At 54.6% G+C, this 54,441-nt stretch carries 32 protein-coding genes and 1 tRNA gene; 23 read left to right on the forward strand and 10 right to left on the reverse strand.

Going from position 1 to position 54,441, the window contains the following annotated elements; translation table 11 throughout:
* Positions 1–651: hypothetical protein (locus LQZ21_RS08775; RefSeq protein ID WP_411043917.1), on the forward strand; the 651-nt coding region annotated here is incomplete at its 5' end.
* Positions 648–2,624, forward strand: a complete 1,977-nt coding sequence (locus tag LQZ21_RS08780) for a leucine-rich repeat domain-containing protein (RefSeq protein WP_411043919.1) — start codon at positions 648–650, stop codon at positions 2,622–2,624. The genes LQZ21_RS08775 and LQZ21_RS08780, both read left to right, overlap by 4 nt.
* Positions 2,625–3,117: 493 nt before the next feature.
* Here LQZ21_RS08780 and LQZ21_RS08785 read toward each other — a convergent pair whose 3' ends face one another.
* From LQZ21_RS08785 to LQZ21_RS08800, 4 genes are all read right to left on the reverse strand, one after another.
* Positions 3,118–3,444, reverse strand: coding sequence for a type II toxin-antitoxin system RelE/ParE family toxin (locus tag LQZ21_RS08785; protein WP_411043921.1), 327 nt, complete (start codon positions 3,442–3,444; stop codon positions 3,118–3,120).
* Positions 3,445–3,446: 2 nt separating this feature from the next.
* On the reverse strand, positions 3,447–3,701 hold the full coding sequence (locus tag LQZ21_RS08790; protein ID WP_411043922.1) for a type II toxin-antitoxin system prevent-host-death family antitoxin: 255 nt from the start codon (positions 3,699–3,701) through the stop codon (positions 3,447–3,449).
* A gap of 141 nt (positions 3,702–3,842) precedes the next feature.
* Positions 3,843–7,460, reverse strand: coding sequence for a UvrD-helicase domain-containing protein (locus LQZ21_RS08795; protein ID WP_411043923.1), 3,618 nt, complete (start codon positions 7,458–7,460; stop codon positions 3,843–3,845).
* Positions 7,453–10,347: a PD-(D/E)XK nuclease family protein gene (locus tag LQZ21_RS08800; protein WP_411043925.1), complete on the reverse strand. Its 2,895-nt coding sequence runs from the start codon at positions 10,345–10,347 to the stop codon at positions 7,453–7,455. Before LQZ21_RS08800 ends, LQZ21_RS08795 begins: the two co-directional genes overlap by 8 nt.
* A 282-nt stretch (positions 10,348–10,629) precedes the next feature.
* On the opposite strand from LQZ21_RS08800, the gene LQZ21_RS08805 reads away from it, so the two are divergent.
* From LQZ21_RS08805 to ilvE, 5 genes are all read left to right on the forward strand, one after another.
* Entirely contained in the window at positions 10,630–11,901 is a 1,272-nt protein-coding gene (locus tag LQZ21_RS08805; RefSeq protein ID WP_411043927.1) for an L-cysteine desulfidase family protein, read from the forward strand.
* 102 nt (positions 11,902–12,003) lie between these two features.
* Positions 12,004–13,203, forward strand: coding sequence for a dicarboxylate/amino acid:cation symporter (locus LQZ21_RS08810; RefSeq protein ID WP_411043928.1), 1,200 nt, complete (start codon positions 12,004–12,006; stop codon positions 13,201–13,203).
* 271 nt (positions 13,204–13,474) lie between these two features.
* Positions 13,475–14,482 carry a phosphatase PAP2 family protein gene (locus LQZ21_RS08815; RefSeq protein ID WP_411043930.1) on the forward strand — a complete coding sequence of 336 codons (1,008 nt, stop codon included), beginning with the start codon at positions 13,475–13,477 and terminating at the stop codon, positions 14,480–14,482.
* A 492-nt stretch (positions 14,483–14,974) separates the two neighbouring features.
* Positions 14,975–16,972: an autotransporter outer membrane beta-barrel domain-containing protein gene (locus tag LQZ21_RS08820; protein WP_411043931.1), complete on the forward strand. Its 1,998-nt coding sequence runs from the start codon at positions 14,975–14,977 to the stop codon at positions 16,970–16,972.
* A gap of 339 nt (positions 16,973–17,311) precedes the next feature.
* Positions 17,312–18,397, forward strand: coding sequence for a branched-chain-amino-acid transaminase (gene ilvE, locus LQZ21_RS08825; RefSeq protein WP_411043933.1), 1,086 nt, complete (start codon positions 17,312–17,314; stop codon positions 18,395–18,397).
* Between the two features lie 246 nt (positions 18,398–18,643).
* Here ilvE and LQZ21_RS08830 read toward each other — a convergent pair whose 3' ends face one another.
* Positions 18,644–19,828: a glycosyltransferase family 2 protein gene (locus tag LQZ21_RS08830; protein WP_411043935.1), complete on the reverse strand. Its 1,185-nt coding sequence runs from the start codon at positions 19,826–19,828 to the stop codon at positions 18,644–18,646.
* Positions 19,829–19,869: 41 nt separating this feature from the next.
* Here LQZ21_RS08830 and LQZ21_RS08835 point away from each other — a divergent pair.
* Positions 19,870–19,942: transfer RNA gene (locus LQZ21_RS08835), tRNA-Ala, on the forward strand.
* Positions 19,943–20,151: 209 nt separating this feature from the next.
* On the opposite strand, the gene LQZ21_RS08840 is transcribed toward LQZ21_RS08835, so the two are convergent.
* Complete coding sequence (locus LQZ21_RS08840; RefSeq protein ID WP_411043937.1) at positions 20,152–20,397, reverse strand: hypothetical protein; 246 nt, start codon at positions 20,395–20,397, stop codon at positions 20,152–20,154.
* Positions 20,375–20,674 carry a PIN domain-containing protein gene (locus LQZ21_RS08845; protein WP_411043939.1) on the reverse strand — a complete coding sequence of 100 codons (300 nt, stop codon included), beginning with the start codon at positions 20,672–20,674 and terminating at the stop codon, positions 20,375–20,377. Before LQZ21_RS08845 ends, LQZ21_RS08840 begins: the two co-directional genes overlap by 23 nt.
* A gap of 244 nt (positions 20,675–20,918) precedes the next feature.
* Here LQZ21_RS08845 and LQZ21_RS08850 point away from each other — a divergent pair, with 244 nt between their 5' ends.
* The 13 genes from LQZ21_RS08850 (at position 20,919) to LQZ21_RS08910 (ending at position 51,049) form a co-directional block, all read left to right on the forward strand.
* A complete protein-coding gene (locus LQZ21_RS08850; RefSeq protein WP_411043941.1) occupies positions 20,919–21,917 on the forward strand; it encodes an ABC transporter permease in 999 nt (332 codons plus the stop codon).
* A 1-nt stretch (position 21,918) separates the two neighbouring features.
* Positions 21,919–22,833, forward strand: a complete 915-nt coding sequence (locus LQZ21_RS08855) for an ABC transporter permease (protein ID WP_411043942.1) — start codon at positions 21,919–21,921, stop codon at positions 22,831–22,833.
* Positions 22,830–23,813 carry an ABC transporter ATP-binding protein gene (locus LQZ21_RS08860; RefSeq protein ID WP_411043944.1) on the forward strand — a complete coding sequence of 328 codons (984 nt, stop codon included), beginning with the start codon at positions 22,830–22,832 and terminating at the stop codon, positions 23,811–23,813. The genes LQZ21_RS08855 and LQZ21_RS08860 overlap by 4 nt, the downstream gene beginning before the upstream one ends.
* Positions 23,810–24,760, forward strand: coding sequence for an ABC transporter ATP-binding protein (locus LQZ21_RS08865; RefSeq protein WP_411043946.1), 951 nt, complete (start codon positions 23,810–23,812; stop codon positions 24,758–24,760). Before LQZ21_RS08860 ends, LQZ21_RS08865 begins: the two co-directional genes overlap by 4 nt.
* Before the next feature lie 48 nt (positions 24,761–24,808).
* Positions 24,809–26,407 carry an ABC transporter substrate-binding protein gene (locus LQZ21_RS08870; protein ID WP_411043948.1) on the forward strand — a complete coding sequence of 533 codons (1,599 nt, stop codon included), beginning with the start codon at positions 24,809–24,811 and terminating at the stop codon, positions 26,405–26,407.
* Positions 26,408–26,922: 515 nt separating this feature from the next.
* Positions 26,923–31,014, forward strand: a complete 4,092-nt coding sequence (locus LQZ21_RS08875) for a hypothetical protein (protein ID WP_411043950.1) — start codon at positions 26,923–26,925, stop codon at positions 31,012–31,014.
* Between the two features lie 812 nt (positions 31,015–31,826).
* Positions 31,827–34,934 (forward strand): autotransporter outer membrane beta-barrel domain-containing protein, encoded by a 3,108-nt coding sequence (locus LQZ21_RS08880; protein ID WP_411043952.1) that lies wholly within the window; start codon positions 31,827–31,829, stop codon positions 34,932–34,934.
* 37 nt (positions 34,935–34,971) lie between these two features.
* Positions 34,972–37,440 carry a hypothetical protein gene (locus tag LQZ21_RS08885; RefSeq protein ID WP_411043954.1) on the forward strand — a complete coding sequence of 823 codons (2,469 nt, stop codon included), beginning with the start codon at positions 34,972–34,974 and terminating at the stop codon, positions 37,438–37,440.
* 28 nt (positions 37,441–37,468) lie between these two features.
* Positions 37,469–40,834, forward strand: a complete 3,366-nt coding sequence (locus tag LQZ21_RS08890; RefSeq protein WP_411043956.1) for a hypothetical protein — start codon at positions 37,469–37,471, stop codon at positions 40,832–40,834.
* An 87-nt stretch (positions 40,835–40,921) separates the two neighbouring features.
* Positions 40,922–43,786 (forward strand): hypothetical protein, encoded by a 2,865-nt coding sequence (locus tag LQZ21_RS08895; protein WP_411043958.1) that lies wholly within the window; start codon positions 40,922–40,924, stop codon positions 43,784–43,786.
* A 40-nt stretch (positions 43,787–43,826) separates the two neighbouring features.
* Entirely contained in the window at positions 43,827–46,367 is a 2,541-nt protein-coding gene (locus LQZ21_RS08900) for a hypothetical protein (protein ID WP_411043960.1), read from the forward strand.
* Positions 46,368–46,400: 33 nt separating this feature from the next.
* The gene (locus LQZ21_RS08905) at positions 46,401–49,766 is read left to right on the forward strand and encodes a beta strand repeat-containing protein (RefSeq protein WP_411043962.1); all 3,366 of its coding nucleotides are present in this window, start codon (positions 46,401–46,403) and stop codon (positions 49,764–49,766) included.
* 74 nt (positions 49,767–49,840) lie between these two features.
* Positions 49,841–51,049 (forward strand): hypothetical protein, encoded by a 1,209-nt coding sequence (locus LQZ21_RS08910; RefSeq protein WP_411043964.1) that lies wholly within the window; start codon positions 49,841–49,843, stop codon positions 51,047–51,049.
* Between the two features lie 28 nt (positions 51,050–51,077).
* Here LQZ21_RS08910 and LQZ21_RS08915 read toward each other — a convergent pair whose 3' ends face one another.
* From LQZ21_RS08915 to LQZ21_RS08925, 3 genes are all read right to left on the reverse strand, one after another.
* Positions 51,078–52,478: an aminopeptidase gene (locus tag LQZ21_RS08915; RefSeq protein WP_411043966.1), complete on the reverse strand. Its 1,401-nt coding sequence runs from the start codon at positions 52,476–52,478 to the stop codon at positions 51,078–51,080.
* Between the two features lie 118 nt (positions 52,479–52,596).
* A complete protein-coding gene (locus LQZ21_RS08920; RefSeq protein WP_411043968.1) occupies positions 52,597–52,809 on the reverse strand; it encodes an AbrB/MazE/SpoVT family DNA-binding domain-containing protein in 213 nt (70 codons plus the stop codon).
* Between the two features lie 157 nt (positions 52,810–52,966).
* Entirely contained in the window at positions 52,967–53,227 is a 261-nt protein-coding gene (locus tag LQZ21_RS08925; RefSeq protein WP_411043970.1) for a CopG family transcriptional regulator, read from the reverse strand.
* Between the two features lie 245 nt (positions 53,228–53,472).
* On the opposite strand from LQZ21_RS08925, the gene LQZ21_RS08930 reads away from it, so the two are divergent.
* Positions 53,473–53,796 carry a nucleotidyltransferase domain-containing protein gene (locus LQZ21_RS08930; RefSeq protein WP_411043972.1) on the forward strand — a complete coding sequence of 108 codons (324 nt, stop codon included), beginning with the start codon at positions 53,473–53,475 and terminating at the stop codon, positions 53,794–53,796.
* Positions 53,786–54,235 carry a HEPN domain-containing protein gene (locus LQZ21_RS08935; protein ID WP_411043973.1) on the forward strand — a complete coding sequence of 150 codons (450 nt, stop codon included), beginning with the start codon at positions 53,786–53,788 and terminating at the stop codon, positions 54,233–54,235. Before LQZ21_RS08930 ends, LQZ21_RS08935 begins: the two co-directional genes overlap by 11 nt.
* Positions 54,236–54,441: the final 206 nt, after the last annotated feature.

The following is a 54,441-nucleotide window of genomic DNA, read 5'->3' on the forward strand; positions in this document are numbered from 1 at the left end:
CCCCCTTTTTCCTTTTTTTCTTTTCATTTTTCCTTTTTTTCCCCCCCCCCCCCCCCCCCCCGCAATTTAGCTAAATTTCCTGTTTTACTGCTGCTGTTCCTCATGCTCTGTACCGCGCTTCCGGCGGAAGAACTCCCTGAGGGGCCCGCTCTCTTTGCCGGGGACAAGCGGTTCTGGTCCGTGGGGGCCTTGCTGGGTACCTCGTTTACCGCACCCTGGGTCATCGGCACCATTCAGGGAACCGCCTCCTTCCTCCCCTATACCATCCTGGAACTGGGTATTGATGTGGGCGCGGTCCACGGCGAACGGGGCCAGGCAAAGACGGGCTATGATATTTCCCTCTACCCCTTTATCCATATCAACGGCTACCTCCCCCGAAAGGTCCGGGACCGCCGCCTGGGCTGGTACGCCGGCATGGGCGGGGGACTTATGGCGGCTTTTCATACCGACGGCGGTAAAAACCGGACCTATCTGGTTCCTGCCATGGACGCCACCACGGGGCTCCACATCGGCCGGGACTGGCTTTACGTTACGATAGCCTATACCCTGCGCACGGACTTTGACCAGGTGAACCACAAAGTGTCCCTGGGTTATAGCCACCGCATTGAAACCAAGTTAAAAGATGCTGAAGAAAAAGGAGTATTACCATGAAAAAATTAGTATGGGCAGTCATAGCCGTAATCCTCGTGCTGGCCGGCTGTTCCCAGCCCCTGGAAGGAATCGGTTCCGACTCCGGCAGGGACACCACCGGCCTTCCCGCCACCGGGATTACGTCCTTCTCCGTCGCGGGGATTAAGGGCGAGATCGCGGGGACCACCATCTATGTCCGGGACGTCCCCCTCTACACGGTGGAGCAGACCCTGACGGATCTGCGGAACGCGGCGCCCATCATCGGGTATAAGGGGGGGACCCTTACCCCGGCGCCGGATACGGCCCGGGACTTCTCCACGCCGAAGATCTACACCATGCTGATGGAGAACGGCGCCCAGGTGGACTATACGGTGGTGGTTACGGCGCGGCCCCTGAGGAGCGCCGCGGAGATCGAAGCCTACCTCCCCATAGCGGCCAAGGTTTATGCCGGAACCGATAAGGAACCCATTCCCGTACCGGTAGGCCTGGCGTTGTCTGCCCAGGCCTGGCGGGAGATCCTTATTGCGATACAAAACGGGGGCAAGTATGTTGCCCTGGACCTCTCGGCCTGTACGGCGAGTACGGACATAGCGGGCGGGGGCCTCTACGGCGACCGCACCTTTGACCCCGGGCCGGACCATACCGGTGAAAACAGGGTCGTGTCCCTGGTCCTGCCCGGCGAGGCGGAAAGAATCGTGGGGGGCGCGGTGTTCGCCTCGGCTTTTAAGCGCTACACGGTTCTGGGCAGCGTTTTCGGCGCGGGCATAAGGGACGTGGACCGTTACGCTTTCAGCGGCTGTGATGCCCTGACCATGGTAAGCCTCCCCGCAGCAGCAAATATCGGCGCTGACGTCTTCAGCGGCTGCGACGCCCTGACCACGGTAAGCCTCCCCAAGGCGGCAAGCATCGGTGAAGCGGCCTTCTACGACTGCGTCGCGCTGACCACGGTAAGCTTCCCCGTGGCAACCAGCATCGGCAATGAGGCCTTTAGCGGTTGTACCGGCCTGACCACGGCAAGCCTCCCCGATGCAGCAAGTATCGGTAATGACGCTTTCTCCGGCTGCGCCGCCCTCGAGGTGCTGGACCTCTTTGCGGCGACCAGTATCGGCACTTCCGCCTTCAGCGGCTGCACCGGCCTGAAAACGATAAGCCTCCCTGCGGCAACCAGCATCGGCAGTTCCGCCTTCAGCGACTGCATCGCCCTGAAAACGGTAAGCCTCCCCGCGGCGAGAACCATCGGCAGTTCCGCCTTCTCCGACTGCGACGCCCTGAAAACGATAAGCCTCCCATCGGCAACAACCATTGGCACTTCCGCCTTTCGCAACGGCGCCCTGATCTCGGTAGACCTCCCCGCGGCGAGAACTATCGGCACTAACGCCTTCGCCGAGTGCGACGCCTTGACCACGATAAGCCTCCTCGCGGCGACAACCATCGGCAGTTCCGCCTTCGCTAACTGCGACGTCCTGATCTCGGTAGACCTCCCTGCGGCGAGAACCATCAACGATGGCGCCTTCTCCTTCTGCAATGCCCTGACCACGATATACCTCCCCGTGGCAACAACTATCGGCCGTGATGCTTTCGCCTACTCTGATGCCCTGTTATCGGTGGACCTCCCCGCGGCGAAAACCATCGGCTATGCCGCCTTCTACGACTGCAATGCCCTGAAATCGGTAAACCTCCCCTCGGCAACAAGTTTCGCTGGGGGCGTCTTCGGCTATACCGGCACGGAGACCCTCACCGTTACCCTGGGCGCGTCGCCGCCCGCGCTTGCGGTAAATATTTTCATCGGCGTTGGCTCTCCCAAAACCGTAACCGTCAAGGTGCCCAATACTTCGGCCTACGGTACGTCCCTTGCGGTGAGCAGTACCGACAGTACCGTCTGCTGGGGCAACGGTTTCCGGGGCAGGGGCTGGGACGGTAGCAGCTTTGCTAATGGGGGGGTGTCGGTTAATGTTAACAGCAACATCAATTTGACGATAGCCACCGCGCCGTAAGCATTGGTTACCGCGGCCTCTGTGCCGGGCAACCCGCGAAGAGGCGCCCCCGGAGTTTCGGCTTTGCCGAAACTCTTGGTAGACGGTAACGTCTAAACGTTTAGATAATGGGGGTAGAAAGTTTTACGGCAAAGGCATAAGGCAGACCGTTATGTGCTATTGGTTGGAACAAATTGGCCGTGTATAAAAAATCATACAAAACAACTCTTGATAAATATTCACACATAGGGTATACTATATGCTGAAGCAAAAACATATATGGCAGATATGATTTTAGATGACGGATGATTTTGATGCCCCATTAGATGATTTTATGGAGTATATGCAATAGATTTTTTATTCGAAGCCGGGTCGAATACCCAAGAACCCGCCTTTCGGCGGGGGAGCTTCAGGGCGAATTCTTGAACCCGCAAAAAATGGCGGGGTTGAGACCCGGCAGTACAATAAATTTCCTTGCGAACGACGATACCCCCCTTCAGGGCGGGGAGAGTCATTAATTTTCTATTACATTTGTATTGTTTAATATATTTATCCAATCTCTATGTCCATAAAGAAATCGGATTATGTTTATTTGCTTTTCCTCAACTATATAAAATAACATATATCTTTTTACCATTGTAAATCTAAATCCCATTGATGCCAAATAATCATTTGGTACTACAGGATAAATAAAGGGTGTATCTTTTGTGATTTTGTAAGTCCGTTTAATTTCTTCTTTTAATCTTTCTGCCGCAACCGGGGCTTGTAACGTATGTTTTATATACTTTATAGACTGTTGTACATCATCTTTAAAGTTTTTTGTGAAAAACAATTTATACATTTCTACATTAAATCCAATTCTTTATCCATTTCTTCTTCCGTTAATATATTTCCATTCTTTAGATCGTTTATACCATCCTCCAATAAATTATATAATTTTCTTTTTCCAATTAAATCCTCATATGTCTCTATGCTCATTACGGCAAGATCTCCTTCCCCGTTTTTTGTGATAAATACGGGTTCTCTATATTTATGGCAAAATTCAGAAATTTCACTATATGCATTCCTTAAATCCGCGCTTTTCCTTATAGCTGGCATATAATCCTCCAATGATTTCTATAACATTATATTATCAAAAGAATGATATTTTTTCAAGGTTTATTCCATTCATGCTTAATTTCCTTTTTCGCCTTATGCGCCTTTGTGGTGAATTTCTTAATTCTGCACGGGTATGGCTGTTTAGTGTTTACCGGCTGCTAATCCTTCGGCGAGTAATTTTTCTATATCCCCATCCTGTATCCGGGGGGTAAGCTCTACCGCATGGCCGGTACGGAGAAAGAAGAGCCAGGAACGGATCGGTTTCTCGAATATATCCCCCGCCGCCCGGGCATAAACCGTCAGTTGTCCCCGGTGGCGCTCCGGGTCCTCGGTCCGGTCGGTTTTAAAATCCACCACATGGATGGTTCCTTCCCATGCAAAGAGCAGATCGATTTGACCGGTGATGGTGAAGGTCCTTCCCTTCAGGGTTGAAAAAGTCATGAGGGGGAATTCCGTTTCCCGGTATGTTGCCTGTAAGCTCTGTTGACCCAGATCGGAAGCGAAAAAACGGTCCTCCATATCCCGGGCTGCGGCCGCGATCAGGGTTGCATTTTTTTCATCCAATCCGGCAAGGAGCCGGAGCCGGGGCTTCCGCCCGGTAAACCGGGCCTCCACAAAATCGTGGACCAGGGTACCAAAATCGTTCGGGTCCAGGTTTGCCCGTTTGAGGAGCCGGCTGAGTTCATCCTCATCCTCCCCGGCCTGATCCGCCGCCGGGTAGTGGAGGCTGCTTGCGGGGATCAGGGAGCGGATCAAAGCCGGCTCGGCGATAAGCTCTGCCTGAGCATAAAAGGCCGCGGCGGCTTTTGCCGCTTCCTCCAGGGAAAAGGACGATTCCTTATGGGGCGTGGTCTTGCCGGAGATCCGGCTTAGTGTTCTCAGTTCCTCCCGGGATACCACGGGGATGGCCTGAATTGAAAAAGGCGGTGCGCCGGAGGAGACCAGGACCGGGAGGAGCAGGTCAAAAAAACTGGCGATAGTCCTCTCTTCTTTTGCATAAAGCTGGATCAGCCGGTCCCTTATGGCTTCCGGGGTATATTCCCCCGCTTCCGGGTCAAAACCCTCCTGTTCTTTTACGGTCCGCTCCGGAAGGGAGGCGGTTAAAAAGAGGGCGCATTCTGCCCGGGTCATGGCCACATAGAGGAGCCGCCGCAGTTCGGCGATGTTTTTTGCCGCTTCCTCCTCCTTTTGGCGGTTAAAAAAATAATTACCGCTGTCCCCGGGCAGTTCTTCCGCCTGGGGCAGGTTCAGGGTGATGCCGAATTTTTCATTAAAATACAGGGGACGCGGGTTGGTATTATGGGCCCCCCTGCCGTTGCAATAATAAACAAAAACCACGGGAAATTCCAGGCCCTTACTTTTATGGATCGACATGAGCCGCACCCCGGTCACCCCTTCCACCGGAACATCCAGGTCGTCGAGTCTTTCCTCCCCCTCCATCAGGCCCTCCAGGTAATCGACAAAATCCACCAGGGTCTCCCCCTGTAGTTCGGTGAGCCGGGCCAGTTCGAAGAGCAGATCAAACAATTCTCCGTAGATCTGGGAAGATGCCGACCAGGTGGTTTCATACCGATACCCCTCTTCGTACCAAAGCGTGGTCAACAAACCGGTAAGGGAGCGGGTCCGGGCCGCCTCGGTCAGGGCCTGGTACCGGGCACGGGCCTGGCGATAACGGGCCAATTCCTCCGGGGGGACCTGGCTGTCCAGGGCTTCGTCAAAGGGAGGCCCTTCCTGCAACATGCACACCGACAGGGTGAGATCGCTCAGGCGCATAAAGGGCGAGCGGATCAGGGCCGCATAGGAGATCCGGTCCTCGGGGTACACCAGGAGCCGCAGCAGGTGATAGAGGTCGTTGATGGGGGCGTCGGTAAAAAGCCCCGCGGGTTTGTCCGCGGTAAAGGGAATGTTGAAGGCCTTAAATTGTTTTTCCAGAAAGATCTGATGGGTATAGGAACGCTGGAGTACCGCAAAATCACCATACGCGCAGGGCCGCTTTTTTACGGTTCCCTGGTCCCGCTCCTCAATAAGGTAGGCCGAATCAACCATCTCCCGAATCCGGGCGGCGATGAAAGCCGCTTCCAGATCCGGGGCGGAAAGCCTCCCGGGATCATTTTCGGGCATTTGGTCCTTATCAAGAAAGCAGAAATAAACCGGCGGATTCCGCCATGCTTCGGGAGCCACGGTCCGGGATGGGGAGGGATGGATCCGGTGGTAGGACGCCTCAAAATCCGGAAGCTCCCCGTCCGCGGGGAGAAATACCCCGGGAAATGCGGGGTCATCCGGGGCATCTTCAGGGGGGGTAGGCGCGAGGCCGCCGAAAATAAAATTAAAGGCCCCTATCAGGATGGGGTTGGACCGGTAGTTGTGGATCAGGTTCAGGCTGCTTTTGCCCCTGGAAGCGCCGGAGAGGATCCGGGCAAGACTGCGGAACACCGAAACATCCGCGCCCCGAAAACGGTAAATCGACTGTTTCTCGTCCCCCACAAAAAAAAGTTTATCCGGACAAAGCTCCTCCGGTCCGGGGATCCCCGGCTCCATACGGTTTGGGTTTTCGGCAAGTAAAAAAATCAAATCCCGCTGCAAACGGTTATTATCCTGAAACTCATCGATCATGATCGCCCGGAACATATCCTTGTATATCTTTCTGATATCGGGATACCGGGCAAGGGCATCCACCGCGAGGTGGGCAATGTCCTGGAAACTCAGCAGCCCCGCCTCCCGCTTCTGCCGGTTGAACTGCCCCTGAAACTCCTCCACCAGGGGGAACACCCCGGCGATGAGCCCGCTTTGGAGGGCCATATTGGCGATGGACTCAAGTTCCCCGTAGAGGCGGTTCCTGAACTCGTTGAGATATTCTTTGAGGAGGACAAATTCCTCCCCCGTACTCCCCTGGTGGCCTTGGGATTTTAACGTAAAAAGGTAGGCAAAATACCGGCTTATGGTTTGCCCCAGGACCTCCCCGGCCTGGTCCGGATCGCCGGCTTCGCCGGAAGCCGGCAAAAAACCGTTTTTTTTCAGCAGCCCCCGTATGTCCGGGGTTTGGGGGAGGGGTTCGGCCAGGGCCCCGGTAATTCTAAGATAAAAGCCGTTACTTTTTTTGTTGATCCCCGCCAGCTCCCGCCGGATATGGGCGATCAGATCCGTCACTTCCCCGGTTTTTTTATCCCATTGCCGCAGCAGCTCCTCACCCTGGGCCAGTTTAAAGGAATCAAAATCCAGGGGATTACTGATGGGACTGTATTTGACCACCACCCCGGCAAAAAGTTCCTCCGCCAGGATCCGGATCTTCCGGTCGGCCATTAAAAGCTGCAGGGCCTCCTGGTCCCGGTGATTCAGCACAAAGGGGAGGGCGGCGTCCCGGGCAAGTTTCTGTACCCCTCCGTCATTGATGACAAAATCCGCGGTGATGCCGTAACGGCGGGCCGCGGTACGGGCAATCCGGGTGCAAAAAGAGTCCAGGGTGGAGATGTGGGCCTTGTAAAAATCCTGGATGCCCCGGCAGGCCTCGGGGTTATCCTGGTGTTCCGCGAGCAGGCCGTAGATACGGCTGTACATGGTGTTTACCGCTTTATTGGTAAAGGTGAGGGTAAGAATCTCCTCTACCCGGTATTTCCGTTCCATCACCAGCCAGGCATACCGGGCGGCCAGCACCTTGGTCTTGCCCGAACCCGCTCCGGCGGCAACCACCACATTGGTCTCCGCCGCCGCCGCTTCCCGCTGTTCCCGGTCAAGTTCCGCAAGGATCTGGTTATCAGCCATGGTTTTTCTCCCGGTCATTCAACGAAAAGGTGGTGCGGCAAACCGCCTTATAATCACAACCCAGACATTTCTGAAGCTCCGGTTTTCCCGGAGAAAAATTCAGGGAATTCACGGCGGCGGAAAATTGTTTCACATAGTCGTTAAAGGCGTCCAGGGTTTCCTGATAGGCCTCCCGGGTATGCCCCCGTTTTTTGCCCGGTGACCCGATAACCGCCGCCACCTCCCGCTGATTGATACTCACAAAAAAGGCCCCTTGTACGGCGCGGTTGGTTTTTTCCTCGTATAGGCTGGTATACATGGGCATTTGAAAATCCGCCAGGGGGGAATCTTCGGTATGGGTACTTTCCTTTTTTGTGGGGGTGTCGCCGGTTTTATAATCAATAATCACGGGATCCCCCTCCGGGGAGAGGGAAACCCGGTCAAGCCGTCCGTTAAAGAAGAGGTTCCCCGCAGCCAATTCCAGGGAATATTCCAGCTCCGCCACGGCATATCCGGCAAAATAGCGCGCCTCCACTTCCAGGAGCCGCCCCAGCCGTTTGGCTATGGCCGCAGACTGGGACACCAGGAGGGGTACCGCCAAAGGCCCCTGAAAAGCGGGATAGTTATGGGCCGCCTCATCGGTGTATTGGCGGATCCAGTCCCGGTAGGTTTCTATATGCTCGACCATAAACACCCGGTCTTCTTCACGGATCCGGGCAAAGAGGTTTTTCAGGATCTCATGGTACAATAAACCCAGGGAAGCGTCGTCCAGGAGTTTTGCCTCCGGGGAAAAACCCTCGACCGCCAGGATCTTTCCATAGAGCCAATAGACCGGGCAATAAAAGAATTGGTTTAGATCCGTGGCGGAAACCTTGAGGTAGTCCCCCAAATCGTGTTTTTTTTGTACCGCCCCGATCCGCTCTTGGAGCATCCCGGTGTAGGTCTCCCCCGGGGGGAATGGCCGGTGGAGGATGTCGAAGCCTGCGGTTCCCTGCGGGTCGAGCAGGGCCCGCCATTGGTCAAAGCCCGCTTTTTGCAGGGGAAAAAGCCGGCGGGGAAATTGCGGGGAGGGCGAATCCGGCGCATATCCGTTTCCGGCCCACCAGTCCCGTTCCTGGATAAAGGGATCCTCCCCGGCGGGCGGTGCGGCGCCGGTGCTGCCGGAAAAATAGCTATGGGGTATGGCCCAGCCTGAAAAGGTCCGTTCCGAAGCGCTGAACCGGGTTATGGGCGTAAAGGTTCCCCGGGGTTCAAGCTGATAGAGCCGAAAAAAAGCCGGGGAGGCGTCCACCTCGCCTATGCCCAGCTTATCCCGTTTGTCCCGGCGCAGAAACGTAAGGGGTTCATACAGCACGGTGGCGGCGTTTTGGGTCACGTTAAGGACCAGATGAGCAGAAAAGGGGGCGGCCGCGGCGACCCGGTAGGGGAAAATATTCACCCCCGAATCGGGCCGCAGGGGAACATACTGTTTTTCCTGCAATGTGTCGAGGTAAAAACCAAAGGGTGACGGCGGCATCATGCCGGGATAGTCCTCTTCAAGCCGGATCAAGGCCGAAAGTTCCTCGATGCAGCGGGCCAATACGGCGTCCCCCTCGTCGGTACAATTATCCCGGGAGAGGAAGCCCGGAAACACCGACTCAGGATGGGCCGCCTCGGGATAGGCCGCGCGGATCCGTTCCGGGCCGGGGGATTTTTCCCAGACCCGTCCCCGGAAGGCAAAGTACCGGTTTCTGATATCCCGAAAGCTCCGGGATGCCGTCAGGGAGCTCAGGTGGGTTTTCAGCCGTTCATAATAATCCCGCAGCCGCTCCTCCCGCCGGGAACGCCGGAACGCCTCAACCCAAATATCCACCGGCCGGCCGTGATCAAAAAAACCCGAAACACAGTTGTTTTTTATCCCGAATTCAATTAATTCATCGTTACGCTCCGGATCCTCCCAGGGCAGGTGTTCGTTGAGGAGCAGGGCCTTGAGGGCGGAGAATGAAAAGTTATTTACCACGCAGGTATTGATCAGCGAAAAAAGTTTCCCCGTGCCATAGTCCCCCAGGGGCTTTCCCGCCCGCCGGCGGAAGGGGATGTGGTAGAGGGATAGTTCCCGTAACAGATAGGGTTCCACGTCCTGCAGCCCCACAACGCTCAGCGCCATATCATCATAGGGGATGCCCCCATCTTCGTGGAGCCGGCGGAGTTCCAGGACCGCGCCGCGGATCTCCGCCCGCTGGGAATCATAGAAGTACAGGGAAGGGCGCGTCTCCGGATCGGCCAGACGGACCAGATGAATGGTGGGTTCCCCCTGAAGCAGATCCGCATATTCGGAAAAATCTTCGATGGCTTCGGGAAAAAAAATGTAGTATACCGAAGTCTTATCCTGCAGGGGCGGCTTTTCCCAGGATGGTTCAAAAAACCCATAGTGATTGAGGAAACCGGCGTATTCTTTTTCCAGGACAACGAAATCCCGATCCTCATCATCGGGAACCACCGGGGGAGCCTTTTCCTGCCGGCTTTTTAACAGGGCCAGGGAGGGGAGGATCCCCGCAATCTCTTTGGCAAAGATATTCCCCTGTTCGGCGAATTCCCGGGGAATCAGGGAACTAAACGGGAGGGCGCCGGGTTTGGGCACGGAAGCGGCGTTGAATTCCCGGGCGGCTTCGGCGTTTTTTCCGACCAGCTGGTGGGTAAAGAGTTTTCTTATCACCTGGGAAACCGGTTCTTGATCCCGCTCCTCGGCCCGGACCGCCGTTTCCTTGAACCGGTCCCAGGCGAGAAAGCGGTTTACCGCCACGGAACGTTCCCCGGTAAAGGCGTTTATTTTCCGCGCCCAGGTCAACGCAGCGATCTCCGAGGGAAACACAAAGCAGCTGTTCCGGTTTTTTATTTCCCGGAAAATAATTTCCAAAACTTGATTCATCCAAACCCCAATCGAATCATTCTATAATAAATTCAGATCCGCTGGCAAGGGAGAATTTCCCCAAAGCAGCAATGCTCAGTTTCAACAAAAGACAGAAAAAACCACGAACGTCACGAACCATCACGAACAAAATATAGAATTCAGATATTAATTCTAGGATATTGAAGTGAAAGTTCGTGTTTTTCGTGTGGTTCGTGTTTTTTTTACATTTATTTGCTATTAGCGGAATAATTCATTATGATAAAAACAAGGAGGGAAAAGAGAGAATTACCGGAGGAAAAGGTGGATAAAAAAGATCCCCGTTATGAAAATTATCTAAACATAGTACAAGAAGAATTAATTCCCGCCATGGGCTGCACCGAACCGGTTTCCATTGCCCTTGCGGCGGCCTGGGCCCGCAAGACCCTGGGGTGTTGTCCTGAACGGGTTTTAATAGAAGTCAGCGGAAACATAATAAAAAACGTTAAAAGCGTGGTGGTGCCGAATACCGGCGGACTTAAAGGGATAAAAGCCGCGGCCGCAGTGGGTATTGTGGCGGGAAAGGCCGATAAAAAACTTGAGGTAATTGCCGGTATTGCAGATGCGCAAAAGAAAGCGGCAAAGGCGTTCCTTGAGAAAACGCCCATGGACGTGAAGGTGGCAAAAACCGGCAAGATCTTCGACATCAACATCACGGTTTTTGCGGGATCTTCTTCTGCCAGGGTCCGGATCACCGATTCCCATACCAATATTTCGCTCATTGAAAAAGACGGCAAGCCCGTCTTTGAGCAAAACAGTTCACAGGAACCTGAGGAAACAGACCGGAGCCTGTTGACCATTGCGGGGGCTTTGGATTTTGCGGAAAGCGTTGCCCTGGAGGATGTGCGATCCACGATAGAGCGCCAAATTGCGTATAATTCCGCAATTTCCGCGGAGGGGCTTAAGAACGATTACGGAGCAAATATCGGCAAGGTACTGATAAAAAACTACGGCAGCGGCATTCAGATCCGCGCTAAAGCGGCGGCCGCGGCAGGGTCCGATGCCCGTATGAGCGGCTGTGAAATGCCGGTCATCATTGTGTCGGGAAGCGGGAACCAGGGTATGGCTACCTCCCTGCCGGTGATTGAGTATGCCAAGGAACTTGGGGTGGGGCACGAGAAGCTGATCCGGGCGCTGGTCCTGGCAAACCTCATTACCATTCACCTAAAGACCGGTATCGGAAGGCTTTCCGCCTACTGCGGGGTGGTAAGCGCCGGTGCGGCGGCAGGCGCGGGCATTGCCTATTTGGATGGCGGCGGCCTGGAAGAAATTTCCCATACCATTGTTAACGCCCTGGCTATCGTGTCGGGGATCGTCTGTGACGGCGCTAAAGCATCCTGCGCGGCAAAAATTGCGGCGTCGGTGGAGGCCGGTATCATGGGGTACACCATGTTTAAAAACGGTCAGCAGTTCTACGGGGGCGACGGCATTATTGCCCACGGCCTTGAAGAAACCATCCGGAATATCAGTTATCTTGGCAAGGAGGGCATGCGTAAAACAGATGAAGAGATCATCCAACTGATGTTGGAAGCATAGATTTGTTTGACAACCCGGTTGGTTGTCTCACCCTCTTGCAATTTCCCGCCTTATGGCGGCGAAGCTGCGAAATTTAATGCGAAATTTAAAAGGAGTAAAAAAATGAAAAAGTTGTTTCAAAGTCTGCCGTTTCGCCTGATCCTTGCGTTGGCGATAGGCATAGTGCTGGGGCTTGCCGCCAATGAAGTGGTGATGCAGATCGTGATGACCGTACAAAGGATTCTGAGTCAAGTCATCATGTTTGCCATTCCTTTGGTTATTCTTGGCTTTATAACGCCGTCAATAACCAAGCTGGGAAACAGCGCATCCAAAATTCTGGGGGTTGCCCTGGTGATTGCCTATGTTTCCACCATCTGCGCCGCTTTCATATCCATGCTTGCCGGATATAACATTATCCCGCATCTCAATATTGTGTCCAATGTTGCAGAAAACCGTGAATTGCCCAAGGTTATCTTTGAGCTTATGATACCCCAGATCATGCCGGTAATGAGTGCGTTAGTGCTGGCGCTTTTTATCGGACTGGCGGCGGTTTGGACAAAAGCAAAATTCACCATAGCCCTTCTGGATGAATTTCAGAAAATCGTTGTAGCGGTGGTAACGATGGTTATCATTCCCCTGCTGCCCTTTTTTATCGGCTGTACCTTCTGCGGACTCGCATACGAAGGCACCATTACCCGGCAGCTTCCGGTATTCCTCATGGTCATTCTTATCGTCATGGTTGGTCATTACCTTTGGCTTACCGTCTTGTATACCGTCGCCGGTATCTATTCGGGCAGGAATTCCCTTAAGGTTTTAAAGTGCTACGGTCCGGCTTATTTAACCGCGGTCGGTACCATGTCTTCCGCCGCAACCCTGCCCGTGGCATTGAGCTGTGCGAATAAAGCCGCCGACGAAGGCACCCTCCGCAGGGATATGGCGGCCTTCGGCATACCCTTGTTTGCCAATATTCACCTCTGCGGCTCGGTACTTACCGAAACCTTTTTTGTCATGGTGGTATCCAAAATCCTCTACGGCGTGTTCCCGGTCCCCGGTACCATGATCCTGTTCTGCCTGCTGTTGGGTATCTTCGCCATTGCGGCGCCCGGGGTCCCGGGCGGCACGGTGATGGCGTCCCTGGGCTTAATCATCAGCGTCCTCGGCTTTGACGCGAACGGCACCGCCCTGATGCTTACCATTTTCGCCTTGCAAGACAGTTTTGGTACCGCCTGTAATGTAACCGGCGACGGCGCCCTCACCTTGATACTGACCGGTTTTGCGGAAAAACACCATTTACAGGAACAAAACCTGGCAGTGGAACTGTGAAGAATGTTTAACTGCAAAGAATTTTAACCACAAAGGAAGAATAGGATTAACCACGAACGACACGAACATCACGAACTTTTGCTTCGATATTTCGGAATTTATACCTGAATTCTCTTCTTTGTTCGTGGAAAAGGAGGAAAGAACTATCGGTGAAAACGCCAATTTGTCTTTGTTTCTGTTCGTGTGGTTCGTGAGGTTTGTGGTTAAAATCTCTCCTTGGGCCCCTTGCTTGACTGTTGACCGAGTTTCCCCTAACCGTTAGGCTTACCCCATGGACAGTATTGGATTACTGAGCGCCGGGGAGGCCCGGTCCTGGGGTGTCGTTTACCAATGGGGCTTGGAATTGGTACGGACCATCCAAACCATAGAAAACCCGGCGCTGACGGCGCTTATCAAGGCTATCACCCTCTTGGGATCCGAGGTATTTTATGTCCCGGCGGTCCTCCTGGTGTATTGGTGTATCGATGAAAAAAAAGGGTGCCGTTGGACCCTGCTGCTGCTCTTTTCGTCCTGGACAAACAGCGCTTTAAAGGTCCTGTTGAAACAGCCCCGGCCCTATTTTCTGGACCCTTCGGTGGGGATAGGCGCCGCTTCCGGCTACGGCCTTCCCTCGGGCCACGCCCAGTTGTCCCTGGTGTTTTGGGCCGCCGCGCTTCCCGGCGCCCTGGGAAAGCGGCGGGCATGGCTCATCGCCGGCAGTATTACCCTGATTATCGGGTTTACCCGGCTGTACCTGGGCCTTCACTTCCCCACGGACCTCCTGGGGGGATGGCTCCTCGCCCTGGTCATCCTGGGGGCGTGGTATGTTCTTTTGCCCCCCCTGGAGCGGCTCCCGGCCGCCGGGGGAATGCGGATCTTGATGATCGGGGCCGCGGCGCTGGCCTTCGGCATGAACGCCCTGTACCCCGGGGATCGGCGTTTTGGGGCGCTTTTCCTGGGCTTTAGCGCCGGCTACCTCCTGATGCGCAGCTATTTTCCCTTTTCAGCCTCCGCGGAGGTCCGGGGGAAATTTTCGGGGACCATACTAGGGGTAAAATCCGGCCTGGTCTTCCGGGGGATCCGGTTTGTCCTGGGGATGGCCGGAACCGCCGTGCTATACCAGGGGCTCAAGTTCCTGCTGGGGGAAGATTCCCTCCTGCTGGGCAGGGATTCCCTTTTTGGTCCGGGGCATTACGAGCTGGGCCGTTTCCTCCGCTACGGCCTCCTGGGCCTCTGGGCCGCTGCCGGCGCCCCCTGGCTTTTCCTCCGCCTTGGCTTGGCTGTTCCCCGGGAAAAATGAAGAAGGGAAGAATGAAGAAGGGAGGAGTTAGGAGAGAGGAGTTAAGAGAGAGGCGGGGGGGGTGAGACTCTTCTCTTTTTTGCCTTCATGGTAAATTTCTTAATTAGGTTTTGGGCATTTGGAAGCGTCCCAAATGGGGGTAAAAAGGGTGAGGGAGCATTTTTTACGTTTTTTTGAATTTTTTTTCAGAAAAACAAGATTTCTTGACAAAAGTGTGATATAATATTAGTGTACATTTTTAGTAAGAAAATCATAGCGGCCCGGCACATTGTCAAGCCGCAATATATAGCGGGGCTCTAGAAAGAGGGACCCCGGGGTAGCGCAAGCCTAGCCAAGACAACGCTGCCACCGGGGTTGCACTTACACACTAATAATTATAGCCTAATCCGGTAATAATTACAATGCGTAAGTCCTCTTTTTAAGCTCCGGTGTCGTATGACGCCGGAGACGCCTGGAATTTCATTTCGGGCGATATATTCTAAGGAGGACTCTATGAAAAAGGGTCTTATTTTTTGGCTTATGGCGGTATTATCCGCAGTGTTCCTGGTTATTGGTTGCAGCCAGGCTACGGACGACGACTCCGGCACGATCATGATCGGGGAACGGCTGGTTGATATTGAGGTAGCTACCGAAACCGCGCTCATCGCCGCTTTGCTCAACCCCGATTACCAAATCATCGGCTTCAAGGCTGGTGCTGCTGCTACCTTTTCCACACTTGAGGAGATACCGGTGGGCAAGACCGTAATCCTTTTCAGTGAGGTAACCCCAACCAACGGTCTTGAGGTCAACGGGACCCTGGTGGTGGAGGGCGGGGGAACCCTGTCAGCTGACTCCAGCCATAGGGTCAGGGTAATAGCCGGAAACATCGAGGTCATCAACGGTATGCTTTCGGTGAACTCGGTGGTGGACATCCACGGCAAGAACATTGAGATACAGATCCTCGGTACCGGGAAGGCATATTTCAACGGTGGAACCCTGGAAATCAAGAGCGGGATTCGCGACCTGAGTGATGTCAAAACCGCCTTCAGTTGGGTTCCCAAGGGGACGGTCTTACTCAGTACCGTTGCGATTACTCAGCCAATCAAACCCAGCGAACTTACGCAGCAGGTCCCGACCACGGCTCTTCGCCGGTTAACCATAAGTCTGCCACTGGTCAACAATACATCAGACCCTGATACTGCGGAAACCATCACCGTTCCCGCGGGTATGACCTTTACCACGGCTGATCCTCTCCCTGCTCTGAAGAATCTCACCGTAGCGGGTAACCTTACGGCAAGCGTTGCTACCTTCAACAGACTTGAAAATCTTACCGTATCCGGCACCCTTACGGCAAACGCCGCCTTGTTCAATAATGTTGCGGACCTTACCGTGGCGGGTACCCTTACGGCAACCGCCGCCACCTATGACAAGGTTAAGACCCTGGTGGTGGACGGAACCTTTAACACCACCGCTGCCACGAAGGCGGCGTTCAACAGTTTGGAAAGCCTCACGGTGAATCCGGGCGGGACCTTTACTACTACCAAGGATATCGGATCAAACGCGACAGACGCGGCGGGGATCACCATCGTCATAAAGCCGGAAGACAAAACGACCGTCCCAGTAACACCGCCAGGCAGCGCAACAGTCGGTGTCATTAACAAACTCAGGACCTCGGTGATAGAGGGCTCCCTGGAGGCCAACGGCTTTAGTACCTTTGACACCAACGCCACCCTCACCGCCGCCGAAGGCGGCACCATCAACGGCGTCACCTTCCCGGCAGTAACCCGCCCCATCACGGCAATCACGGCAGCAGCGGGACCTCTGTATACCGTTACCATCGATGATTACACCGTACCCCGGGATGGGGAACTCCGCATTGGGAGTACATCGACCCTCATCATCCCGACCGGGAAGGTCCTCACCATTGAAGCCTATGGTGATACCGCAGGATCCGGAAAGATTAACGCACAGGGAGCCGCTTTAGGCGGTACCATCGTGATTGACGGCGTCCAAGGTTACACAACGGTATCCGGCGGCGTAGCGGGTGACAAGCTTAGGCCTGCGGTAGTAGCGATTAAGGGAGACACCGACAAGTTAACAAACGCCATTGATTTGAAGGCAACCTTCTTTACTCTTGGAACAGCGGATGACTATCTCGGTATAGGTTCGATAACAGTCAGTGGTACCACAGCAGACGATGTCCTGGACGACGGTGTTGGGAACGGCGGAACTGCAATTGAGCTTACGGCTGGTACGGTTGTGGGAGAAACGTCCGCCACTGGCAAAGATGGTACGAATGCAGCAGACATAGCTGCTCCTGCTAATATTAAGATTAAAACGAGTGCTGGAACCCCCAACAAGTTACAGCTAATTGATGCTGACTACGATGGTTCTGGTAACGTCAAAAAAGCCATTCTTATCTTCAACGGAGTGAAGCTCCAAAACAATGGGCTTATAAATCCGACAGAAGTTCCTGCTTTCAGCATTGGAGTGAGTACGAAACGTACTTAATTCGCCCGTGCCCGGTACATTCATTGCCGGCATGGCGGGACGCAAAGGGCGCTGGCCGAATTTTTCGGCCAGCGCCCGCCCCTCTGGGGCCGTAAACCGGGTAATCCCGGCCCAAAACAGCGCAACCCGCCTTCTCTTTTAAAAAAATCGTCCGGTTATTTTCAAAAATAACCGGACGATTTCCCCCTCCCCATTCTTCACTTTTCCTTCATTTCCCCCCTTTTTCGCCTTCGTGGTTGATACCTCTTCCGTTTCTCATTCTTCGTGGTCGCTCTCTCTTTCCCCGGTATTGACGATCGCCGGTCAAATTTATATGATAAAATAAATCTGGAGGTAGGTATGGCGTTTTCATTAAGCAGTTATCCGGTGGTGTACCGTTCAAAATATTCCAATGGGGCCTGGAAAGCGGAATATCTCGAAAAACCCCACAAAACCCCTGCCGAAGAGGCCGCCTTGGGGGAGGCCGAAGGGGCTGCCCTGGCGGATTCCCGCAATTTTTATCCGGATATGCCCCTGGTTTCGTATACCAGTCAATACGGGCTGGGCTGTTTTGAGGGGCTCAAGGCCCTGCCCCAGAAAGACGGGGGGCTTGCGATCTTCAGACCTGACCAGAATGCCGCCCGGTTCCACCGGTCCATGAAGGGGCTCTATATGCCTCCCTTCCCGGAGGACGCCTTTGTCAGCGCCTGTGTGGAAACGGTAAAACGTAACGCCGCGAAGGGATTCCGGCCCCAGTATAAGCCGGAATGGGAAAAAGACTCGTTTATGACCGCCGATTCAATTTATATCCGGCCCTTTACCACGACCGAAGGGGGGATCGGGGTGAACATATCCCGGGAACCCTGGGTGCTGGTGGTTACCACCCCGGTGAGCTCCTATTTTTCCGGAGGGAACTCCGATGCGGTAATCACCGAGCGGATTCGGGCCACCCCCAAGGGAACCGGCTGGATCAAGGCCGCCTCCAACTATGTTATTTCCGCCCTGGCCAAGCACGAAGCCGCGGAGGCGGGTTTTATGGAATGTGTGTTTTTGGACGCGGTATACCGGCAATATATCGAAGAAGGTTCCTCCTGTAATATCTTCTTCTATCTTAAATCCGGGGAACTCGTAACCCCTGCATTGGGGGACACCATATTGCCCGGCATCACCCGGTCCAGCATCATCGAGCTGGCAAAGGACCGGAAGGTAACGGTTTCGGAACGGAAAATTTCGATAGTCGAGGTTTTTTCCGATGTCAAGGAATGTTTTGTCAGCGGTACCGCCGCCGGAGCGACCCCCATCGCCTCCCTCACCCACGGGGACAAAAGGGTCCTGTTTAATAACGGCAAGGTGGGAGAATTCACCGCGGAAATCCGGGATACCCTCAAGGGGATCCAATACGGTCTCCTCCCGGACCCCAAAGGCTGGATGGTTAAGGTCTGCTGATCCGCGAAAACACTCAATGACATTAAGAATTTAACCACAAAGGCGAATAAGGCGAAGAAGGAAAGGGAAGAATTAAAAGGGAAAAATGAAGAGTGAGGAAGAATGCCCGCTTTTCACTTTTCATTCTTAATTCCCTTTTTCGCCTTCTGCGCCTTTGTGGTGATTTCTTCCTCTTTGTTCGTGGTGTTCGAGTGATTCGTGGCTAATCCTGTTTTCGCCTTCGTGGTCGACTTCTTTACTTGCCCTTCAGGAAGAAACCCGGCTGCCCTTCCAATCTACTTTGATGCCGAAAAAGCCCAATATCGTAAGAAAGGTAAAATATATCGGGGTAAAAATAAGCTGCAGCCCATAGGCAGCCCCTTTTTTAGGCAGGGAAGCCCTGAAAAGGCCCAGGGTGGCAATGGTGTTCAGGATCATGGCAAAAAATACCGCCCCGGGCAGGGGCCACAGGGAGGGGATGAAGGGGACGAGGGGTATGGCCAACATCCCCATGGATATGGTGACCATCAAAAAACCGAAGTTGAGCCGGGTTGATCGGTCGGGGCTAAAAAGCCCTCCGTTATTCCACCGGAGGGTCTGGTTGATCAGGTCTTTCCACGAGGATTCTCCCTGGGTCATCACCGGCACGTCGCTTCCGCAGGCGGAATGGATGGCGTAGTTCGAATGGGAGCGGATCCGGGAGATGAGGGCCGCGTCCTCCGTGGGGGAGGGGGGAATGGCCCCATAGCCGCCTATGGCTTGCAGGGCCTCCCGGCGCAGGATAAGGTTGTTCCCAAAGCCGCCGCCGGCGGCGCCGAGCCCTGTGGAACCGACCAGATACATATACCGTATCGCGTGATCAAAACACTGGTAAAGATGGAAAAATCCCTTTCCCCCGTATTTTTTGAAAACCGGCCCAATGGCGGCCCCGGTCCGGGGGTCCTGCATCCTCCGGATCATGGCCCTGATCCAGCAGGGGGGAACCTCGCAGTCCGCATCGGTAAAGAGGAGCAAGGACCCGGAAGCCGCTTCGATACCCCGGTTCAGGGCGTATTGTTTATGGTTGGGTCCGGGATTTTCTTTCAGGGTGATGACCATAACCCCTTCCCGTTGTTCCGCAAAACCCCGGAGCAGTCCCGCGGTCCCGTCAGAGGATCGGTCATCAATAAAGATAAACTCCGTCAGGGGGTAATCCTGCCCGACCAGACTCTCCAGGAGCCCGGCCATGCGCCGGGCCTCATTCCGCAGGGGGATAATCACCGAGACCTGGGGGTTTTCCTCCGTTCCGGCGTCTTCCCCCGCCCGATCCTGGGGAGCATAACCCGGTCCGGCCGCCCGTCTATCCCACCGCCATTCCCGGAAAACTCCAACCATAAGGGCGCAATGGAGGCCTCCAAAAACCAGGGCAAACCCGAAACGAAACAGATTATACAAAACCATCGAAATCGGCATATTGCCATAGTATACATTATTTGTTATTATTTTAACAGCTTGGGGATATAGCTCAGTTGGTAGAGCGATAGGTTCGCAATCTATAGGCCAGGGGTTCGAATCCCCTTATCTCCAAAAAAGTAGCACATACCCCAGTAAAGGGGGATTCGAACCGGAGCGCTGACCCCGGGCGAAGCGTTAGCTTTGAACGGGGGCGCGGTGCAAGGACGCACCGCGAAGCGCGGAGGCGGGCTGGAGAGAGTCAGCAGGAGGCTGACGACCGGAAGCCGAATCCCCTTATCTCCAAAACCTCCGCAGGCCAAGTCTCGAATTAAGTAGTCGTTTCAAGATGAGGATGAATTTACATATTGAACCTTAAATCCAAGTCGGGCACATTCGGCATCAACCAATTCCCGGCTTTTCCGGTAATAATCGGCTAATTCCTCCGGTGTCATGGTTTTGGTTTCATCCTGTATTTTCAGGCGGATGGCGTGTATTTCCCGAATGCACCGGGGGGCTTCCATAACCCCCCGGTCATGCAATATCCGGGGGTCGTTCATATAGTCCTTAACCGTTTTCGTCATCGTCATTGATCACCTCCGAGGGCTGATATATCCCTATCTGTCTGTATCCTTCCCGGCTGTTTATCCGGGCAGTGGCTTCAATGGTTTTCCGCTTTACAATGTGCTGAAAATTAAGACTTACAATAAAGTCTAAGTCATTGACTGCCGCCATCGCAATATGCAGAGCATCCGTGGGATAGGTCGCCTTAACTGCCCCTTCCCGAATGTATATTTCCGCAAGGCGTTCTGTTTTTTCATCTTTTCCAAAGACTTTGATGTTATGTTCCCCAATAAGCCGTAACATCCTTTCCCGGCTTTCCTGATCAGGGTCCGCCTGTAATTCGTCGATAACATATATCGATGTATAGGGGTCAAACTTCCCAGCCTTTATTTCTTTGTTGATTAATGTAGGCTATAGTCTACATTATAGTAAGAGGTTTTTCAATGATGACGCAGCTGTATCCCGGATAAAAACGTAAATGTTTTCGCTCAGGAAACAGCTTGTATAAATCTTGTATAATTATTCAAATTTTGTTATATTAGAAACTGTGTCGTTTTTTATACGGTATATGGTTAAACGGCTCGTCAGCCTCATCCTGATTCTGCTGGTGGTTTCGGGGGCGATTTTTTTTCTTATCCGTCTGACCCCCTCGGATCCTATTGCGTCCATCACCAATGGGAGGCGGATCAGTGATGAAACCCAGGCTTCGCTGCGGGCCCAATACTACCTGGACCAGAGTCTGCCCCGGCAGTACCTTATCTGGATCTCCCATACACTTCGGGGGGATTTGGGGGATAGTTTTAGGCACCGCCAGCCGGTGGCCTTCCTCCTTGCCTCCCGGCTCCCCACCACCATTCAGCTGGTCCTGATGAGTGCGGTCTTTGCCTTGGCGCTGGCTATTCCCGGGGGGGTGATCGGCGCGATCAAAAAAGACAGCATCCTGGACCGGGTCCTGTCGGCGTTTATGATCTTCTGCGTATCCTCCCCGGTATTCCTCAACGCCATGGTGTTGATGTTGATCTTTTCTCTGCGGCTGCGGTGGTTTCCGGCCTATGGGGCGGGGCATAGTTTTGGGGAAAACCTCTACTACCTGGCCCTGCCCGCCTTTGCGTTGAGCCTCAATATGGTGGCCCTCATGGGCCGGATAACCCGGGACCGGATGATCGGGGAGCTCAAGTCGAATTACGCCCTGGCCCTGACCGCCAAGGGAACGCCCTTTACCCGGATCGTGGTGTCCCATTGCCTGAAAAACACCCTCATCCCGGTGATTACCGTGGCGGGCATACAGATCGGCACCATGGTGGTGGGGGCGGTCCTGGTGGAAAACGTGTTTGCCCTGGGGGGTATCGGCGCCCTCTTAATCGAAGGGATCCAGGGCTCGGATTATCCCCTGGTCCAGAGTATTATGTTGTTCCTCGTGGCCCTGTTTTTGGTGTTGAACCTGCTGATCGATATGGTGTATGTCCTGATAGATCCGCGAATCCGGGCCGCCGCCCTGGGAAAGAGCGGTACGGGAGGGGCTGCCGGCCCGGGGAAGGGGCCGTAACATGGAAAAACCCCGGTTTAACCATCCCCTCTTTTTCAAACTCAAAAAGACCGAAGGCGCCCTGTTCACCCCGCCGATGCTGCTCTCCGGGGGGCTTTTGATCCTCATCATCCTGGGCTGCCTTTTGGCCCCGGCGATAGCGCCCTACGGCGAAACCGAGCAGAACCTGTCCGACTCTCTGGCCCCGCCCTCGGGGAGCCACCTTTTGGGGGCGGACAAGATGGGCCGGGACCTCCTGTCCCGCCTGCTCTACGGGGGCCGGGTAACCCTCCTCAACGCGGTGGCGGCGGTGCTGCTTTCCGCGGCCATTGGTCTGCCCCTGGGGCTTTTTTCCGGCTACTACGGTGGAAAGTTCGATTCCGTGACCGGCCGCTTCTGCGACGTGCTCCTCTCCTTTCCTTCGCTGCTCCTGGCCTTTCTCCTGGTGGCGGCCCTGGGCCGGGGGGTGGCCAACGCGGTTATCGCCCTGGGCATCATCTATGTCCCCATGTTGACCCGGCTGGTCCGATCCCTTACCCTGATCGAAAAAAACAAGACCTATGTGGAGGCCGCGGAATCCATTGGATTTTCCCGGAACTACATCATCTTCCGCCATATCTTTCCCAACTGTCTGGACACGGTGCTGGTACAACTCGCCCTGGATCTGGCCTATGCGATCCTGGATCTGGCGGCCTTAAGTTTTATCGGCCTTGGGGTGCGCCCCCCCGCCGCGGACTGGGGGGCCATGCTGGAGGAGGGCCGGAATTTCCTGCTGCAGAGCCCCCTCCTGGCCCTGGCCCCGGGGGCGGCCATCGTGCTCACCGTGGTGAGCCTCAACATCTTCTGCGACTGCGTCACCCAATACCTGGACCCCGCGGGCCGGACCCTCCCCTCCTTTGAAAAAATCGAAAAACGCACGAAGGAGGGGAAATCGTGACCGGGGAGGTGCTTGCCATCAAAGACCTCTCCTGCGATTTTCTTACCGTGGAGGGGATCGTCTACGCCGTGGGCGGGGTGAACCTTTCCATCCGCCGGGGGGAGATCCACGGTCTGGTGGGGGAAAGCGGCTGCGGCAAAAGCGTCAGTTCCCGGGCAATTATGGGGCTCCTCGATAAAAAGCATAGCCGGGTCCGGGGCCAGGCCTGGTTTGACGGAAAGGACCTCCTTGCCCTGGACGAAAAGGAACTCCGGGCCATCCGGGGCAGGCGAATTTCCATGATCTTTCAGGACCCCCAGAACTCCCTATCCCCCCTGGAACGGGCGGGGAAGCAGATCGAAGAGGCCATGGCCAACCACTTTGCCCTGCCCCGGAAGGAACTGCGCCGCCGTACCGCCATCCTCCTGGAACGGGTGGGCCTGCACCGGGATACCGCCCGGCAATACCCCTTTGAGCTTTCCGGGGGTATGCAGCAGCGGGTGATGATCGCCCAGGCCATAAGCTGCGACCCGGAACTGCTCATTGCCGATGAGCCCACCACGGCCATCGACGTAACCATCCAGGCCCAGGTCCTGAACCTGCTCAAAACCCTCAGGCAGGAGCTTTCCCTTTCGGTGCTGCTCATCACCCACAACTTCGCGGTGGTGGCAGAGACCTGTGACCGGGTGTCGGTGATGTACGCCGGCCACATTGTGGAGACCGCTTCGGCCCGGGACCTTATCAAAAACGCGGTCCATCCCTACAGCAAGGCCCTTATCGACTGTATCCCCCGGGGCCGTTCCGGCGCGGGGATGGAACCCCTGCCGGTGATACCCGGTTTTCCCCCCCGGCTCTACGATCCGCCGCCGGGCTGCCCCTTTGCCCCGCGGTGTAACCGGGCCGGGCCTGCCTGCCATACCCTGCCTGCCGGCGTGGACCGGGGTAACGGCCACTGGGTGGCCTGCCATTATCCCCTTCCGGCCGGGAAGGAGGGACGATGAACACGGAAACCCTCCTGGAAGTCCGGGGCCTTAAAAAACACTTCCCCCTCAGCCGGGGCCGCCTGATCCGGGCGGTGGATGATGTTTCCTTCCGGGTAAAGCCCCGGGAGATCCTGGGGATTGTCGGGGAAAGCGGCTGCGGAAAATCTACCCTGGGCCGCCTGATCCTGCGGCTGGTGGAGCCCACCGCGGGGCAGGTGTTTTTTAAGGGCGAGGATATTACCGCCCTGGACCGCCACCGGCTGTCCTCCATCCGGCGGGCGATGCAGATGGTTTTTCAAAACCCCTTTGGGTCCTTTAACCCCAAGCTCCGGATCGCCTGGGCCCTTATGGAGGTATGCCGGTATTACGGTATGAGCCGGGAGCAGGGTTCCGAACGGATCGCCGCGCTTTTTTCCGACATTGGCTTATCCGGGGACCTGCTCAACCGCTGGCCCCAGGAACTTTCCGGGGGTCAGCTGCAGCGGCTTGCCATAACCCGGGCCCTGCTTTCGGACCCGGCCCTGCTCGTGGCCGACGAGCCCGTTTCCGCCCTGGACGTTTCCGTCCAGGCCCAGCTCCTCAACCTGCTTTCGGATCTGCGGAAATCCCGGAATCTCACCATGCTTTTTATATCCCACGACATGACCGTGGTGGAGTATCTCTGCGACCGGGTGGCGGTGATGTATCTGGGGCAGGTGGTGGAAACAGCCCCGGCCACGGAGCTCTTTGGCAACACCCGGCACCCCTATACCCGATCCCTCATCGCCGCGGTGCCCCGGCTGGACACGGTGGAGGCCCGGGATCGGCCGGCGCCGAAGGGGGAGATGCCCAAGGCGGCGGAGGAACTACCGGGCTGTCCCTTTGCGCCCCGCTGCCCCTCGGCGCAATCCCGCTGTTTACGGGAACGGCCCCCGGTAAAGGAGATCGCCCCGGAACATCTGGTGCGGTGTTTTTTGGTTTCATAAGGTATCTTACCGGTCCCTAGGATCGGAAAAAATAGAAAGGAGTTATTGATGAAAAGAAAAATTGTCATTTTTTTGGCCCTGATTTTGTGTACCGGCTGGTTATATGCCCGGGGAAACGCTGCCCAGGGGGGAACCACCTTTACGGTGGCGTTGAGCGAAGACATCAGGGCGGTTGATCCCGGGGTTGCCTGGAACTATGTTACCAACCAGGTGGTGAACCAGATCACCGAGGGCCTGGTGACCCTGGACGCCAACAACAACATCATCCCGGAACTGGCCCGGAGTTGGCGTCAGGCGGATGATCTGACCTATGTGTACGAGGTACGGGACGATATCGTCTTTTCCGATGGTACCAAAATGACCATGGACGACGTGCTTTTTTCGTTTAACCGTACCAAGGACCCCGACGGCGGCACCTACTTCTCGGACTTCTACCAGGACGTGGTGAGTTTTACCGCCACCGGCCCCTGGCAGTTGACCATTAAGCTGAGTCAGCCTTCGGCGGTGTTTAAGTATTTCCCCACCACCGCCGCGGGGCGGATCATCAGCAAGGCCTATTATGAGAAACACACCGGGGATTTCGGGACCGCCCAGGGCGGCATCCTCGCCACCGGGCCCTTTGTGTATCAAAGCTGGACCAGCGGCCAGGAGATAGTCCTCAAGAAAAACACCAACTACTGGAACAAGGAAAAACTCGCCGCCAATATCGTCGATACCATTGTGTTCAAGATCATCCCCGAGGACACCACCCGGGTGATCGCCCTGGAGACCGGCAGCGTTGACTTTTCCGCCAACCTCCCCATTGATATGCTCGACCGGCTGGCAACAAGCCGGGACCTGAACCTGACCAGCGTGGACACCTACAGCCTGACCTACCTCGCCATGAATACCCAGCGGGCCCCCTTTAACGACGTGAACGTCCGCCGGGCGATTTCCCATGCCCTCAACCTCAACGAATTCCAGCGGACCATCATCAAAAACGCCGGGATCGTGGGAACCGTACTGCCCTTTGGTCCGGCCCTGTACGGCGAAAACGCCGCCAAGTGGCGGCAGTACCTTACCACGGCGCCTAAATACGATTACGACCTGGCCAAGGCCCGGGAGTACCTGGCCCGTTCCGGCTATCCCAAGGGCTTTACCTGTGACGTGATCATCAGCGAATCCTCCCTGGCAAGCCAGCGGGCGCTGTTCCTCCAGGAATCCTTAAAGCCCCTCAACATCAACGTGGAGATCCGGAAAATGTCCGGGGATGAACAGGACACCTACCAAATGGGCGGAATTCTTGACAGCAGCGGGAAACGGGACTACGATATGCTTTTCGGCGGCTGGGAGGCGGATTATCCGGACCTTAACGGCAATATCGAGATCATGTATGCGGCTGCTCAGGCCGACGGGGGCTATAATGCGGCGGCCTATGTGAATCCCGCGGTGGAACGCCTTATCGACGCCCAGCGCAGTACCACGGATCCGGCCCGGCGTTTTGAGCTTCAATCCCAGGCGATGAACACCATCATCGACGAGGCGCCCTATATCGTGTTTGATTATTCCCTGCGGCAAAGCGTCCTGAATAAAAAATACACCGGTCTGGCGGTCTCCCCGGCATGGCTGTGGGTATTGCCCATCCAGAATGTAAGGCGGGCTAACTAATACCTTGTAAACACGAATATGCCTGATACATAGGAGAAAGAGAATTCGACCACGAAGGCGCAGAAGGCGAGGAAGGAGGGAGAAGAGTTAAAGAGAGGAGGGAGGAATGAGGAAAAATGCCCACTCTTCACTCTTCACTTTTCATTCTTAATTCCTTTCCTTATTCGCCTTCTGCTCATTTAATTGACCGCATAGCGGTCTACCTCGTGGTGAATTTCCTATTATTGTTCTTCGTGGTTAAATTCCATTAATTTTTGTAGATTTTACCGGCTGCTGGTAATTTACCAATTTAGTAATATTTTTCTTGACTTATCAATAATTTTTATTTAATTTGTATAGCGTAAGGTTGTTTCAAAAGATACGACAAAATTTTGAAACAAATTCCAGGAATTTTTCCCCCAAATTAACCGGGTTTTAGGAAAAGTTTTCTATAAACTAGGTATATCTGCACTGAGTTTCCATCTGTTCAGTATAGACCGCTAAAAATTTTAGGCAATAAGAGCCAGGACACATGTATGAAAGGATTTACCCTATTAGCAGCATTATGCGGCGTAGCGCTGTTGATGGCCGGCTGCGCCCTTCCCTTGGGGAAGGATTATTATATAACCCGGGACGGAGCCGGATCGCTTAATTATATAACCGATTATAATCTCCAGTCCTATGTTCCCATTCCGTCGGCCGGGGAGCGGCCCGTCACGGCCAGCAGCAGTGAGGGCATGGACCTGACCGTGACCTGGAAAGACGCGGCCGGGGGTGACGTACCGTTACCCTTTGATACCTTTGCGGCGGATACGGTGTATGGTGCGGAGATACGCATTACCGCCAAACCGGGCTATGGCTTTTACTCGTCCATCCCCTTCACCTATCCCTCGGGGAAGGTGAGTGTCCAGAACGATGACCTGGGGGATTCCACCCGTATGGTTACGATTACCTACAATAACTCCGACAAGGCGGATATTACCTATATCACCGATTACTTACTGCAAAGCTATGTCCCGGTTCCCATGACCGGGGACGGGCCGGTAACCACTATCCCTAATCGGGCGGACCTGACGGTGACGGTGTCATGGGCCATAGAAGATCCGCCGGATTCTTCCCATTTTGTCCCCATAACTACCACCCCCTATACCTTTGTGTTGGGCGCCGTATACCAGGCGGAGATAGAACTGGCGGTAAAACCGGGGTATGCTTTCTTTCCGTCAAGGAACTTTGTGTATTCCGACGGTACGGTAATTGTCCCCCAGGGTGATGCCACCGATCCCGGGGTAAGGCGATTAACCGCAACGTATATGGCGGCCCGGAACCCCCAGATAGTATCCGAGCATAATCTGACCCCCTATATACCCAAACCCATAGACGGGGTAACGCCGGTCATATCCTTTGCCAATGCCCAGTACACGGGCGCCGTGATCTGGAAAAACACCACTACCCAGACGATCCTGACCGGTACCTTTCAATCCGGGGCGGCCTATACCGCCGAGCTGATCCTGACCCCGGCATTGGGCTATACCTTTACCGGGATAGGGGCGAACTGGTTTATCCATACGGGGGCGGAAGCCGTAACCAATTCCGGGGGGAGCGGCATGGTAAGCATTAACTTTTCGCCGGTTACGGGCGCCGGCGGGCTTACGGTGGTATACGATACCAACCTGAGCGGCCGTATACCCAAACCGGCCAACGGTATGATCCCGGTTGTTTCGTTTGGCGGGAGCCAGTACACCGGAACCATAACCTGGAAAGATACCTATACCCAGGCCGTGCTGAACGGCCCCTTTCACCCCGGCATGGCCTATACGGCGGTGGCTGTTTTGAGCCCTGTCCCGGGCTATACCTTTGACGGTATCGGGCAGAACCGGTTTCTCCATAAAGACGCCTCCGGGGTCGTTACCAACCCGGCGAACAGCGGCACGGTACTGATAAACTTTCCCGTGATCCCTCCCTCCTTTGGGGTAACGAGCTTTGGTCCGGCGTCGGCGACGGACAGCGCCCTGAAGCTGATGAGGAACCGGGTGGAAGATATCTATCAACTGGCCATTGACCTTCCCAGCGGATCCGAGAACATAGGAAGCAACATCACCCTGGTGGCGGGCACGAATTGTCCCGGCAATGTGGTTATCAACGGCCACAACCGGGTTTTGAAGCGGCTGTCCCCGGGTATGCTCTTTACGGTGGGGGCCGGGGTTACCCTGACCTTGCAGAACATCACCCTGGAAGGTATAAGCGGGAACAACGCCCCGGTCGTCAAGGTACAGTCCGGGGGGAAACTGATCCTGGGGACCGGGGTGATCCTGAAGGGAAACCGGAGCACCGGGGACGCCGGGGGTATATGGGTCAACGGCGGGGAATTGGTCCTGAACAGCGGGGCGGTAATCAAAAACATGAAAGCCCTGCGGGGCGGCGGCGTGTTCATCGACGATGACGGACGATTCACCATGAGCGGGGGAACCATAGGCGGGGAATCCGGTGAAGGCAACGAAGCGCTTGTTTCGTACTCCGGGAGCGGGGTGTTTGTCTATGACGGGACCTTCACCATGTACGGCGGGCTCATAAAATCCAATCGAACGGCGGTTAGTCATAGCGGCGGGGGAGTAGGGATCAATGTGGGGACCTTCAACCTGCATGGCGGGACCATAGAGGGGAATACCTCGCTGGGGGACACTTCCGGCGGCGGGGTGGGTATCGTTGGTACCACCGCGAACTCCGCCGCCCTGGGAGCCTTCAACCAATACGGCGGGACCATAACGGGGAATACGGCGATAGGGTACTATGCCGGCGGCGGCGTACATCTGGACGGGGGGATCTTTACGATGAACGGCGCAACCGCGGTCATTGAAAACAATACTGCCGAACAGCAGTACAGTTCCGGCGGCGTATATACGGGCTTTATGAATGTGGGGACCGGGACCTTCTACCTGATCGAGGGGACCATCCAGGGAAATGTGGCGCAGCGTAACAATTCCGGCGGCGGCGTCGGCGGCTATGGCCGCTTCACCATGACCGGCGGGTCCGTTAAAAACAATACGGCCAAGGCGGCATCTTCCGGTGGGGGGGTGTATGCTTCCTCCTTTAATGAGTTCGCCATGGAGAACGGGACCATAGAAAACAATACGGCGGCGGAGGTCGATTCCGGCGGCGGCGTGTATGTGGAGGGCCGGTATAATACCTTTAAAATTGGCGCTTTCACCATGACCGGCGGGACCATAGAAAATAATACGGTAGTGAAAGCCGCTTCCGGCGGCGGCGTGTATGTCAAGGGGAACTTCGTGATGGCTGGTACGGCCGCAGTCATAGCAGATAATACCGCTGAACAGCCCAATTCCGGCGGGGGGGTGTATGTCTTTGGGGATGCGAGATTCGCCATATATAAAGGGACCATAAAGGAAAATACGGCGAAGAAGCCCAATTCCGGCGGGGGTATACGGGTTGCTACCAAAGGGACCTTGATCATGAATGACGGGACCATAGAAAACAATACGGTGGAGCAGCCCAATTCCGGCGGGGGGGTGTATGTCACCTCCGATGGGGAATTTAATATGAATAACGGGATCGTAAAGAAAAATACGGCGAAGGCAGCCGATTCCGGCGGCGGCCTGTATTTGAATGGGTGTAAATTCACGATGGATACGGCCGCGGTGGTCGAGGAAAATATCGCCGAAAAGGACCATTCCGGCGGCGGCATATATGTTACCTCGTTGTCCAATAGCATGCCGGATGGCGGGACCATAAAGGGGAATAAAGCGAAGGATCACCATTCCGGCGGCGGTATGTATGTTGCCGAGTCCTTTGACATGACCAACGGGACCATCATAGAAAATGTGGCGAACGGCAGCTATTCCGGCGGCGGTCTTGCCATCAATGGTAATGATAAGTCCCCCGCTTCCGTCAGTATAAAAGGCGGGAGCATCAAAAAAAATCAGGCCATGGGGGAATATTCGGGCGGCGGCGCTGCCATCATTGGTGCCCACAGTTCCTTCTCCCTGACCGATGGGTTTATACAGGAAAATCTGGCGGAGGATAACTATTCCGGCGGGGGCGTTGCCGTCTTTAGCGGTGGTTACAATGCCTTCCACCTGACTAACGGGACCATACAGAAAAATGACTCATCGGGTCACCATTCCGGCGGGGGCGTATATACCCAGGGAACCTTTGTTATGAAGGCTAACGAAGTCATAACGGAAAATATCGTCAGAAAGCCCGATGCCGCCGGGGGTGTTTATATTGGCGTTGAAGGGAGCTTGGAGATGGAGGCCGGGGAAATAAAGGGAAATGAGAATAACGGAATTACCGAAAACTATGGCGTATATGTTACCAACAACACCAACCCGAAAGCCTTCCGTATAGGGGGAACGGCGAAGGTTAATACCAATAACCTGGTGTTTTTGGATCCCGGCGCGGTGATTAACCTTGACGACCTGCCTGGCTCCGGGGTGGTGGCGGCGATCCGCTGCAGCAACCCCAGCTCCACCACCAAGTTATTGTACAGTGGTTCCGCAGCTTCTATCAACAACCAAAAAGACCGTTTTACGGTTAATGGCGCCGTGGGCGATAACCACATTACTGATGCGGTATTAGACGGTTCCGACTACTATGGGTACTATAAACCGTAATCGCCCGGGGCTTGCCCCCGGGTTTTTCTGTCCGGTCCCGGCGATAACCGGGCGGGACCGGAAGCATAGGATTAACCACGAACGACACGAACATCACGAACTTTTTGTTCGAAATATCTTCTTGTTCGTGATGGTTCGTGAGGTTCGTAGTTAAATTTCATCTCTGCTTGGGATCCTTGCGTAATATTGAGATAATAAAACCAGCTTTTTACTCAAGAATTTATAAAAGTATGCCGATAATTGAATGGCATAAAAGGGATCAAGGCAGCCGAATTTTGAAATTGGCCCCTTGGGTAATGATTTTTTTTGACAGACCAGTGATTTTATAATAAATTGTATAATGTGAGGTTGTTTCAAAATATCCGACCGAATTTTGAAACAAGCTCCAGGGATTTTTTCCAAAATTAACCGGGTTTTGGAAGAAGTCCTCTATAGAAAAAAAGGTTATTCAAACGGATCAATAAGGCGGCCGGTCTGTCCGCAGGATTGGTTTGTTTAGAAGGGGCGATCTATGGCATCTGCGTGCGGCAGGATAAATTTCTCTCCCATATGAATCATCAATAGGTATATATCCGCGTTTTGCTTCAGTCTGTTCAACCTATATGCCTTCAAGGGATTTCAGAAAGTTAAAAAAAGGGTAATAGCGCCCCCGGTATCGATCCCTTTGGTGATTGCTCAGGGCCCAAACGACGCTTACGATGGAAACTATAATGAACCGTAATCGTAAAGGTAAAGGGCTTGTCAAGCCACGGGGAATAGGGGATAATAATGGGCCCTGGCAGACTAAAAAGGTAATAAAAGGGAGCTAGGAGATGAAAAAGTTTAAGGTTTTAATGGTTTTATGCGGTATAGTGCTATGGATCACCGGTTGTCCCGTTTCTGTAGGCGAAAATTTATCGATTTATAAAGATGAAAACAACTTTATTACTTATATTACCGACTATAACCTTCAAACCTATGTTCCTATTCCGTCAACCGGGGAAGCGCCGGTCAGCGTGGTGAACCGGGGGGACCTGGATGTTACCGTCGTATGGAAGGACCATGCCGGGGTAAACCTGCCCTCCCTTGCGGTATTCCAGGCGGACACGGTGTATGGGGCGGAAATAAAACTCACCCCCAAAGCCGGTTACGGGTTTGACCCTTCCATCCCCTTTGCGTATCATCCGGGCAAGATCACCAGCCAGGTTGATGATCTGGGGGACCCCACCCGAACCGTTACGGTTGTCTACAATAATTCCGACGATGCGGACATCACCTTTATCACCGACTACAACCTGCAGAGCTATGTCCCGGTCCCCATTGCCGATGAAAGGCCGGTCCGGGCCGTGCATAACCGGGAGGACATGACCATTACGGCGGCATGGAAAGTGGAGGACCCGCCGGATTCTGATAATTTTGTCCCCATAGATACCGCGGATTCTTTTGCTTTTGAGCTGGGCGCCGTGTACCGGGCGGTGATAGAACTGACGACGAAACCGAACTATCGTTTTTCCGATACAAAGAACTTTACCTATACCGACGGGTCCCAGGCAGAGCCCGATGGTTCTACGACCGATCCCGGTATAAGGAAATTTACGGTTACCTATTTGGCCACCAGGGCGCCCATGAAGATAAACGACTACAATTTGACCACCTATCTGGCCAAACCCGTAAGCGGTACCACGGCGGCCGGGTCCTTTGCTGCGTCCCAGTACACGGGAATCGTGAGCTGGCGAAACACCCTGACCCAGGCGGTACTGGCCGGCCCCTTTCAATACGGTACGGCGTATACCGCGGAAGTGGCCCTGACCCCCGCATCGGGTTATACCATAAGCGGCGTAGGCGGGACCGGCGGCATCGGGCCGGACGTATTTATCCATACAGGGGCGGAGACCGTTACCAACCCGGCGGGGAGCGGCGTTGTAACCATCAAGTTTCCGCCGACCTCAAACAGCGCAAGTCCCACGGTGGTATATGACACCATCCTGACCAACCGTATACCCAGGCCGGTGAACCGGGCGACCCCGGCTGCGTCTTTTTCCAGTGCCCAGTACACGGGGACCGTGGTCTGGAAAAATACCCTGACCCAGGCAGCGCTGAGCGGTCATTTTCAAACCAATACGTTGTATACGGCGGTGATTTCCCTGACCGCCCTGCCGGGCTATACCTTTACCGGCATCGGACAAAACGCATTTACCCATGCCCATGCCTCGGGGGAGGTGATAAACCCCCCGGACAGCGGCACAGTAACGATTAGCTTTCCCCCGGCCGGGCCTTCTACCCACCCGGTTACGAGTTTTGGCCCGGTTGACGCGCCGGGCAGCGCCCTGAAACTGATGAAGGATCGGAAGGACGATAACAATCCCGTGTTCATTGATCTTCCCGGGGGTGAAGAAGAAACGGTTATCCCCAATACGGTGGAGCTGCTGGCGGATTACAACAGTCCCGCCAATATAACGATTGACGGCAACGGTCGGGTCCTGAAGATCCAGGAAGCGGGCGCCCTTATTACGGTAAGAACCGGCATTACCCTGACTTTGTTGAACATTACCCTGCAGGGTACGGATTCCAATAACAAGCCCCTTGTTATAGTAGAAACCGGGGGCAAGCTGATCCTGGGGGCCGGCGCGGTCCTTACCGGCAATAAAGCGGCCGCCCTAGCCGGCGGGGTATGGGTCAACGGCGGGGAACTTACCATGAGCTCCGGGGCGGTGATCAAACGTATGTCGGCCAGCTCATATAGCGATAGTATCGGCGCTGGTGTGATGGTCGATATGAACGGGAAATTCACCATGAGCGGCGGGATCATAGGGGGGGAATCTCTTGCGGATGGTAATGTCGCCCATGACAGCGACGGTCGGTATGCTGCCGGCGGAGTGAGTGTCCAACAGGGGGCATTTACCATGTATGGCGGGACTATACAATACAACAAGACAGAAAATTGTTATTTTGCCGGCGGCGGGGTGAGTCTCGATGAGGGGACCTTCCTGATGTATAACGGCAGCATAAAAGAAAATTTAGTTACCTATACCGATGAGTATCCCCAGGGTAGCCGCTGGGGCGCCGGCGGTGTGTTTCTGGCTTCCGGGAGTAGTTTTACCATGAACGGCGCGGACGCGGCTATAGCGGGTAACGAAGTTGTTGAGGGCTCTAGCGAAGGCGGCGGCGGAGTGTATGGACAAGGGAGCTTTACCCTGGCCGCCGGTACCATAAGAGGCAATACCGTGCGGTATGGCGGCGGCGGAGTGGAAGTAGGGAATTTTACCATGTCCGGGGGGACCATACAGGACAACACCGTGAAGCGGTATGGCGGCGGGGGGGTAAATATGGAAGGAAATGATAATTTTACCATGAGCGGCGGGGTCATAAAGGGTAATAGGGTATTGAACGAAGACCTTGTTTATCTTTCTGTATCAGGCGGCGGGGTGAACGCCCGGGGATACTTTACTATGTCTGGGGGGACTATTGGCGGGGATAACCCGGGCGACGCCAATACCGCGGTTTTTGGTGCCAATGGTGTGTGTGTCTCCAGTAGCATCCTCGATCGGTCGTTTATTATGTCCGGGGGGACTATAACAGGGAATGTCGGCGGTCCCAACAATTATGGGGTGTATATACACTCTTACCCTTCTCAGTCCTTCCCTTACTCCATAATAACCGCAAATTTCAGGATGTCGGGGTCTGCGGTGGTGGCTGCAAACAATCTGGTGTTTCTGAAAGAGGAGACAACGATTACCATTGATGGTAATCTGAGCGCTTCTTCACCGGTGGCAAATGTCAAACACGAAACCCCCGGCGCCGAAATCCATTTACTCAAGGCAAGTACGGAGGACCTTATCACGGGAAATTATAGTAAGTTTAGCTATGCGGGCGATCCCTCCCATATTGCCCCTAATAATGTTGATGTTGATGGGGTCTGGTATGCGGACTATGTGGAGTAACGGGAGTTTGGTTAGGACGACTAGAAGGAGCAGGGGCATGAAAGGGTTTACGGCTTTACTGGTTCTGTGGGGCGCGGCGCTGGGGATCGCGGGATGCGCCCTTCCCCTGGGGGAGGATTATTTGATAACCCGGGACGGAAGCGCCGCTATCGCCTATATAACCGATTACGACCTCATAAACTATGTGCCTATCCCCAAGCCCGGGGAGCGGCCGGTGATCCTGGTGGACAGCCGCGGGGACCTGGAGGCGGCCGTGGCATGGAAAGACAAGGACGGCGTTGAAATACCCCTGCCCTTTGAGGCTTTTGCGGCGGATACGGTATATCAGGCGGAGATACGGCTCAGCGCCAAACCCGGCTATGGTTTTTACCCTACCACCCCCTTTGCCTATCCGGCGGGCAAGATACGGGACCAAACCAAAGACCTGGGAGATCCGATCCGGACTGTTACGGTTATCTATAATAACTCCGACGAATGGAATATCACCTTTATCACCGACTACAACCTGCAGAATTATGTTCCGGTTCCCCTGGCCGGGGAAAAGCCGGTGCGGAGCATCGATAACCGGGGGGACCTGGGCGGTACGGTGACCTGGGACGTGGAAACGGCCCCCGATGATTTTGACCCCTTCACCGGGAATGACTTTCAACTGCACTCCGTGTACCGGGCGAAAATAGACCTGGCAGTGAAAGACGGGTATCGTTTTTCCGCAGCAAGGAACTTTTCCTATCACGACGGCACCGCAGCGGTCCCCCAGGGCGATGGGACTGCTCCCCATAGCAGAAGTTTTGAAGTCCTCTATCGGGCCACCAGGACCCCCATAATAATAGGGGACCCCAACCTGACCCCCTATGTGCCCAAACCCTTGAGCGGGACCACGGCCATAATGTCCTTTGCCGCTTCCGAGTATACGGGAACCATAACCTGGAAAAACACCGGAACCCAGGAGGTTTTGACCGGTTCTTTCCAGCCCAATACGGCCTATACCGCGGAAGTGACCCTGTACCCCGCTTCGGGCTATACCGTAACCGGCCTGGGACAGGACTTTTTTGTCCATACGGGCGCGGAAACCATAAGCAATCCGGCGGCAAGCGGCGCCGTGACCCTCATGTTTCCGCCGACCGGAAGTTTCGGCAGCCCCATGGTAGTATACGACACCATCCTGACCGGCCGGCTGCCCAAACCGGTAAGCGGCATGACCCCGGTAATGGGCATTACCGGGGCCCAGTACTCCGGAAGCGTAACCTGGATTCCCTTTGACGGCGTCTTTCAAGAGAGCGTATCCTATAGGGCGGTGCTTGTCTTAAACCCCGCCTCGGGCTATACCTTTACCGGAATAGGGCCGAACGCATTTTTCCATGGGGATGCCCCGGAAATCACCAACCCGGCGGACAGCGGCACGGTAACGATAACCTTTCCCGTGACCGCCTCCTCGACCTATCAGGTAATTACCTCCTTTGGCCCGGTGGAGACCGAGACCAGCGCTTTGTGGATGATGCGGGAGCTCAAAGACGATACCTATCCCCTGGTCATTGACCTTCCCGACCATGCCGCCGAATATGTTGTACCGGACAGCGTTATCCTGACGGCGGGTATTAACAGTCCCGCCACGGTTATCATTAACGGCCATGGCGGTACCCTGAAGATAAACTCCCCGGGTACGCTCCTGACTATAGGGGGCGGCGTTACCCTGAGCTTGCAGAACATCACCCTGGAGGGCCATAACGCTAACAATGCCCCCCTGGTTACGGTGAGGCCCGGAGGAAGGCTGATCCTGGGGACCGGGGCGGTCCTTGCCAATAATCAAAGCGCCGGAAACGCCGGCGGGGTATGGGTCAACGGCGGGACCCTTGTCCTAAACAATGGCGGGGTGATTAAAAAAATGAGCGCCGCTGCCTCTGGTTCCGGCGGCGGGGTGCTGCTCGACGCCAACGGGTGGTTCTACCTGAACGATGGAATCATAGGCGGGGAAAGCAGCGAGGATGGTAATACGGTTTCCGGTCCTGATTCCGGCGGCGGCTTGCTGGTTAAGAGCGGGACCGTGGATATGAACGGCGGGACCATACAATACAATAAGGCCGCGGGGGAGCATTCCGGGGGCGGGGTGTATCTTACGGGCGATAACTTAAATAAAGGAACCTTTAACCATAACGGCGGGCTCATAACGGATAATACGGCCGACGGGTCCGATTCCGGGGGCGGCGTATATCTTGCGGCCATGTGGTTTTATGGAAGCTTCACTATGACGGGACCGGCCCGGGTGGCGGCAAACAACAGGGTGTTTTTGGGCGATGGCAGCGCTGTCATCATAATTGGCGGCCCCTTGAGCTCACCAGTGGCGGCAGATATCCAGGTCGGCAACGACCCCCCCACCGGCAGGAATTTAGTGGGGGCAAAGAATCTCTCCCTTGGCCTGACATACGTGGATAGGTTCACGTATAACGGAGAGAACCATATTGGTGGTTACAGTGATCATGGCGATATCTATATCTGGGTTTATCAGTAATTAAAAACGGGTGTAAAGGAGCAGGAATATGAACGGGGTTAAGGTTTTGATGATGTTATGCGGCGCGGCGCTGCTGATCGCGGGGTGCGCCGTTCCCCTGGGGCAGGATTATTTGATCACCCGGGACGGGGCCGAGGGCGTTATCTATATAACCGACTACAACCTCCAAAACTATGTACCGGTTCCGAAGCCAAATGAGCGGCCGATAATCCTGGTCAATGACCGGGTGGACCTGGACATGAGCGTGGTGTGGAAAAACGAAAACGGTACGGAAGCGGCCTTTGATACCTTTGCGCCGGCTGCGGTGTATAAGGCGGAAATAACCATCACCCCCAAACCGGGCTACGGCTTCTCCTCCACCCCCTTTACCTATCCCGCGGGTAAGGTAAGCGCCCAGACCGATGACCTGGGGGACCCGGTCCGGACCGTTACGGTTACCTATAATAACTCCGACGACTGGAACATCACCTTTATCACCGACTATAACCTGCAGAACTACGTCCCCATTCCCCTGGCCGGGGAACGGCCGGTCCGGGCTGTGGAGACCCGGGCGGACATGCGGGTACAGGCAATATGGCAAGTGAAAACTCCCACTGATTTCGCTGACATACCCCTGGACCCCGTTGCCTTTACCTTGGGGGCCATATACAAGGCGGATATAAGGTTGACGGCGAAAGAGGGCTACCGGTTTATCGAGGGGGAGAAATTTGCCTATCCCGACGGTCCGGATCCAAGTCCCATCGAGAGCACCTCCAACACCAGACGTTTCGAGGTTACCTATCTGCCGACCATGAGTCCCACGGTAATAGATGACTTTAACCTGACCTCTTATATCGCTAAACCGGTAAGCGGGGCAACGCCGATTATGTCCTTTGCCGGAGTCCAGTATACCGGAATCGTGAACTGGAAAAACACCGATACCCAGGAGGTTTTGACCGGTCCCTTTCAGCCTGGTACGGCATATACCGCGGCGCTGACCCTGAGCCCCGGTTTTGGCTATACCTTTACCGGGGTCGGGTCAAACGTCTTTATCCATACAGGGGCGGAGACCGTAACCAATCCGGCGGGGATCGGTTCCGTCACCGTCACCGTCACCTTTCCGCCTTCGGCGGGAGCCGGCAGCCCTATCATTGTGTACGATACTATTTTGACCGCCCGTCTGCCCAAACCGGTAAACGGCGTAACCCCGGTTACCGGCATTACCGGGCCCCAGTACAGCGGAACCGTGGCCTGGAGCCCGGCCCACAGTACCTTTCAACTGGGCACAGCTTATACGGCGGTAATTACCTTAAACGCCGCTCCGGGCTATACCTTTACCGGGATAGGGCAGGACGTGTTTTCCCATAATGACGCCCCCGGAACCATAACAAACCCGCCGGGCAGCGGTACGGTAACGATTACCTTTCCCTCGGCCCGCCCTCCAAGCACTTCGGTGATGAGCTTTGGCCCCCCGGATGAGGAGAACAGCGCCCTGGCGCTGCTGAAGGAAAGAAGCGCCCTGAGCAGCCAGGTGGCCATTGCGCTTTCCGCCGGATCGGAGAATGTAGATTACAGCGTTACCCTTTTACCCTATGATACCAGTCCCGCCACGGTGGTTATTGACGGCCATGGCCGGACCCTGAATAAGACGAGCCCCGGGACCTTAATTACCGTCGGTGGGGGCGTTACCCTGACCCTGCAGAACATTAACCTACAGGGTTATAGCGCTAACAATGCCCCCCTGGTTAAGGTACTATCCGGGGGAAAGCTGATCCTGGGGGCCGGTGCGGTTTTGAGCGGTAACAAGACAAATTCCGAGGCCGGGGGGATATGGGTCAACAACGGAACCCTGACCATGAATAGCGGGGCGGTAATTAAAGGAATGGAGGCCCGGCGGGCTGGCGGGGCGCTGATCAGCAACAACGGCAGGTTTATCATGAGCGGCGGGACCATTGGCGGGCCAAATCCCGGCGATGGCAATACGGTTCCTGACGGGGATTATTCCGTCCCTCCCCCCTCTTTCCTAACGGATCAGTTCGGTGGGGGCGTATTGGTGGATAACGGATTTTTTGATATGTATGGCGGGACCATACAAGCCAATAAAGCGAATGCTGAGTATGGCGGCGGCGGGGTGGCTGTTATTGATTATGGAACCTTCACCCATCATGGCGGGACCATAACGGGTAATATCGCCGGCAAGTCCCATTCCGGCGGCGGGGTCTATGCTTATTCCTATGGCGGTAGTAACGTCGACATTACCAGGGTCACCATAAAGGGGGCCGCGGTCATAGCGGGTAATAGGGCCCTGGCAGAAAATTCCGGCGGCGGCGTGGGTTGTATACAGAATATACGCCTCATTATAGAGGGCGGGACCATAACGGGTAATATCGCCGGGGATCCTGTTTCCGGCGGGGAAGCTTCTTCCGGCGGGGGCGTATACTACCTGGGGGATGACTTCACCATGTATGGCGGGATCGTAAAAGAAAACATTGTCTGGGGGGATTCCTCCGGCGGGGGCATTTATATTCAGCATGGTACATTTTATGGTGGAAGCATACAGGGTAATGAGGCCAAGGGCTCAGCGTCCGGCGGCGGCATCTATAGCGCTATGCATGTAATAATAGAAAACACGGCGGTGGCCATAGCGGGCAATAAAGCTCATGAAGCCAATTCCGGCGGCGGCGTATATGTTAAGCAGGGCTATTTCGAGCTAACTAATGGCAGTATAACGGGTAATAGCGCCTGGGGGCCCAGCTCCGGCGGCGGGATCTATGTCTATAGGGACGGGAATGTGTCTATGACCCGGCCTGACACGGGAAACGGGGGGAAGAGGGTCATAACGGGTAATGAAGCACGGTACAACGACCCCGGAGACAAATCCGCCGGGGCCGTGTACATCGACGGGGATGGTATCACCAACTCTGGGAGTAATGGGCTCTTCCACATGGACAGCGGGAGCATAGGCGGGACAAGTCCGGGGGATGGCAATACCGCAGTCAGAGGCGCCAACGGCGTATATGTCGCCGGACAATTTAACCTGACCGGGGGAGAGATAACCGGGAATACCGGGGGAAATAACTATGGCGTGTACGTTGCCAGTAGCAGCGAGTATGCCTTCCAGATAGATTCTGCGGGGAAAGTGGATCCGGGGTCATTTCCGGGGTATCAGGGCAATGTGGTTTTTTTGGCGCAGGACGCTTCAATTAATGTGGGCTACTCCCTGGCTGGTACCGGAAGGGTGGCAAATATCATCGCCGACAGTCTCACGCCTGATGTGACGAAGTTATTGTGCGGTTCTGATACTTCCATCAATACCTACAGAAATCGTTTTTTGGTTAATAACGAAAATGGCGAAGACCGAATTACTGATGCGCGACCGGCAGGTGGTATCCATTATGGTTACTATGATGAGTAGTAATCGCCAGGGGCTTGTCAAGCCATGGGAAATAGGGGATAATAGTGGGCCCCGGGAAAGTAAAAGGTAATAAAAGGGAGCAAAAGTATGAAAAAGTTTAGGGTTTTACTGGTTTTGTGCGGTATGGTGCTATGGATCACCGGCTGTCCCACTTCCGTAGGTGAAAATTTATCGATAAACCGGGATTGGAACAGTCTTATTACCTATATAACCGACTATAACCTTCAAACCTATGTTCCCATTCCGTCAACCGGGGAAGTGCCGGTCAGCGTGGTGAACCGGGGGGACCTGGATGTTACCGTCGTATGGAGGGACCATACCGGGGCAAACCTGCCCTCCCTGGCGGTATTCCAGGCGGATACGGTGTATAGGGCGGAAATAAAACTTATCCCCCGGGCCGGTTACGGGTTTGACCCTTCCATCCCCTTTGCGTATCATCCGGGCAAGATAACCAGCCAGGCCGATGACCTGGGGGACCCCACCCGGACCGTTACGGTTACCTACAATAACTCCAATGACGCGGACATCACCTTTATCACCGACTACAATCTGCAGAGTTATGTCCCGGTCCCCATTGCCAGTGAAAGGCCGGTCCGGGCCGTGAATACCCGGGAGGACATGACGGTTGCGGCGGCATGGTCCGTGCAGAACTCGCCGGGTTCTGATGCGTATAGTTCCATAGACACCGCGGATTCTTTTGTTTTTGAATTGGGCGCCGTGTACCGGGCGGTGATAGAACTGAAGACGAAACCGAAGTATCGTTTTTCCAGTACAAAGAACTTTACCTATACCGATGGGTCCCATATAGAGCCCGATGGTTCTACGACCGATCCCGATATAAGGAAATTTACGGTTACCTATTTGGCCACCAGGGCGCCCATGAAGATAAACGACTACAATTTGACCGCCTATCTGGCCAAACCCATGAGCGGTACCACGGCGGTCGGGTTCTTGGCCGCGCCCCAGTACACGGGAACCGTAAGCTGGCGAAATACCCTGACCCAGGCGGTACTGGCCGGACCCTTTCAATACGGCACGGCGTATACCGCGGAAGTGACCCTGACCCCCGCATCGGGTTATACCATAAGCGGCGTAGGCGGGACCGGCGGCATCGGGCAGGACGTGTTTATCCATACGGGGGCGGAGACCGTTACCAACCCGGCGGGGAGCGGCGTCGTGACCATCAAGTTTCCGGCGACCTCAAACGCCCCAAGCCCTATCGTGGTATACGACACCACGCTGACCGACCGCGTACCCAGGCCGGTCAGCCGGGCGACCCCGGTTATGTCCTTTTCCACGACCCAGTACCGCGGAACCGTGGTCTGGAGAAACACCGGAAGCAATGCGGTGTTGATCGGCCAATTTCAAACCAATATATCTTATACGGCGGTGATTTCCCTGACCGCCCTGCCGGGCTATACCTTTACCGGCATCGGGCAAAACGTATTTACCCATGCCCATGCCTCCGGAATCGTGACCAATGCCCCGAACAGCAGTACGGTAACGATTAACTTTCCCCCGGCCGGACCTTTTACCCACTCGGCCATGAGCTTTGGCCCGGTTGGCGCGGAGAACAGCGCCCTGAAACTGATGACGGAGCTGAAAGACAATAACAATCCCGTGGCTATTGGGCTTCCCGGGGGTGAAGAAGAAGTGGTTATCCCCAATACGGTGGAGCTGCTGGCGGATTACAACAGTCCCACCAACATAACGATTGACGGCGGCGGCCGGGTCCTGAAGATCCAGGAAGCGGGCGCCCTTATTACGGTAAGAAACGGCATTACCCTGACCTTGTTGAATATTACCCTGAAGGGTATGGACGCCAACAACCGGGCCCTGGTCAGGGTGCAAAGCGGGGGCAGGCTGATCCTGGGGAACGGCGCGGTCCTTGACCACAATACGGTAACGGCCGCAGACTCCGCCGGCGGCGGGGTAAGGGTCGAGGGCGGGGAACTGGTCATAAACTCCGGGGCGGCGATCAAAAATATGACGGTCACCAGCCTTTCGGGGAGCGGCGTCTTTGGCGGCGGCGTGCTGATCGTCACCGGGGACTTCACCATGAACGGCGGGATCATACAGGATAATAAAGTCAGTGGCGGAGATGGTTCAGGCGGCGGGGTGGCTCTCCACCGATCCGGGTCAATTATTATGTCCGGTGGGAGTATACAAGATAATGAGGTGGAGTATGGTCGGAATTCCGCCGGCGGGGTGGCTATAAGCAACGGAACCGGAACCTTTTACCTGCGTAACGGCAGTATAAAGGGGAATAAAAATAATATGGATTCCGGCGTCGGCGCCGGCGGGGTGATAGTCACGGGGGATTTCTTCATGAGCGGCGCGGACGCGGTCATAGAGGGCAACCACCTTTCCGGCTCTGTGAGCAGCGGCGCCGGCGGGGTATATAGTACCTACGGGGCCTTTACCATGACCGACGGTACCATAAAGGGTAACACCGTGGCAGGACAGGGCGGCGGCGGCGTGTATGCAAAATCCTTCACTATGTCCGGGGGGATTATAGAAGGCAACACGGTGACGAATGGCGGCGCCGGGGTGTATTTAGTTAGTAATAGCTTTATTATGAAAGGCGGGGTCATACAGAATAATGGCGGTACCGGTGCTTATGGGGTGTATATCGAATCTACCTCTGGCGCGCCATCGACTTTCAAGATGTCGGGGACCGCGAAGATAGAAGGCAACCCGGTGTTTTTGAAGGGGAACGCCACGATTACCATTGACGGGATCCTGAGCAGTCCTGCCCCGGCGGCAAGGGTCAAACACGAAGATGTCTCCCCCAGCTCCGGCAGCACCATCCGTTTGCTCCAGGCAAGTACGGAGGACCTTATCTCGGGAACTAATCTTAAGATCTGGTATGAGGACGGTACCAGTGCGAACACTCATATTGGCATCCCGTATGATGTTGGTGGGGTCTGGTATGCGAACTATAAGCCATAAGGTGCAGGGTATGGTTATGACGATTAAAAAAGGAAGGAATATGAAAGGGTTTACGGCTTTACTGGTTTTATGCTGCGGGACGCTGGGGATCGCCGGATGCGCCCTTCCGCTGGGGGAGGATTATTTGCTAACCCGGGACGGGGCCTCCAATGTCATCTATATAACCGACTACAACCTCATGAGTTATGTGCCCATCCCCAAGCCCGGGGATCGGCCGGTGACCCTGGTGGACAACCGGGGGGATCTGGAGGCGGCCGTGGTATGGAAAGACGAAGCCGGCGCCAATATACCCCTGCCCTTTGCGGCTTTCGCGCCCGGTACGGTGTATAAGGCGGAGATACGGTTAAGCCCCAAACCCGGCTACGGTTTTTACCCTTCCACCCCCTTTACCTATCCTGCGGGCAAGGTATATGACCAGATCAATGATCTGGGGGATCCGATCCGGACCGTAACGGTTATCTATAACAGCTCCGACGACTGGAACATCACCTTTATCACCGACTACAACCTGCAGAATTATGTTCCGATTCCCCTGGCCGGGGAAAAGCCGGTGTGGCGCATCGATAACCGGGGGGACTTGACCGGTACGGTGACCTGGAAACGGAAAACAGGTACCGATACTTTTACCGATGTCGTCGAGGCTCCAAATATTACCTTTGTCCTGGATACCGTGTACCAGGCGAGAATAGACCTGGCGGTGAAAGACGGATACCGTTTTTTCGCGGCCAGGAACTTTTACTATCCCGATGGTACCGCAGCGGTCCCCCAGGGCGACGAAACCGCTCCCAATAGCAGAAGCTTTGAAGTTCTCTATCGGGCGACCCGGACCCCCATCATAATAAACGACTTTGACCTGACCCCCTATGTCTCCAAACCCATAAGCGGGACCACGGCGCTTACCTCCTTTGCCGCTTCCCAATATACCGGAACCATAACCTGGAAAAAAACCGGAACCCCGGATGTTTTGACCGGTCCCTTTCAGCCCAATACGGCCTATACCGCGGAGTTGATCCTGAACCCCGCTTCGGGCTATACCGTAACCGGAATAGGGCCGAACGCATTTTTCCATGCGGGGGCGGAAACCGTCGGCAATCCGGTGGGGATCGGCGCCGTGACCCTTACGTTTTCGCCCACCGGAAGCCTGGGCAGCCCCACCGTGGTATACGATACCATCCTGACCGCCCGGCTGCCCAAACCGGTCAGCGGCATGACCCCGGTAACGGGGATCAACAGCGTCCAGTACTCCGGGGCCATAAGCTGGAGCCCCGTTGACAGCACTTTTCAAGAGGGCAGGACCTATACGGCGGTGCTTACCTTAAACGCCGTCTCGGGCTATACCTTTACCGGGATAGGGCATAACGTATTTTCCCATGGGGAGGCCCTGGGAATCACCAACCCGGCGGACAGCGGCACGGTAACGATAACCTTTCCCGCCACCGCCTCCGCTACCTATCAGGTAATTACCTCCTTTGGCCCGGTGGAGACCGAAGCCAGCGCCCTGTGGTTAATGCGGGAGTTAAAAGACGACACCTATCCCCTGTACATTGACCTTACCGATAACGTATCCAACGAACCGGAATTGGTTACACCGGTGGTCCTGACGGCGAATGATAATTGTCCTGCCACGGTTATTATCAACGGCCATGGCCGTACCCTGAAGATACCCTCCACAGGTGGCGCCCTGCTGACCGTGGGGGGGGGCGTTACCCTGCGCTTGCAGCACCTTACCCTGGAGGGCATTGCCACTAACGATGCCCCCCTCGTGCGGGTCAATGCCGGAGGAAACCTGAGCCTGGGGACCGGGGTGGTTATTACGGGTAATGAAAGTACCGGAACCGTTGGCGGGGTATGGGTCGACGGCGGGACCTTGACGCTGAACAACGGCGGGGCGATCGAACTCAACAGCGCCGCCGCTAAGTATGCCGGCGGCGGGGTGTATGTCGAGCACATGGGGCTGTTCAACATGAATGGCGGGACCATCGAATCCAATACGGTTTCCGGCCTGGGTTCCGGCGGCGGTTTGTACGTTAAGGATGGGACCGTGGATATGAACGGCGGGACCATACAAAACAATGAGGCCACCGCCACCGCCCCCGCCCCCACCACCGCCCCGGATGAGGTTTCCGGCGGTGGGGTGCTGCTCAGCAAGGGGGTGTTCAACATGAATGGTGGGATCATAACGGATAATATGGCCCCGGGGCCCAATCCCGTCAATGATAATATAGGTATACATATAGGCACTTCAAGAACTGGCATGGCCTTTACCATGACGGGAGAGGCCCGGGTGGCAAGTACCAACAAGATACTTTTAGATGATGGCGTTATTGTAATTGGGGGCCTTCTGACTTCTACGGGGACCGTGGCGAATATCATTGTCTTCGGTGACCCTCTCGACGAGGACCCTAACGACTTGCTACCTGATGATCCTACTAAGACCAGGCCCTTAGTGGCGGCCCCTGCTTTGGGCCTCCTGCAGGCGGCTGTGAACGCCAACCAGTTCCTTTATGACGGCTACCCAGGTCACATTAGGATTGACAGCAACCCGGGGGCTGACTCTGCTTATGTCGGATATTATCAATAAAGGGAATTAAAAATGGACGCAAGGAGCAGGACGATGAAAAGTTTTAAGGTTTTGATGATTTTGTGCGGCGTCTTGATCGCGGGGTGCGCCGTTCCCCTGGGAGAGGATTATTTGATCACCCGGGACGGGGCCGTTGGGTCTGCCCATATAACCGACTACAACCTCCAAAACTATGTGCCGGTTCCAAAGCCGGACGAGCGGCCGGTGTTTCTGGTCAATGACCGGGGGGACCTGGAGATGAGCGTGGTGTGGAAAGACGAAAACGGTACGGAAGCAGCCATTGATACCTTTGCGGCGCATACGGTGTATAAAGCGGAAATAACCATCACCCCCAAACCGGGCTATAGCTTCTACTCCACCCCCTTTGCCTATCCCTCGGGTAAGGTAAGGGCCCAGATCGACGATCTGGGGGACCCGGTGCGGACCGTTACGGTTACCTATAATAACTCCGACGACTGGAACATCACCTTTATCACCGACTATAACCTGCAGAACTACGTCCCCATTCCCCTGGCCACCGAACGGCTGGTCCGGGAGGTGGATACCCGGGCGGACATGCGGGTACAGGCAACATGGCAAGAAAAAACTTCCACTGGTTTCGCTGACATACTCCTGGACCCCTTTGCCTTTGCCTTGGGGGGCATATACAAGGCGGACATACGGTTGACGGCGAAAGAGGGCTACCGGTTTATCGAGGGGGAAAAATTTACCTATCCCGACGGTCCGGAGCCAAGTCTCCCCCTCATCGATGACAGTTCCACCACCCGGCGCTTCGTGGTTATCTATCTGCCGACCATGAGCCCCACGGTGATAAGTGACCTTAACCTGACCGCGTATATACCTAACCCCATAGGCGGGTCGGCGCCGGTCGTGTCCTTTGCCGGAACCCAGTATACCGGAACCGTGAGCTGGAAAATCACCAATACCCAGGCTGTTTTGACCGGTCCCTTTCAGTCCGGTACGGCATATACCGCGGAGCTGATCTTAAAGCCCAGTGCGATGTATACCTTGACCGGGGTCGGGTCAAACGCCTTTATCCATACGGGGGCGGAGACCATCGCCAATTTGGCGGGGAGCGGTTCCGTTACCATTATCTTTCCGCCCTCGGCGGAGGCCGGCAGCCCCACTGTCGTATATGACACCAATTTAACCGGCTACCTGCCCAAACCGGTAAACGGCGTAACCCCGGTTACCGGCATTACCGGAGCCCAGTACAGCGGAACCGTGGCCTGGAGCCCGGCCCACAGCACCTTTCAATTAGGTCAAGCCTATACGGCGTCGCTTGCCTTAAATGCCGCTCCGGGCTTTACCTTTACCGGGGTGGGGCAAAACGTGTTTTCCCATAATGACGCCCCCGGAACCGTAACCAACTCCGCTAACAGCGGCACGGTAACGATAGTCTTTCCCGCGGCCCGGCCCCCAAGCAATTCGGTGCTAAGCTTTGGTCCCCCGGATAATGAGGACAGCGCCCTGGCGCTGCTAAAGGAAAGAAGCGCCGCCAGTAACCAGGTGGTTATTGACCTTCCCGCCGGTTCGGAGGATGTAGCTTACAGCGCTACCCTGCTGCCCTATGCTACCAGTCCGGCCCTGGTGGTTATTGACGGCCACGGCCGGACCCTGAAGAAGACGAGCCTCGGGTCCTTAATTACCGTCGGAGGGGGCGTTATCCTGACCCTGCAGAATATTACCCTGGAGGGCCCGGGCCCCAATACCGAGAATAATGCCCCCCTGATTACGGTACTGTCCGGGGGAAAGCTGATCCTGGGGACCAATGCGGTTTTGAGCGGCAACGAGACCAGTTCGACGGCCGGGGGGGTCGCAGTCAACGGCGGGACGCTGATCATGAATCCCGGGTCGGTGATCAAAAAAATGAAGGCCCTGCGGGCCGGCGGGATACTGATCAGCGGTAACGGCATGGTCATCATGTCCGGCGGGACCATAGGCGGGACCGATCCCAATGATGGCAACAGTGTTTCCGCGTACTATTCCGGCGGCGGCGTTTTGATCAATGGCGGTTCTTTTAATATGTACGGAGGGTCCATACTATCCAATAAAGCGGAAGGATCTTCATTTTCTGAATGCGCCGGCGGGGTGGCGCTTGTACATTTCCCCGGCGTGGGGGGGATGATAAAGAGCGAGTTCACCTTCAACGGCGGGACCATAAAGGGTAATACTGCCGCGGGGGAGCATTCCGGCGGCGGGGTGGGAGCCTTTGGTACTGCGGGTTCTTCCATCACCATCAGCGGGACCGCGGTCATCGAGGGCAATACGGTCACGAGGGCTTCTTCCGGCGGCGGCGTGTGTATTAATCAGAACCTTTCCACCCTCACCATAGAGGGGGGAACCATAACGGGCAATATTGCCAGGGGGTCCGATTCCGGCGGCGGGGTATACAACAATGGACAGTATTTCTCCCTGTACGGCGGGACCATAACGGGCAATACCGCCCAGGAGTCCAACTCCGGCGGCGGCATATATATCGATAATGGGACCGCGACTGAACCCTTCAATATATTGGGCGGAACCATAACGGGCAATACCGCCCAGGGGCCCAACTCCGGCGGCGGCATATATAGCAAGGGGAGAACCCAGATAAATGGCCCGGCGGTGACCATCGAGGGCAATATTGCCAAGGGGGCTTCCTCCGGCGGCGGCATATATATCGATAATGGGACCACCGAGGCTGACCCCTTCAATATACTGGCCGGAACCATAAAGGGCAATAGTGCCGAGGGGGCTTCTTCCGGCGGCGGCATATATGTCAGAGAGTACGCATTCGCCAAAATGGGGACCGGGGCGGTCATAAAGGGCAATACGGCGACCGGCTCCAATTCGGGCGGCGCCGTGTATATCCATTACATCCACATTACCAGTACCACCCAAAGAGGGGTGTTCGAGATGACCGGCGGAACCATAGGCGGGACAGGGTCGGGGGATGGCAATACCGCAGCCGAGGGCGCCAACGGCGTGTATGCCACCGGGCAGTTTAAACTGACGGGCGGGGTGATAACGGGAAATACCGAGGGAACTAACAAGTATGGCGTGTATGTTGCCGGCCATGATGTCAACCGTTTAGATAATTTCATGATAAGCGCCGGGGGGAAGGTAGATCCGGGGGCAGCTTCGGCGGGGTATCCGGGCAATGTGGTTTTTTTGAAGTACTACGCCGCAAATGCGTACTTTTTGATTAAAGTGGGGGGCGAACTGAGTATTGGATCGAGTATTGTGGCAAATATCTACACCGATCCTCCTCCCACTCCTGATGTACACTTATTGTACTCTTTTCAAGATGATTGGATCACTGGTCAGAATGCTCGGTTTTTGGTTAATGGCGTTCTGCACAAAATTAGTGGCGGGACTACTAACAACAACATTGATTGGTATGGAGACTACCAATAACTGGTATGGAAATTACACACAGTAATGGGCTTGTCCCGGAAAGGTCTTAGGGGGAGGAGATAAGGATGGATTTTATGGATAGAATTATGAGCAAACAAAAAGTTTTTTCAGGTATCCTGGGTTTTTTCCTGGGTTTTGTCCCCTTTTTGGGAGCCGCCCAAACGCCATCCGGTAACGAAGCGATCCCGCCCAGCGAGGTGGCGGTTATGTCCTTTGTGGGGGACGATTTATCCATCGGCTCTGATTTTCAGCAGAATGTTATCGGGGAAGTACAGGGTCTGGGGGGCTATACCACCGAGCGGGTGACCGCCGAGCGGGTTCCCGAAAGCCTGAGCTTTCCCCCCGACCAGCCCCCGGAGCCGGTTTATCTGGGCGATTCGCGGCTGGTGCTGACGGGCGAATACTATATTGACATGGACGATCTGCAGCATTTTCAGTTGTGGCTGTGGAACAGCGCCAGCGGGGCCCTGGTGTATACCGACGAAATGGTTTTTGAAGATATGGTTGAGGCGGAGGGTTATTTGCCGCCCATGGTAAGCTGGATTTTCTCCCACGTACCGGTGGAGCAGCAGGTAACCGTGGTGGAAAACACTCCCCAGGTGCGGGGAACTACCGATGAGCAAAGGGAGGAGTCTGCTGCGGTGGAATCCAGGGAGGGTAACGGGCTCTATCTCGGGCGCTTCTATCTGGGACTGCGGGGCGGGGGTTCCTTCAACGCCTACTCTTCCCTGGTAGCCGGGGGGTATGAGGCGGGCACGAGCCAGGGCTTTAGCGCCGGCGGTGCGGTGGTACTGGAATACCGGATTTTCCGCTTCCTGGGACTTCAGGCGGAGGCGATTTTTAACTACGATACCTTTAAGGTGGCGAAAATAGCCACCATTAATGCCAACTTGGATAAGCGTGTTACCGACCGGTATAGCTCCATGTCCCTGATGTTCCCCCTGCTCGTCAAGGTGCCGCTGGAAATAGGGAATTTTTCCCTGGCGCCCTTTGTGGGGCTGTATTATGCGATGCCCATAGGGACGCTGAAGCTAGAGCCCGGCGATGCTTCGGTGGGTCCGGCCGCCGGTTCCTATGCCTATGCGATAGATCCGCCCCTGGGGCTTCTATTGGGGATAGATAGCGGGTTGCTCCTGGGCCCCGGAGAACTATTTGTCGATCTGCGCTTTAGCCGGGACATCGGTATGACCGTAGCGGACAAAGGTTATGGGATTCAGTATGTCCGGAACCAGATAGGCCTATCCCTGGGTTATAAGTTTCAGCTCTTTGGGCCGCGGCGTTAGGCGCCGTAGATGAACGGTACTCCTACGGTTACGGGGAGAGGCTGAAGGTCCGGCTGAAAAAGGCGGTAAAGGCCCGGTGGGCCATGTATATATCGGCTTTGGCTGCGGCTTCAAAGGGGGAATGCATGGAGAGGAGGGGGACCCCCAGGTCGATGGTAGGGATGTCCAGGGCGGCAAAAAACCGGGAAAGGGTCCCGCTGTCTTCGGCGCCAACCCGGCCGCCTTCGCCGGTCTGCCAGAGTACTCCCGCCGTGTCCAGGATCCTCCGCAGGGCAGCCACGGTTTCCGCCTGGGCGTCGTTGGTGTTTTCCTTGCCCCCGGTTCCCCAATAGCGAAAGAGGATAACCCCGTGGTTCAGCGCCCCTTCTCCGCGGGGATCAAATACCTCCGGGTAACGGGGATCGTAGGCGGCATTAACATCGGCGGAAAGACAGAAAGAACGGGACAAAATGGTCCGGGCCTTTTCCCCCAGGGATTCGGCCAGCTCCTCAATAAAGTTGGTGAAAAACGCCCCCTGCATACCGGTCATGCCCAGGGAGCCGGTCTCTTCCTTGTCCGCGAGGACCACACAGGCGGCGTATTCCGGTTCCGTAAGTCCCAGCAGGGCGGTTAAGGCCGGGTACGCGCAGACCTTGTCGTCCTGGCCGTAGCCGCCGATCATGCTCCGGTCAAGCCCCAGGTCCCGGGCAGGAAAGGCGGGGACCACCGCAAGCTCCGCCGAAATAAGGTCCCCTTCGGTAATCCCGTATTTTTCATTGAGCAGCCTGAGGATGTTGAGTTTGACCCGGCCCGGCCCGGATGCGCCGGGAAAGGGACGGATCCCCGCCAGCACGTCCAGGTCTTCGGCTTTGACCAGATCCTTCCCCGGGCGTTCCATCTGGGCTTTCGACAAATGGGGCAGCAGGTCGGCGATAAACAAAACCGGGTCCTCCGGCTCCTCCCCGATACACACCGTTACCCCCTGGCCATCCTTACGGACCAGGTACCCGTGCAGGGCCAGGGGAATGCCGGTCCATTGGTAGGGTTTGATCCCGCCGTAGTAGTGGGTATCAAAATAGGCCATCCCCGCCTCCTCGTAGAGGGGCCGCATCTTAAGGTCAAGCCGCGGGGAATCGATGTGGGCGCCTATGACGGAGATCCCCTCGGCCAGCGGCCGCTTCCCGCGCACCAGGAACATCACGGCCTTTCCCCGTTGGTTGACGTATACCCGGGGAGCCGCCGCGGGATGTACCTCCCGCCGCCAGGGAACAAAGCCCCGCTCCTCCGCCATGGCAATGGCCGTGGCAACCGCTTCCCGCTCGGTTTTAACGCGGGTCAAAAAATTGAGGTAGCCCTGGGCATATTCGCCGGCCGCTTTGACTTCGGTCGTTCCCATAACGTCATCGGCATTTTTGCACTGAAAAAGCAGCTTGTCTCCGGGATCGTTCATGGTAATACCATTAAAGTAATAGTGGGAATTATGAGATCATTGGTATTTTCAATTATTTCGGATACAATATTTCCGGAATCTGTTCCCGCAAAGTATTCTAACCAAAAAGAGGAATCAATTATGTTCGTATTCTATCCTCATCCCGTATAATATTGGTATCTATCCCGTTCAGTATCCCTTTTAAATTTTTTATCGGTTTTATTGGAATCAATTCAATTCTGTTGGAATAGGTAATTACTTCAAAAGAAACACCCGCCTTTAATCCGATTTTTTCTCTGACATCTTTTGGAATAACAACTTGATATTTGTTGGAAAGTGTAACTTTGTTCATTGATAAGCTCCTTATAGTACTATAATGTTATAAAAATAACTTGTCAAGTGGTAAAATGAAGCCTATGATTATTTTAGAAAATCATTGAAAAGGGCGGTACTGCACATAACCGGCCTATTTGCGCTTCGGGGCTAAAGCCCCTCGACTTCCGCAACGGCTAGGTCATTCCGCTACGCTTCATTATCTTATATCTTCCCTTCCGTATATCCTCCAATCCTTTTTTCATATCTTTTTCAAAAAACATGACTTCATTCATCTCATCATCAGCAGCAACAGCAACAGCAACATTATTATTAAAAATATAATTTATTGCTGCATACTCAATAAAATTTGAAATAGTTCTGCGGTCGCCATCTGCGGCCCGCTTTAAAGTATTATAAATATTGTCATCCACTCTCAATGTTATTGTTTTAGCCATTTTCTAACCTCTTGCATTCAAATTCATTCTATTTTACACATATTGTCAAGTGTTTTTCTGGTATATTTTTCTAGCCCTGGTCTTTGCTTCGCAAAGCCTTTGTTCGGGCCGGCAAAAAATTTTAATTCTGTGTAGCAGCATTGATACAGCATTAGACCAATGTTTTTGAAAAATGGTTGGAAATAATAATATCCCCCGGTGAAAACTCTCTTGACAAAAAATAAAATCTATAATATTTTTTAATAATGAATCAAAATTTACCCATTTTGGAACAAATTGTTGCATTTATCACATCAAAAATATCCCCTGATAGGATAATGCTGTTTGGATCGTATGCCAGAGGGGAAAACAGGGAAAATAGTGATATTGATATTCTAATAGTAATGAAAAATTTAGATAATGAAAGAAAGATAACCGGACTTTTATATAAAGAATTATTGAATGATAGCATATCAGTACCTATTGATTTTCTTGCTGTAGATTATGATAAATATAACAGATTAAAAAATAAAAATGGATATATTTATAAAACGATAGATCGGGAAGGGAAAATCTTGTATGGAAAATGATTATAAAATATGGCTTGACAGGGCAAAAAGCAGTCTTTTAATATCGAAAACAAGGACAGATGAAAATGTTTTTTATGAAGATTTATGTTTTCAGGCACAGCAGGCTGTCGAAAAATCATTAAAAGGTCTTCTGATATTTTATAATGTCGATCCTGAAAAAACTCATAATTTAGTTTCTTTGATAAAAGAGTTATCAAAATATATTGAGTTACCTAAAGAAATTGATGAAACGGTAATTTTGAATGATTATGCAATACAAACAAGATACCCTGGGGATTATACACCTGTTGAAGAAGAAGAATATAATAATGCAATAATGCTGGCAGAAAAATGGGTAAAATGGATTGATGAAAAAATTAAAGGGCTAATAAAAAAATCAAAAGAAAATGCGGAACAATTATATCTTGATAATATGGAGATGGATCGCAGCGGAGACTGATCTGGGGCCTGTCATTAGATTTGTATAAAACTCATTAGTTGAACGGAATCTGTTCATTTCGGGTATAATAGACCCCTGTCGGTATCTGGTGTTTTAAAAGTACTCCGTCATTATATTGATTCGTTGCGAAGGGTACATACCCCGGCCCCTTGGGGCGGAACCAAGGGTATGTACCCTGAGTCAAATACCTTATGAGAACAACATAC

The organism is Treponema sp. TIM-1, from assembly GCF_046533115.1.
Taxonomy (GTDB): domain Bacteria; phylum Spirochaetota; class Spirochaetia; order Treponematales; family Breznakiellaceae; genus JAIRMO01.

Bases quoted from the DNA above. Each gene is read 5' to 3' on its own strand.
- LQZ21_RS08780 (WP_411043919.1), top strand. From the start codon at position 648: ATGAAAAAATTAGTATGGGCAGTCATAGCCGTAATCCTCGTGCTGGCC.
- LQZ21_RS08785 (WP_411043921.1), bottom strand. From the start codon at position 3,444: ATGTATAAATTGTTTTTCACAAAAAACTTTAAAGATGATGTACAACAG.
- LQZ21_RS08790 (WP_411043922.1), bottom strand. From the start codon at position 3,701: ATGCCAGCTATAAGGAAAAGCGCGGATTTAAGGAATGCATATAGTGAA.
- LQZ21_RS08795 (WP_411043923.1), bottom strand. From the start codon at position 7,460: ATGGCTGATAACCAGATCCTTGCGGAACTTGACCGGGAACAGCGGGAA.
- LQZ21_RS08800 (WP_411043925.1), bottom strand. From the start codon at position 10,347: ATGAATCAAGTTTTGGAAATTATTTTCCGGGAAATAAAAAACCGGAAC.
- LQZ21_RS08810 (WP_411043928.1), top strand. From the start codon at position 12,004: ATGAAAAAGTTGTTTCAAAGTCTGCCGTTTCGCCTGATCCTTGCGTTG.
- LQZ21_RS08815 (WP_411043930.1), top strand. From the start codon at position 13,475: ATGGACAGTATTGGATTACTGAGCGCCGGGGAGGCCCGGTCCTGGGGT.
- LQZ21_RS08820 (WP_411043931.1), top strand. From the start codon at position 14,975: ATGAAAAAGGGTCTTATTTTTTGGCTTATGGCGGTATTATCCGCAGTG.
- ilvE (WP_411043933.1), top strand. From the start codon at position 17,312: ATGGCGTTTTCATTAAGCAGTTATCCGGTGGTGTACCGTTCAAAATAT.
- LQZ21_RS08830 (WP_411043935.1), bottom strand. From the start codon at position 19,828: ATGCCGATTTCGATGGTTTTGTATAATCTGTTTCGTTTCGGGTTTGCC.
- LQZ21_RS08840 (WP_411043937.1), bottom strand. From the start codon at position 20,397: ATGACGATGACGAAAACGGTTAAGGACTATATGAACGACCCCCGGATA.
- LQZ21_RS08845 (WP_411043939.1), bottom strand. From the start codon at position 20,674: ATGTTACGGCTTATTGGGGAACATAACATCAAAGTCTTTGGAAAAGAT.
- LQZ21_RS08855 (WP_411043942.1), top strand. From the start codon at position 21,919: ATGGAAAAACCCCGGTTTAACCATCCCCTCTTTTTCAAACTCAAAAAG.
- LQZ21_RS08865 (WP_411043946.1), top strand. From the start codon at position 23,810: ATGAACACGGAAACCCTCCTGGAAGTCCGGGGCCTTAAAAAACACTTC.
- LQZ21_RS08870 (WP_411043948.1), top strand. From the start codon at position 24,809: ATGAAAAGAAAAATTGTCATTTTTTTGGCCCTGATTTTGTGTACCGGC.
- LQZ21_RS08875 (WP_411043950.1), top strand. From the start codon at position 26,923: ATGAAAGGATTTACCCTATTAGCAGCATTATGCGGCGTAGCGCTGTTG.
- LQZ21_RS08880 (WP_411043952.1), top strand. From the start codon at position 31,827: ATGAAAAAGTTTAAGGTTTTAATGGTTTTATGCGGTATAGTGCTATGG.
- LQZ21_RS08885 (WP_411043954.1), top strand. From the start codon at position 34,972: ATGAAAGGGTTTACGGCTTTACTGGTTCTGTGGGGCGCGGCGCTGGGG.
- LQZ21_RS08890 (WP_411043956.1), top strand. From the start codon at position 37,469: ATGAACGGGGTTAAGGTTTTGATGATGTTATGCGGCGCGGCGCTGCTG.
- LQZ21_RS08895 (WP_411043958.1), top strand. From the start codon at position 40,922: ATGAAAAAGTTTAGGGTTTTACTGGTTTTGTGCGGTATGGTGCTATGG.
- LQZ21_RS08900 (WP_411043960.1), top strand. From the start codon at position 43,827: ATGAAAGGGTTTACGGCTTTACTGGTTTTATGCTGCGGGACGCTGGGG.
- LQZ21_RS08905 (WP_411043962.1), top strand. From the start codon at position 46,401: ATGAAAAGTTTTAAGGTTTTGATGATTTTGTGCGGCGTCTTGATCGCG.
- LQZ21_RS08910 (WP_411043964.1), top strand. From the start codon at position 49,841: ATGGATAGAATTATGAGCAAACAAAAAGTTTTTTCAGGTATCCTGGGT.
- LQZ21_RS08915 (WP_411043966.1), bottom strand. From the start codon at position 52,478: ATGAACGATCCCGGAGACAAGCTGCTTTTTCAGTGCAAAAATGCCGAT.
- LQZ21_RS08920 (WP_411043968.1), bottom strand. From the start codon at position 52,809: ATGAACAAAGTTACACTTTCCAACAAATATCAAGTTGTTATTCCAAAA.
- LQZ21_RS08925 (WP_411043970.1), bottom strand. From the start codon at position 53,227: ATGGCTAAAACAATAACATTGAGAGTGGATGACAATATTTATAATACT.
- LQZ21_RS08930 (WP_411043972.1), top strand. From the start codon at position 53,473: ATGAATCAAAATTTACCCATTTTGGAACAAATTGTTGCATTTATCACA.
- LQZ21_RS08935 (WP_411043973.1), top strand. From the start codon at position 53,786: ATGGAAAATGATTATAAAATATGGCTTGACAGGGCAAAAAGCAGTCTT.